Origin of the sequence: Paenibacillus sp. 4624 (assembly GCF_050435065.1) — a bacterium.
Classification (GTDB): domain Bacteria; phylum Bacillota; class Bacilli; order Paenibacillales; family Paenibacillaceae; genus Paenibacillus; species Paenibacillus amylolyticus_D.
In genome coordinates this window covers 288,358-346,028 of the sequence record NZ_JBNDJR010000004.1, presented here as the reverse complement: position 1 = coordinate 346,028, position 57,671 = coordinate 288,358, and the positions used below count along the sequence as shown (strand labels likewise).

At 45.1% G+C, this 57,671-nt stretch carries 49 protein-coding genes, 1 tRNA gene and 1 riboswitch (2 of these 51 only partly in view); of the genes, 40 read left to right on the top strand and 10 right to left on the bottom strand.

The genetic code is table 11. The features are described from left to right. From ABIE27_RS11970 to ABIE27_RS11960, 3 genes are all read left to right on the top strand, one after another. Window positions 1-442 carry the final stretch of a hypothetical protein gene (locus ABIE27_RS11970; protein WP_429350594.1) on the top strand. Its footprint begins 641 nt before the window's first position, so the window shows 442 of its 1,083 coding nt (coding positions 642-1,083); its start codon lies beyond the left edge, outside the window; its stop codon occupies window positions 440-442. Between the two features lie 202 nt (window positions 443-644). Then, window positions 645-1,190, top strand: coding sequence for a GNAT family N-acetyltransferase (locus tag ABIE27_RS11965; RefSeq protein ID WP_123064312.1), 546 nt, complete (start codon window positions 645-647; stop codon window positions 1,188-1,190). 377 nt (window positions 1,191-1,567) lie between these two features. Next, complete coding sequence (locus ABIE27_RS11960) at window positions 1,568-2,692, top strand: glycosyltransferase family 4 protein (RefSeq protein WP_123064313.1); 1,125 nt, start codon at window positions 1,568-1,570, stop codon at window positions 2,690-2,692. 70 nt (window positions 2,693-2,762) lie between these two features. Here the strand turns inward: ABIE27_RS11960 and catA are convergent, their stop codons facing one another. Then, entirely contained in the window at window positions 2,763-3,413 is a 651-nt protein-coding gene (gene catA / locus ABIE27_RS11955; RefSeq protein WP_123064314.1) for a type A chloramphenicol O-acetyltransferase, read from the bottom strand. Between the two features lie 150 nt (window positions 3,414-3,563). Beyond that, complete coding sequence (locus ABIE27_RS11950; protein ID WP_429350593.1) at window positions 3,564-4,622, bottom strand: YkvI family membrane protein; 1,059 nt, start codon at window positions 4,620-4,622, stop codon at window positions 3,564-3,566. A gap of 204 nt (window positions 4,623-4,826) precedes the next feature. Between ABIE27_RS11950 and ABIE27_RS11945 the strand changes: the two genes are divergently transcribed. The 4 genes from ABIE27_RS11945 to ABIE27_RS11930 all read left to right on the top strand — a co-directional run bounded on the left by ABIE27_RS11945 (window position 4,827) and on the right by ABIE27_RS11930 (window position 6,688). Further along, the gene (locus ABIE27_RS11945) at window positions 4,827-5,408 is read left to right on the top strand and encodes a xanthine phosphoribosyltransferase (protein WP_090924753.1); all 582 of its coding nucleotides are present in this window, start codon (window positions 4,827-4,829) and stop codon (window positions 5,406-5,408) included. A gap of 98 nt (window positions 5,409-5,506) precedes the next feature. Then, complete coding sequence (locus ABIE27_RS11940; protein WP_123064316.1) at window positions 5,507-5,836, top strand: hypothetical protein; 330 nt, start codon at window positions 5,507-5,509, stop codon at window positions 5,834-5,836. Window positions 5,837-5,952: 116 nt separating this feature from the next. After that, the gene (locus tag ABIE27_RS11935) at window positions 5,953-6,171 is read left to right on the top strand and encodes a hypothetical protein (protein WP_123064317.1); all 219 of its coding nucleotides are present in this window, start codon (window positions 5,953-5,955) and stop codon (window positions 6,169-6,171) included. Between the two features lie 187 nt (window positions 6,172-6,358). Further along, entirely contained in the window at window positions 6,359-6,688 is a 330-nt protein-coding gene (locus ABIE27_RS11930; protein WP_123064515.1) for a carboxymuconolactone decarboxylase family protein, read from the top strand. Between the two features lie 102 nt (window positions 6,689-6,790). On the opposite strand, the gene ABIE27_RS11925 is transcribed toward ABIE27_RS11930, so the two are convergent. Beyond that, the gene (locus ABIE27_RS11925) at window positions 6,791-7,255 is read right to left on the bottom strand and encodes a C40 family peptidase (RefSeq protein ID WP_123064318.1); all 465 of its coding nucleotides are present in this window, start codon (window positions 7,253-7,255) and stop codon (window positions 6,791-6,793) included. A 5-nt stretch (window positions 7,256-7,260) separates the two neighbouring features. Further along, window positions 7,261-7,392, bottom strand: a riboswitch (cyclic di-AMP (ydaO/yuaA leader). A gap of 299 nt (window positions 7,393-7,691) precedes the next feature. Between ABIE27_RS11925 and ABIE27_RS11920 the strand changes: the two genes are divergently transcribed. From ABIE27_RS11920 to ABIE27_RS11905, 4 genes are all read left to right on the top strand, one after another. Beyond that, entirely contained in the window at window positions 7,692-8,606 is a 915-nt protein-coding gene (locus tag ABIE27_RS11920; protein ID WP_429350592.1) for an RNA polymerase sigma factor, read from the top strand. 133 nt (window positions 8,607-8,739) lie between these two features. Next, on the top strand, window positions 8,740-9,135 hold the full coding sequence (locus tag ABIE27_RS11915) for a hypothetical protein (protein WP_429350591.1): 396 nt from the start codon (window positions 8,740-8,742) through the stop codon (window positions 9,133-9,135). A gap of 233 nt (window positions 9,136-9,368) precedes the next feature. Beyond that, window positions 9,369-10,322, top strand: a complete 954-nt coding sequence (pelA, locus tag ABIE27_RS11910) for a pectate lyase (protein WP_429350590.1) — start codon at window positions 9,369-9,371, stop codon at window positions 10,320-10,322. A gap of 202 nt (window positions 10,323-10,524) precedes the next feature. After that, window positions 10,525-10,609: transfer RNA gene (locus tag ABIE27_RS11905), tRNA-Leu, on the top strand. A 192-nt stretch (window positions 10,610-10,801) separates the two neighbouring features. Here the strand turns inward: ABIE27_RS11905 and ABIE27_RS11900 are convergent. Then, entirely contained in the window at window positions 10,802-12,487 is a 1,686-nt protein-coding gene (locus tag ABIE27_RS11900) for a carbohydrate-binding protein (protein WP_123064517.1), read from the bottom strand. 368 nt (window positions 12,488-12,855) lie between these two features. Between ABIE27_RS11900 and ABIE27_RS11895 the strand changes: the two genes are divergently transcribed. The 15 genes from ABIE27_RS11895 (at window position 12,856) to ABIE27_RS11825 (ending at window position 30,708) form a co-directional block, all read left to right on the top strand. Continuing rightward, window positions 12,856-14,202: an ABC transporter substrate-binding protein gene (locus ABIE27_RS11895; protein ID WP_123064321.1), complete on the top strand. Its 1,347-nt coding sequence runs from the start codon at window positions 12,856-12,858 to the stop codon at window positions 14,200-14,202. Between the two features lie 117 nt (window positions 14,203-14,319). After that, window positions 14,320-15,201: a carbohydrate ABC transporter permease gene (locus tag ABIE27_RS11890; protein WP_123064322.1), complete on the top strand. Its 882-nt coding sequence runs from the start codon at window positions 14,320-14,322 to the stop codon at window positions 15,199-15,201. After that, window positions 15,201-16,025 carry a carbohydrate ABC transporter permease gene (locus tag ABIE27_RS11885; RefSeq protein WP_123064323.1) on the top strand — a complete coding sequence of 275 codons (825 nt, stop codon included), beginning with the start codon at window positions 15,201-15,203 and terminating at the stop codon, window positions 16,023-16,025. The genes ABIE27_RS11890 and ABIE27_RS11885 overlap by 1 nt, the downstream gene beginning before the upstream one ends. Window positions 16,026-16,110: 85 nt before the next feature. After that, a complete protein-coding gene (locus ABIE27_RS11880; protein WP_123064324.1) occupies window positions 16,111-17,100 on the top strand; it encodes a LacI family DNA-binding transcriptional regulator in 990 nt (329 codons plus the stop codon). A 193-nt stretch (window positions 17,101-17,293) separates the two neighbouring features. After that, a complete protein-coding gene (locus ABIE27_RS11875; RefSeq protein WP_429350589.1) occupies window positions 17,294-18,265 on the top strand; it encodes an alpha/beta hydrolase in 972 nt (323 codons plus the stop codon). Between the two features lie 119 nt (window positions 18,266-18,384). Then, entirely contained in the window at window positions 18,385-19,359 is a 975-nt protein-coding gene (locus ABIE27_RS11870; RefSeq protein WP_429350588.1) for a carbohydrate kinase family protein, read from the top strand. Beyond that, on the top strand, window positions 19,328-20,818 hold the full coding sequence (gtfA, locus tag ABIE27_RS11865) for a sucrose phosphorylase (RefSeq protein WP_123064327.1): 1,491 nt from the start codon (window positions 19,328-19,330) through the stop codon (window positions 20,816-20,818). Before ABIE27_RS11870 ends, gtfA begins: the two co-directional genes overlap by 32 nt. Before the next feature lie 23 nt (window positions 20,819-20,841). Beyond that, the gene (locus ABIE27_RS11860) at window positions 20,842-21,657 is read left to right on the top strand and encodes an alpha/beta hydrolase (protein WP_429350587.1); all 816 of its coding nucleotides are present in this window, start codon (window positions 20,842-20,844) and stop codon (window positions 21,655-21,657) included. Window positions 21,658-21,769: 112 nt separating this feature from the next. Continuing rightward, on the top strand, window positions 21,770-23,548 hold the full coding sequence (locus tag ABIE27_RS11855) for a sensor histidine kinase (protein ID WP_429350586.1): 1,779 nt from the start codon (window positions 21,770-21,772) through the stop codon (window positions 23,546-23,548). Then, window positions 23,548-25,161 (top strand): response regulator transcription factor, encoded by a 1,614-nt coding sequence (locus tag ABIE27_RS11850; protein ID WP_429350585.1) that lies wholly within the window; start codon window positions 23,548-23,550, stop codon window positions 25,159-25,161. Before ABIE27_RS11855 ends, ABIE27_RS11850 begins: the two co-directional genes overlap by 1 nt. Window positions 25,162-25,359: 198 nt before the next feature. Then, window positions 25,360-26,895 (top strand): ABC transporter substrate-binding protein, encoded by a 1,536-nt coding sequence (locus ABIE27_RS11845; RefSeq protein ID WP_429350584.1) that lies wholly within the window; start codon window positions 25,360-25,362, stop codon window positions 26,893-26,895. Window positions 26,896-26,977: 82 nt separating this feature from the next. Beyond that, window positions 26,978-27,901, top strand: a complete 924-nt coding sequence (locus ABIE27_RS11840; RefSeq protein WP_429350583.1) for an ABC transporter permease — start codon at window positions 26,978-26,980, stop codon at window positions 27,899-27,901. 12 nt (window positions 27,902-27,913) lie between these two features. Beyond that, a complete protein-coding gene (locus ABIE27_RS11835) occupies window positions 27,914-28,807 on the top strand; it encodes a carbohydrate ABC transporter permease (protein WP_123064333.1) in 894 nt (297 codons plus the stop codon). Window positions 28,808-28,838: 31 nt separating this feature from the next. Next, a complete protein-coding gene (locus ABIE27_RS11830) occupies window positions 28,839-29,645 on the top strand; it encodes a Nif3-like dinuclear metal center hexameric protein (RefSeq protein ID WP_429350582.1) in 807 nt (268 codons plus the stop codon). Between the two features lie 187 nt (window positions 29,646-29,832). After that, window positions 29,833-30,708, top strand: a complete 876-nt coding sequence (locus ABIE27_RS11825; RefSeq protein WP_429350581.1) for a divergent polysaccharide deacetylase family protein — start codon at window positions 29,833-29,835, stop codon at window positions 30,706-30,708. Here ABIE27_RS11825 and ABIE27_RS11820 read toward each other — a convergent pair. Further along, on the bottom strand, window positions 30,683-31,432 hold the full coding sequence (locus tag ABIE27_RS11820; protein ID WP_123064336.1) for an N-acetylmuramoyl-L-alanine amidase family protein: 750 nt from the start codon (window positions 31,430-31,432) through the stop codon (window positions 30,683-30,685). The genes ABIE27_RS11825 and ABIE27_RS11820 overlap by 26 nt on opposite strands. A gap of 194 nt (window positions 31,433-31,626) precedes the next feature. Here ABIE27_RS11820 and ABIE27_RS11815 point away from each other — a divergent pair, with 194 nt between their 5' ends. Next, window positions 31,627-31,824, top strand: coding sequence for a YqzE family protein (locus ABIE27_RS11815; RefSeq protein ID WP_123064337.1), 198 nt, complete (start codon window positions 31,627-31,629; stop codon window positions 31,822-31,824). A gap of 111 nt (window positions 31,825-31,935) precedes the next feature. Here ABIE27_RS11815 and ABIE27_RS11810 read toward each other — a convergent pair whose 3' ends face one another. The 3 genes from ABIE27_RS11810 to ABIE27_RS11800 form a co-directional block, all read right to left on the bottom strand. After that, the gene (locus ABIE27_RS11810; protein ID WP_429350580.1) at window positions 31,936-32,889 is read right to left on the bottom strand and encodes a hypothetical protein; all 954 of its coding nucleotides are present in this window, start codon (window positions 32,887-32,889) and stop codon (window positions 31,936-31,938) included. A gap of 129 nt (window positions 32,890-33,018) precedes the next feature. Next, window positions 33,019-34,191, bottom strand: coding sequence for a YqhG family protein (locus ABIE27_RS11805; protein ID WP_429350579.1), 1,173 nt, complete (start codon window positions 34,189-34,191; stop codon window positions 33,019-33,021). Window positions 34,192-34,196: 5 nt separating this feature from the next. After that, window positions 34,197-35,957, bottom strand: coding sequence for a DEAD/DEAH box helicase (locus ABIE27_RS11800; protein WP_123064339.1), 1,761 nt, complete (start codon window positions 35,955-35,957; stop codon window positions 34,197-34,199). A 260-nt stretch (window positions 35,958-36,217) separates the two neighbouring features. On the opposite strand from ABIE27_RS11800, the gene ABIE27_RS11795 reads away from it, so the two are divergent. The 11 genes from ABIE27_RS11795 (at window position 36,218) to ABIE27_RS11745 (ending at window position 53,405) form a co-directional block, all read left to right on the top strand. Further along, complete coding sequence (locus ABIE27_RS11795) at window positions 36,218-39,025, top strand: adenosylcobalamin-dependent ribonucleoside-diphosphate reductase (protein ID WP_429350578.1); 2,808 nt, start codon at window positions 36,218-36,220, stop codon at window positions 39,023-39,025. A 423-nt stretch (window positions 39,026-39,448) separates the two neighbouring features. After that, a complete protein-coding gene (locus ABIE27_RS11790) occupies window positions 39,449-39,628 on the top strand; it encodes a hypothetical protein (RefSeq protein ID WP_123064341.1) in 180 nt (59 codons plus the stop codon). Window positions 39,629-39,693: 65 nt separating this feature from the next. Then, the gene (locus tag ABIE27_RS11785; protein WP_123064342.1) at window positions 39,694-40,545 is read left to right on the top strand and encodes an ATP-binding cassette domain-containing protein; all 852 of its coding nucleotides are present in this window, start codon (window positions 39,694-39,696) and stop codon (window positions 40,543-40,545) included. Next, window positions 40,542-41,258 carry a hypothetical protein gene (locus ABIE27_RS11780; protein ID WP_123064343.1) on the top strand — a complete coding sequence of 239 codons (717 nt, stop codon included), beginning with the start codon at window positions 40,542-40,544 and terminating at the stop codon, window positions 41,256-41,258. Before ABIE27_RS11785 ends, ABIE27_RS11780 begins: the two co-directional genes overlap by 4 nt. A gap of 495 nt (window positions 41,259-41,753) precedes the next feature. Beyond that, window positions 41,754-43,841, top strand: coding sequence for an acyltransferase family protein (locus ABIE27_RS11775; RefSeq protein ID WP_429350577.1), 2,088 nt, complete (start codon window positions 41,754-41,756; stop codon window positions 43,839-43,841). A gap of 296 nt (window positions 43,842-44,137) precedes the next feature. After that, on the top strand, window positions 44,138-45,451 hold the full coding sequence (locus ABIE27_RS11770; RefSeq protein ID WP_429350576.1) for an extracellular solute-binding protein: 1,314 nt from the start codon (window positions 44,138-44,140) through the stop codon (window positions 45,449-45,451). Between the two features lie 135 nt (window positions 45,452-45,586). Beyond that, window positions 45,587-46,468, top strand: a complete 882-nt coding sequence (locus tag ABIE27_RS11765; protein WP_429350575.1) for a carbohydrate ABC transporter permease — start codon at window positions 45,587-45,589, stop codon at window positions 46,466-46,468. A 15-nt stretch (window positions 46,469-46,483) separates the two neighbouring features. Next, window positions 46,484-47,359, top strand: coding sequence for a carbohydrate ABC transporter permease (locus ABIE27_RS11760; RefSeq protein WP_123064347.1), 876 nt, complete (start codon window positions 46,484-46,486; stop codon window positions 47,357-47,359). Window positions 47,360-47,389: 30 nt separating this feature from the next. After that, a complete protein-coding gene (locus ABIE27_RS11755) occupies window positions 47,390-49,207 on the top strand; it encodes a sensor histidine kinase (protein ID WP_123064348.1) in 1,818 nt (605 codons plus the stop codon). After that, a complete protein-coding gene (locus tag ABIE27_RS11750; protein WP_429350574.1) occupies window positions 49,204-50,805 on the top strand; it encodes a helix-turn-helix domain-containing protein in 1,602 nt (533 codons plus the stop codon). Before ABIE27_RS11755 ends, ABIE27_RS11750 begins: the two co-directional genes overlap by 4 nt. 20 nt (window positions 50,806-50,825) lie before the next feature. After that, entirely contained in the window at window positions 50,826-53,405 is a 2,580-nt protein-coding gene (locus ABIE27_RS11745) for a beta-mannosidase (RefSeq protein ID WP_429350573.1), read from the top strand. 283 nt (window positions 53,406-53,688) lie between these two features. Here the strand turns inward: ABIE27_RS11745 and ABIE27_RS11740 are convergent, their stop codons facing one another. Then, a complete protein-coding gene (locus ABIE27_RS11740) occupies window positions 53,689-54,810 on the bottom strand; it encodes an FAD-dependent monooxygenase (RefSeq protein WP_123064518.1) in 1,122 nt (373 codons plus the stop codon). Window positions 54,811-55,105: 295 nt separating this feature from the next. Between ABIE27_RS11740 and ABIE27_RS11735 the strand changes: the two genes are divergently transcribed. Next, on the top strand, window positions 55,106-55,588 hold the full coding sequence (locus ABIE27_RS11735) for a MarR family winged helix-turn-helix transcriptional regulator (protein ID WP_090924395.1): 483 nt from the start codon (window positions 55,106-55,108) through the stop codon (window positions 55,586-55,588). A gap of 95 nt (window positions 55,589-55,683) precedes the next feature. Here the strand turns inward: ABIE27_RS11735 and ABIE27_RS11730 are convergent, their stop codons facing one another. Further along, window positions 55,684-55,983 carry a hypothetical protein gene (locus tag ABIE27_RS11730; RefSeq protein ID WP_429350572.1) on the bottom strand — a complete coding sequence of 100 codons (300 nt, stop codon included), beginning with the start codon at window positions 55,981-55,983 and terminating at the stop codon, window positions 55,684-55,686. 209 nt (window positions 55,984-56,192) lie between these two features. Between ABIE27_RS11730 and ABIE27_RS11725 the strand changes: the two genes are divergently transcribed. Further along, a protein-coding gene (locus tag ABIE27_RS11725) for a Na+/H+ antiporter (RefSeq protein ID WP_429350571.1) crosses the window boundary here: on the top strand, window positions 56,193-57,671 show its 5' portion. The gene runs 552 nt beyond the window's last position; the window shows 1,479 of its 2,031 coding nt (coding positions 1-1,479); its start codon is at window positions 56,193-56,195; its stop codon lies off the right edge, out of view.

The following is a 57,671-nucleotide window of genomic DNA, read 5'->3' as shown; positions in this document are numbered from 1 at the left end:
GGAGATTATCGATACGATTACCATTCGGATATGGCATCAGGGGAACGAATTGCAGACGCTTGAATGGGTACATCGTGATTTTTCCGAGGAGCTGGAGGAAGATGAAGATAACTCCTTTGATTCGACCGGAGATATGATTGAGCCGGAAGAGGCGGAAGAAGCATGTTATGTAATGCTCAGGAACAGGGATCGGGAGTTCAGAATCTATGATCTTTTCGTTCAGGAGCGCGGAGGTCTGCCAGTGGGAACAGCGACCATCGATACGGCACATTCCGATCTGACAGGTTATATGGATTATGATGTACCAGGCACGAGTGTGCAGCGTAAAACGTTGGTAGAAGTGCTAATGAGGGAGCTGAACAAAGAGATCGAATTCGACTCACTACATCTCACGATGCTCTACCGTAATCAGATTATTGATGAAGCCAGAATGGAGGGGTAAGAGGCGAAAGCCTTTTATCCTTTTTTTTGAGCATTTTTAATTAATTTTTGACGAAAAAAACTTTTCTCGGTATATTACGACTAGTTATGTGCAGTTGCGATAGTATCGAATGGGAGCCACTTTTGGCTTTGGACATAGTCCAAACCAAGGGAAGCGAGCAGTCGAAACCGGAGCATATAAGTATGAACAATGGAGGGGCATGATGACACACACATTCACCATTCGCAGTCAGTTCATTAATGATGGCTTTCAAGCTGTTCAAGCACAGCCAGAGGACACGGAAGAGGTGCTTTCATTGCTTACAGAGACGGCATCCTGGTTGAAAAGTAAAGGATCTTCCCAATGGCATGCATTGCTGCAAGGGGAGGATTCTCATAATACACCTTCGGCCATTCGGCGAGGGGACGTCTTTGTTTTCAAAAAAGAAGCACAGATCGCTGGAATGGTCATTCTCATGCAGAAGCCAAGTCCATGGGATCTTAAGCTCTGGGGGGATCAGGCCCATGCAGAAGATGAGGCACTCTATCTGCATCGGCTCGCTATACGAAGAAAATATGCTCGAACAGGTCTGGGGAAATCCATATTGGAATGGTCAATCCGTGGCATACAATTCGAAAATAAGTCTCTCGTACGATTGGATTGCGGGGCTGACAATGTCACTTTAAACACCTTTTATGCAAGAAATGGATTTCACTATGCAGGGGCTCACGACGGATTCAGCATTTATGAAAAACCGGTTGAGATGTAGAGAATTCGTGGCGGCATTGTTAAGGATATCACGTGGAAGGAGCTGGAAGCTGTCAAGCTTGTCCGTCAAGTTTTCTGTAAATAGCTTATTCCTTTGATGAAGAGATAAAGAGATGAATGTAAAACATAAGCTTCTGCATGTTGTGTTGACTGAATATGTTGTATATACGACTCCATAATTTAGTTATCAAAATGGTAGAAGTTCAAGTTTTTCTATGTCATAATAGAAAGTGATGATATGCAATAAAGTGCATGAAAATACATTTCTCGTGTGAAGAACGGAGTTGGGGGCTCAATAGCCGCTTTACTGAACATATGTTCTAATATATCATAAATGAATGTGGAAAAAGAGAAATGAAGCTGGAGAGGGGGATAACGTTGAAATTGCTACAGGCTCTATTTTTTCCTCCGGAGCAGCCCGGAGGTGTATCCTCTATGATTCCATACATGCAGGAGAGGTTTGCAAGCCCAAGATGGGAGATGGACCTGTTCTCCTTGCCCAAACGTATTCGTAACAAAGGGAGAGAGGAAGTACAGTTTGATACGTTTGACTGGACCGTCTATCAGGATAGTCCTGTTGTACAAAAATATATTCAGACGTATCGTGATTATCTATGGTGGACCAAGCTCCGCATTCAGAAGCCCTATGATCTGATTCATGCGCATCATCCTATTGCAGGGCTTGCCATGAAGTCGGTGTTTCCTGAGGTTCCTCTCATTCAAACCATTCACTCCAGTTACGAGAGAGAGCTTATTCTGAATGGCCGTATAGAGCCGGATGGGTTGGAACACCAATTCCTGCAGGCCATCTATGGAGAGCTTGAGTATCGTGCAGAGCGTTTGCTAACGGTATCCGATTCATTCCGTCGATATTTGAGCCCGTATGTGAAAAATCCAGACCGCATCGGCATTATTCCGAATGGTTTTGATGAGAAGCGGTTCAAGCCGATTCCCCATGATAATGCGGTCCCGCAACTGGTAACGGTTTGCCGCCTTGTTCCCGCCAAAGGGCTAGATATTTTGTTTAAAGCTTGTGCGGAGTTAAAGGATAGGGGACATGATTATGTACTTCACATTATTGGAGACGGACCGATTCGTCCCGATCTGGAAGAGCTGGCACAGCGTCTGGGAATTTATAATGAAACGATTTTTTATGGATATACGCTGCATCCTGAAGAGTTTATGCCGTTTTTTGATGTGTTTGTACTGCCATCGCGTGCAGAAGCCTTCGGTTCGGTATTCGCTGAAGCGGCGCTTAGCTGTCTGGCGCTTGTAGGCACCGATGTGGGGGGGATTCCCGAACAGATTGAAGATGGAGTGAACGGACTGCTTGTACCGCCTGAAGATCCATCTGCGCTCGCTGATGCCTTGGAAAAGGTCATGCTGGACCCGGCATATCGCTATGAACTGGCTCGTTCCGCTTGTGAAAAAGCCAAAACATTTTACTCACTGGGAAGATCGGTGAATGATTTGAAAAAAATGTACTTGCAATTCCAGACGTAACACTGGGAAAGCATATATATGAAACAAGCCGCTGTATGACTACAGCGGCTTTTGTGTATATAACGGATTTTTACAACAGCCAATCCTCTGGAGTGCCTGCTAATTCCTGAACAGCATTCATGAACAATCCGGCATGGTAACCATCACAAACCGAATGATGAACCTGTAACGATAATGGCAAAAATATTGAATTCTCTTTATGGATGAATCCCCCTGCCGTAATGATGGGAAGAAGGTAACGACTATTATTGTTGATATTTAAGTTGAATCCAGTAAAAGATGTCCAAGGAATCATTGAAAGAGAAAACACATTTTCAGGTACGGGGGTCTTGGGAAACAACTTGCCTGAACGTTTATATTTTTCTACATCCGAAATGTAGGTGTCTTGAAACGTGTTGAAATCAACTGGAACATGAGTCCAAATGGCAGAGAACGACTCAGATGGTTGATCAAATATGGTATAAAGTGGTTCCACCGTATCCCAATAACCCAAATCTCCATCTTTATTGTAACCCGTTCTAAAAGAGGGATGTGAATTGATCACACGCGTGATCATAAAGATAAACGCAGGATAGAATCGATATTCTTTTTGTTTGATGAACTGATATAAAGCAGTTATATCCATTTCATTGGTTAGGCTGAATGAAGTATTTTGATTCATATAGTGATGAAATATGTCTGTTCTCTGCCAACTGTTAAAATCAATTTTATTAAAATTCATTAGATGTGCCTCCTAAATTTTATATGAAACGAATTTAGGAGGCTACATTGTCTGCTTTTTTCATCAGAACCCATCCTTAAATTTAGATTTACTTTAAATTGTACCACAACTTTATCTATCTAAAACGACTTCAACCTCGTATCTACGAACTCAATTAACATTATTCCGGCCACGAAATGTGCCCCAGCGATCCCTAATCAGTTTACCCGCCCAAAAGAGTGCCATACATCCGAAAATGGGATAAAGAACGGAAAGAAGGGAGCTGAAGCCAAATTGGCTGAACGAGTAACACAGCATCATGATGATCAGTGTAATTAACCGGGGATGAACATCGACATGTTGTCGAAGCTGCAAAGTCATGCCGTAGATGTCGGCAACAAACGTTGTGAATATTTCCATGAAAATGAGTGTGACATATACAGACTGTACAATCCATCCTAGTTGAAAAGCGATACTGCCCATCGGGATTTCAAACTGTATGATGCCTGGCATCTGGGCCGACATTGCAAAATGGGCTGCCATCAGCATAAAACCTACGCCAATCCCGCCTAGAATTCCGCCCCATTTTAATGTATTGCGATGACGAATTTGATTGCCTACAGGGACAAGTACCGCTTGAGCGAGCGCAAGATTAAATGCGGTGTAAAGCAACGGGGAAATCCATATCTGAAAGGGATTGCTGTCTGTTGTCAGTGTAACAAAACGAAAGACACCCGGATGATGCAGCGTACTGAAAATCATAAGCAGGGACAGCAGTAACATCATGGGTACTACAATACTGTTCATTTGCAAAATAGCCTGCATTCCGCGTCCGAGAAGAAGGTATGTACCAATCAAAGTAATGATCAAACCTGTTTGGTAATGTAAACCCAGATGTTCCATAAACACAGAACCTGCCCCGGCGAGCATGACACTGTTTACACCGATCAGGACAATAAGTGTTATCCATGTAATCCATCTGCCAGCCCTGTGGCCAAACAGATGTTTGTTCAGATCCTCATAGGAACGCGAACGGGTATCATGAGCAATAAGCATCATTTTGGTTCCGAGCCAGACAAATAGCATGGTGGATAAAACGATGGTGATTGTGGCCCACTTGCCATACTGGGTAAAAAACTGCAATATTTCCTGTCCTGTGGCGAAGCCGGCCCCTACGACGGTTCCGATGTATGTGAATGCAATCTGCAGCACCCGGAATACCTGTTTCATGTGTTTCCCCTTTCAGGTCCCGGAATTGGTTGGACATGCGGGTACCATAGTACAGGTTATGCTTGACCCATAAAAGTCATGACTGCAGGGTGAGCTAACGACGCTGAATGGTCAGGTTATCCGGACTTAGGGGGATTTTGCTTGAACTTGCAGCTGTATATATGATACTTTATACCTCATAGGATAGGCTTGGGAGGTCAAATCATGGACGTATTAAAACAACGAATTTTACAAGAAGGTGTCGTCATCTCGGATCAGGTATTGAAACTGGATGGTCTTCTGAATCATCAGATTGATCCTGCATTAACGATGGAGATGGGACGGGAGTTTGCTGCTCGTTTTCGCGAGAGTGGAGTAACTCGGGTGATTACTGTTGAATCATCAGGGATTCCGGTTGCTTTTGCCGCAGCGCATGAACTGGGGGTGCCTTTGGTATTTGCCCGCCGCAAAAAAACGCTTCTGGCCGATCCTGATGCCTACTGCGAACGTGTACCATCCTTTACGAAAGGGATCGTAACGGATATTATGGTATCTCGCGAATACATTCATGAGAATGACCGCATTTTGTTCATTGATGACATTATTGCAAACGGAGATGCCGCCCGCGGCGTAATTAAAATTATTGAGCGTTCCGGCGCAGAGCTTGTGGGATTTGGTGTTGTGGTTGAGAAGAGCTTCCAGGCTGGTGCCCGCACCATCCGTGAGCAAGGAATTCCAGTAGAAGCTCTTGTGCGCATTCGTTCACTAAATAATGGCACCGTGCAATTCGACGATAATGAAATGTGACTTTTTGAAGGAAATTGGGCCTAATTTTTGAACTATCACTTTGCATGGCCTTAGATTTCCTTTATAATGGGGTTATGTTAGGGAGAGGAGGCAACACCATGGGGAACCAACCGGCAACAGATCAATTTTTTATGAATAAGCTGGCGGAATCGAAAGTTCATTTTGAACGTGCCCTGGATTGTAAACATACGGAATTCGATGACCTTTATCCCTATATGATTGAACATCCTCAATTTTTCTGGTACAAACGCTATGTTGCCTGGTCAGAATTACTGACGATTGTAGGCTTGTGTGAAGAGTTGTCCTTCTCTTGGAAAGAACAATTTACACCGCACCAAGTGGAGTACCTTGAAGAACGTGTGATGTCCGCCAAAGTGCTTGATTTTTGGTTCGAGAAGAACGACAGCAAAGAGCACGCTCAGCGGTAACTCTCAGTCGGGATATTTTTCGAATGACATGACAGTCCAATACAGTCACGTGAGACCTAAATGACCTTTCATTTAGGTCTCTTTTTGTAAAGAAATTTGAATATAGGAGTCTAAATATGATTAGTGATACAGAGTTGGATGCCCTGCGATTGTCAGGGGAAAAGGTAAGAGTGGTGCGGGATGAGCTCGAGTCTAACGATGTAACTGGCATCGTGGTAGCCTGGGATGATGAACAAGTGCTAATTCGCAGACAGAATCGCCGTGTCGTGAAGCTGGACCGTCGGTACCGCTATCAGTTGTTCAGTGAGCCTCGTCAAAGTGATCTTAGCATTTAATGGTGGGGTACTTCGCATGACGGATCTGAATTTGATAAAAACAATAAAATCATGCAAAGAGAATTTTTCGATAACAAAATGTTTGGAATTACCATCAAGATCAGGCATATTTGCGACACACGCGAGAGAAGATAGGTACAGTGGAACAATTCGCTGTATTTACAGCCGAAAGGGTGTGCTGCAAGCCATGACATTAATGAATGATAAAGTTCATGCTTATAAGGATCAGATTGGCGCGTTAAGTGATGTTCTCCCGGAAGTGGTGAAATCGTACCATGAATTTACGGGCGAATGCTTCCAGCCGGGTGTGCTTGATGCCAAAACGAAGCAGTTAATTGCGCTAGGTATCGGTTTGTTCGCCAATAACGAAGTCTGCACGTTCTATCATGTAGAGGAAGCAAGGTCAAAGGGAGCGACCGATCAGGAGATCATGGAGACGGTAGCTGTCGCAGGAGCTGTAGGGGGCGGACATGCCTTGTCACAAGGGGCAATGCGTGTGCAAAAGGCGTTGCATTAGATTCTGATTTTAACATCAAAAAGGAGGTCTCGGGTTAAACCGGAACCTCCTTTTTATTGTTGCTGCTTATGTCGGTGTGAAATGGACTTGCTAGAAGTCTGCTTAGATTTTACCCAACATTTTATTATACATAAATTGGCCTGTCACCCGTCTTGCGGTTACATAACGATCACTGAAATACGGATTGGACAACTTGGTGACGCTGACACCTTTGCTGCTGGAAGCATGTGCGAATTGACCTCCGCCGATGTATACTCCTGTATGTGAGATGCCTCTACCTGTTGTGTTGAAAAATACCAAATCTCCTGTTCGAATATTTGCTTTGGAGACAGGTGTTCCGGCTTTGGCTTGTTGTTGCGATGTGCGTGGCAATTCAATGCTGTATTTGTTAAAAAGATATCTCATAAACCCGGAACAATCGAAGCCAGCCATGGTTGTGCCGCCCCATTTGTACGGGATACCTGTCATATTGTTAACCACCGTATTAATTGTGCTTGCCTCTGTGCTTGTTGCCCCGGATGTAAATAGTACAGCAGCTCCAAAAATAGAAATGATCAGTTTTTTCAAAATCAATGTTCTCCCTTCGATGCCTACGGAGTTAGCTAAGGGTTCGGTAGAAGGTTCCCTATATTTCCTATGTATAAGAATAATTCACCCAAAATGGTTCCCCCGTTTTCAATCCTGAAACTCGGCAAATGAATAATTAAGTTTTTGTAACTATTTGAAACTATATTGCATAAATGCGTAATTGTCAAACCCATTTAAAACACTTCATTTAGCCTCAATGTTAGCGGAATTCTCGATTTTATAGAGAAATAAGTCGACTTTAACGGGAATATTGTTTACAAAAAAGTAACTATTTTTTCGTCCTTTTTTTGAAAAGATCAGGAAATGGATTTTGGTCTGAATTTATATTGCAATATAAGTAATTTATTCTATTATTATGATTTTATTATAACTAGATTTGCAACAAATAAAAGTCAGATGAGAAGGAGGAATATCCATGTCTGCCTCGTTTGCAAATGCAAAACCTGAAATTGAAAGCGCTACTAATATTATTGAGAAATTGTATAGGGAAAACTATCTCAGTATGAAGCAAAAAGCATATTACATGACTCACGATGCATCTACTGCAGAGGACTTAGTTCAAGAATCTTTCGTCAGACTTTTCGATAAAAAGCAAACCTTGCTTATGCTTGCCGCGGATCAACAATATTGTTATATGGTGCGAACCGTCCACAATGTAACTCTCAATTATGTAGAAAAACAAAAAAAGAAAAGGCGATGGATACATATTTTTAACAACGAGAACGACATGGATAACATATTAGACGTATCACCAATTCCTGAACAATGCTATGAACGAAAAGAACAATCTAAATGGATGGAACAATTGCTGAAGTCATTACCCAGACGTGATCAACAACTTCTGCGTAACAAATATTTACTTGGTTTGGCTGATAAGGAAAGCGCACATCTTTTAGGCTTAGCCGAAGCTAACATATCAACTTCAGCTAACTACTCATTTACATCTGGTCCAATCGGGATCACAAATCCAATTGTTGAGAATCCGAATAATCCTAAAAATGTAACGATTAAATTATCTTATAAAGGCGCTGGGATAGGAGTAACGTTCCCGTTAGGTTCTAACAATTCAATATCTAATGGTTCCAACGCCTCCTGGAGATTAAATAGACAATACACGGACTTCCTAAACAAAAATGGTTCAGAGTTGGATGCTTATTATTTGGAAGGCACAACGAATATCACTGGAGCAGGAAAGACAACTTCAGTTTCCAGTAGTGCCACGGTGAAGATCGGTGCACTGTACTATTTCGGTGATATTCCTGCCCAAGATGTCGTATTTACGGATTCGTTCTCGATTCCCTCATTTACGGCTTCTGTAGTCAGTGAATAAAACATATATTGCAAGAATAAAAATGAATAAGTGTTTAGAATGAGAAGTTCAAGAGGCTGCTGGAGAGCAGCCTCTAAAGCTTGTGAGTTAATGTATTAAATATGACTTGGCTATTTCGAGGAGGTTATTCACGATGAGAAAAGCGCTAATTATTATCTTGGTCGTCTTTACGGCTGTAATGACAGCGAGCTGTTCAACTGATAACAAAGAAGCAGCAATGAACGAATTACGTTTGCAGCAACAGGGAACATATAGTGGCTATGTATTTTGGAACGTGGATTCAGACTTGACTACGTTGAACAAACAGTTATTAGGAATTGTAAATACAGATGAAGTGATGTCTTCCCTTCGTTTCAGCAAGCTGAATTTTATAAGTATGGGGGATACGTCGCAAAAGTATAATTATGTAAAAATGTTCGATATTGATAAAAGTCCAACATTACTGATCTTTGACACAGAGAAAATGATTCTTAAAACCAATAACTTCGAGGATATTTATACATTAGCAAATAAATTAAAACAAAAATAAAAAAAGAGTTTATTTAATGAATAATCTATATAGTCCTGTTGCAAATATTGACAAAATTTATTTTTTCGCATAAATTGATTTTGTGACCATATTTTGGTTTTAAATCATTTTTATTGTTCTATATGTAAATTAATGATTTATGGGAGGTGGAAGAGCTACAATTGAATCGCTCATAGTGAACATAAAACAAGATAAAAGATATGACTATATAGTAGGGAGGAGCGTGTTGTTTAGTGAAAGCCAAAAAATTAGTAACATTTGTACTGGCGTGTTCTATGGTATTCTCCGTAGCAGGAATGGCGGCACTTCCTGTACCAACGGTATCGGCAGCTGATGCATCTGGCACAACGGCGAGTATGTCCGATATCTTAAAAAATCAGCGCCCGGATGGAGGCTGGAGAAAAGATTACAGTCAGACGTCAGGTGAATGGGCCAAATCAACGATCGATAACAAAGCTACATACTCAGAAATCAGAAGACTAGCAAGTGAATTCAAAAAAACAAATGATCCGCGATACTCTGCTGCAGCGATCAAAGGAATCAACTTTTTGCTTAATATGCAGTACTCCAATGGCGGCTGGCCTCAAGTCTATCAAAGTTCCGGTTATCATAAACATATTACCTATAATGATGATGCGATGATTAATGTAATGTACATGCTTGATGAAGTCGCAGGACGCAAGGGGAACTTCTCCTTTATCGACAGTTCTCTGGCGAATCGCTGTAAAAATGCGGTTTCCAAAGGAGTCGATGCCATCCTGAATACCCAGGTGGTATCCGGTGGGAAGTTAACGGCTTGGGGACAACAACATGATTCCAGTTCACTTAGACCAGCGGGAGCAAGAATCTATGAAGTACCTTCATTAACGGCGGGTGAGAGCGTAAACATTGTGAAGTTTCTAAAGACCAGACCGGCTAATTCAAGAATCACTGCATCCATCAAAGGTGCCGAAGCCTGGTTTAACAAAGTCAAAATTACAGGATATCGGTATGAGAGAGCAAATGGGGATAGCCGAATTATTGCCGATTCCAGTGCATCACCGATCTGGGCGCGTTTTTACGAACTCGGCACGGACAAACCTATTTTTGTTGGACGTGACGGAGTAGTGAAATATAAGTTAAGTGATATTGAGAAGGAAAGAAGAGGCGGTTATGCATGGTACGGTAACTGGCCGTCCAAGCTATAGTAAACTTTTTATTAACCGAATCTTCTAGTAAGTCACTGCTGACTGGTATATAAGTTTGTTTGAAGCAGGACTAATGGGTGCGAATCGGACACATATCTGATTCGCACTTGTTTGGTGATGAATAGATGTGTGTGTTGACATGTTAAACTACGCGTGGTATATTATTTCTTGTCGCCGATAATAATTGGAAAGACCATTATATGCGGTCGTGGCGGAATTGGCAGACGCGCACGGTTCAGGTCCGTGTGGGCTAACCCCCCGTGGAGGTTCGAGTCCTCTCGACCGCATTAAATAGAAAAAGACTCCTTAGGCTATTGCTTAAGGGGTCTTTTTCTATTTAATGCTATAAAGGAAAATCAATAGTCTTAAATTACAGTACTGCTCTTAAAAGAGTCGAGCAACTTAGGTTTGCTACAACCTGGGAGCTTGGCTACTTTTTGCCCAGCTAAAAAAGAAAAAATGGGTTAAAATCAGATAACTTATGAAGCTGCAGTTACCGTAATGTTATCAATGTTGGGTCCCTCTGTGCCTGTTGTTACGATTCGGAGTGTATTCGTACCTGAATTCATGGGCACTTGAATTGTTTTTTCACCCCAGGTTGACCAGCTTCCTGTTCCAGTAAATGGCTCATTACTGATTACTTTTGTTCCATTAACATAAATATCTAAGGTCCGCGTACCACTTTCCAAAGCATAACGAAACTTTACATTTTTGGTGCCTGTTATTGTGTTATTGATATCATTCCATTGAATTGCTGAGCCTGTATAAGCGTTGAAGTTAACATATCCAGAACCGGTAAAACCCGGATAAAGTGTTTCTATGACTGCATCAGTAAGTGTTGTTCCTGTTTCGGCCTCATATGTGGTGCCTGTGCCTACATTACCGCCACCGTTGCCCCCAGTAATATTAGCAACAAAAGTTGTTACACTCTGTGCTGGGAGTTGAGCAGTGAACGCGCCATTGGAAACGTTAATTGGTGCAAGACTTGCCAGATTACGACTGCTGTCTGTTACATACGAAGATACAGTGGATGCATTGCCATTTTGCAACACAAAGCGTTGACTTTTTGCCGAAGTACTGCGGTTAATGGCTACGATAACGACCTTGTTATCTCCTTTGTAAGCAGAAACGAAAGTGTTTGTATCCGGGTTTTTCGAAGCATCTACTCTGACATAGCCTGGGCGAACGAATTTGGAGAAATGAGCCATATTGTATCCACGCTTACTGATCGTACCATCTTCCTTCATTGGTCCATAGGATCTGCGGATATACCACCATACATAGGCTTGGAAGTCGCCTTCAACCATTGCATTGTGCATGTGGTAGGAGATGTCGAGCGCTTCTGGCCACCGGTCAGCGGAATTATTATCACTGTTCGGATAATACACTTCGGTCATCCAGAGCTCTTTGCCGGCTCCCTTTTGTTTGAACAGAGGATAGGCAAAATTGCTGAACTGCGTTCCATACAAATGTGCTCCCAGAATGTCCATGTTAGCAAGAGCTTGCGGATCATTCAGAATAGGATCAGATATGTTTTTCAGGTATTGGAAGGATTCTGGAGCCATGACTTTGGTGCCTTGAATGCTGCCTGCATTTTCTTTCATGAAACGGAGGATTTCCTGTGGTGTCCACCAAGTCCAGTCATGGGCATAATCCGGTTCGTTTTGCACGGAAATGGCATACAGGTTTACGCCGTTGTTTTTCATAAATGTTACAAAATCGTTCAGATGTTGCGCGTAAGCAGCGTATTTATCATACCGTAAACGCTTTGCATTGGTATCACCGTTTCGATTAAACGTCTCAACCATACTGCTTGGTGGGTTCCAAGGTGATGCAAAAACGATAGCTCCTTTTTCAATCGCACGTTTGGCTGTAGGAATTTCAAGAGCCCAATTATTGGGGTTTGGGTCCACCCAGATTCGGAGTACAGAGAATCCTAGCTGATTCTGATCATTCCCGAAAGCGGTTTCACGTTGTGCTGCAGTTAAATCACCAACCCAAACCGGGTGGTTGATGCCACCAAAGCCACGAATTACTTGTTTTTCTGAGGATAAGTTGATGTTGGCATCACTTGCTGCAGATACGTTGGTTGGAGTTAACATGAGCGGTAGAGCAGTTAAGCATGCTAACAAAAGATTGACTGATTTTTTAAATTTAAACCTCATCTTCAATGTGTTCACTCTCCTCAATATAAGTGACTTGCGAAAGCTTGGACAAGAAAAATAAATTCCTCGGCTGAACTTCGAAAAAGGGAGGCATCACATCCTCTCAGGAACATTCTTAATAGATCTTTTGACGAAAAAAAGTTTTGTTTTGTAAATTCTACTATATTATTCCTTTGAAAAATACCCGATATATTGCAGTTGTTTGTAATTTTTTATATTTTTATGACAAGAATTCTATTGTCAAAGCAGAACAACTCTCTTTAAAACTTATGTCAACCGGTTGACATATTGGATTCTCACCGTTTATGATAAAGCTGTATTCAAAATGTAAACGCATTCATAACAAACACCAGGGGGGAAGTTAAGAAATGAAAAAGACATGGGTACCGTTTGTTGGCGTATTGATACTGATGTTGGTCATCACTGCCTGTTCCTCGGATAAAACAACAAATTCTTCAGCACAGGGTTCTGACAAACCGGCTGGAGAGGCTTCAAAAGAGGTGAAATTGACCTTTTTTAACACATCCGCTGAAGTCAACGGTGTTTTTGAGAAATTGTTTAAAACATATCATGAGCTGCATCCTGAGGTAACCATCGAGCTCATTCCAACCCCGATTGGTGGAGCGCAGCTAGAGAAGTTCCAATCACTGCTTGCTTCAGGAAACCCGGCTACAATTGCCAATCTGGATGCAGGTACAATCCTGCAGTATAAAGACAAATTCCTCAATCTGGATTCGGAAAAGTCGACGTATGAAGGGTTAACGAAGCCTGGTGCGGTAGATGGAGCCCTGCTGGATGGTCAGTTTTTGGGTATTCCTTGGACAGCACAAGGGTATGGGCTCTTATACAATAAACGGGTAGTCGAAGAGGCGACGGGAGGCTCCTTTGATCCGAACAGCATCAAAACCCGCGATGATCTAGAGGCTGTTTTTAAGAAAATAGAGGCTGCAGGAAAGGCGCCTGTCATGCTCCATGGTGCTGACTGGTCTCTCGGAGCACATTATCTGGGACTGACATATTCCCTTCAATCCAAGAACGTGGAAGATAACCGCAAATTCGTTGAAGATTTGGAAAAAGGAACCGTTTCTCTTGCCGATAATGCGGCTTTCAATGGATTAATGGATACCTTCGACCTGCTAAAAAAATACAATGCACGTGCCAAAGACCCACTGGTGGCAGATTACACCAAGGATAGTACAGATTTTGCCAAAGGAGATGCAGCCTTTTATTTTATGGGTGACTGGACATGGGCTGTTATTGGTAACTTGGAAGGCCGCGACAAAGAGTTTGGCATGATCCCTGTTCCGATCAGCAACAATCCTGAAGATTACGGAAATACACAAGTGGCTTACAGCGAACCAAAACTCTTTGCTATTGATAATTCAGGTTCCACGGAAGCGCAGCAGGCTGCAGCCAAGGCTTTTATTCAGTGGATGGTAACCAGTGATGAGGGACAGGATGCGATTGTAGCGCAAATGGGGCTGGCACTGCCATACAAAGACGTCAAAGTGAAAAGCAGTAACATTTTATCTGAAGCAGTGAATAGTTACGTAGATCAAGGTAAAGTGCTGAATATCAGTGTAATTAACTATTTACCGCAGGATTACTGGGCGAAAACGGGTGCGTCGATGCAAAAATATTTGGCCGATGTAATTGATCGAAAAGGGCTTATAGATGAAGTGCAAGCATACTGGGCAAGTCAGGCAGGAAAATAGAATCTTTAAATATCTGAAAGAGGATGTGCCTCGATACAGGGCGCGCATCCTCCATTCATCGAGTTGTTCTTTAGATCATTTATCAAACCGTTACCAAGGGAACCACAGGAGGTCAACATGGATAGAAAAATACGGATGAGAAATGCAGGAACCTTCCTACTCTTTGGAGGCCCTTCCGTCATCGCTTTTCTCGCAGTGGTTGTGATCCCGTTCGTTGTTGGTTTGTATCTTACATTCACCAATTGGGATGTGCGCACTGGGGATAACACGTTTATCGGTCTATCCAATTATATTGCGGTTTGGCAGGATAAAGTGTTCTGGACTCAATTATGGTTTACCCTTAAATATGTATTTTTCACCGTCATTATCGCAAACGCTGCTGCTTTTTTTATCGCCCTGACGCTGACGGGTGGCGGAAGAGGCGAGCAATGGCTTCGTACTGGTTTTTTCACTCCCAATCTGATTGGGGGCATTATTCTCGGATATCTTTGGCAGACTTTGTTCTCACAAGTACTTCCTTATTTAGGGCAGAAGTATGGCTGGTCCTGGTTTGAAACATCTTGGTTAACCAGTACAGACACAGCTTTCTGGGCGCTCGTTATCACAACGTCATGGCAGTTGATTGGTTATCTCATGATCATCTATATTGCCGGCTTTGCCGGGGTTCCTAACGATGTACTCGAAGCTGCCAGCATCGATGGGGCAAGCCGCATGGCGACGATTCGCCGTATCATGCTGCCGCTAACCATTCCAGCTATTGTGATCTGTGTATTTATTTCGATTTCTCGCTCGTTTCTGACCTACGATATCAACCTTGCGTTGACCAAAGGCGGGCCGTTTAATTCTACGGAGCTGGCAACCTATCATATCGTGCAAAAGGCATTTTTGTCTAACCAGTACGGGGTCGGTCAAGCGGAGGCTGTGGTGCTCTTCGCCGTAGTCGCCATTATTGCGTTGACACAATCGTATCTGCTCAAGAGATTGGAGGTCGAGTCCTGATGTCGATCCGCCAATTTCTTCCTTCGTTGAAAAAAATACTGCTATACGTGCTGCTCTTTCTTTTTCTCACGCCGTTTTTGATGATTATTATGAACTCATTCAAATCGACCCAGCAGTTCGTGGAAAATCCGTTATCGCTGCCAACAGGAATTCAACTGGATAACTACGTCAGTGCATTTGACAATATGAATTTTCTGGACGGATTTCTGAACTCGTTGCTGATTACCGTGGGCTCCGTATTGCTGATTCTTTTTTTCTCATCCATGACGGGTTATCTGTTTGTTCGTTTCAAATGGCGCGTGAACGGCATTCTTTTCTATGCGATGCTGGCTTCACTAGCTCTACCGTTTCAGGTATTAATGATCCCGCTAGTGATGCTGTACGGGAATATGAGTCTGCTCGACTCGAAACTAACCTTGCTGTTTATGTACCTGGGTTTTGGTGTTCCTTTTGGCGTATTTACGTTCCACGGATTTATCAAGGGTATCCCGTATGAACTCGAAGAATCGGCTTTTATTGAGGGTAGCTCGCGTATGCGGACGTTCTTCCAGATTGTGCTTCCCCTGTTAAGGCCGGTATTTGTGACGTTGATCGTGCTGGATGTCTTATGGATCTGGAATGACTATTTGCTGCCAAGCCTGGTGCTGTTATCGCCGGAGCACAAAACATTACCACTATCTACGTACAATTTCTTCTCGTCCTATTCAGTGGATTATGCACCGCTTATGGCCGGGTTGATTATGACGATAGTTCCGGTATTGATCATGTATTTGCTTCTGCAAAAACAGATTATCAAGGGAATAACAGAGGGGGCATTGAAGTAGCATTGGAGTTCAACATGTGAACTGGAGTGAAATGGAAAACGATTAAGCTTATAATGGATTAAAAAGAGCAAGGTGGTTAACGGTTATGCCCAAGATTGATGATGTTGCCAAAAAAGCAGGAGTATCGGTTACAACCGTGTCCCGTGTATTAAATAATAGAGGATACATTAGCGAAGAAACGCGCGAAAAGGTCTATCGGGTAATGAAAGAGCTCGATTACCAACCCAACGAGATGGCCAGAGCTTTGTTTCGTAAAAAATCCAATATGATTGGTCTGATCATTCCAGATGTATCCCATCCTTTTTTCAGTGAGATGACTTATTATCTGGAATATTATGCGGACAAATCCGGATATAAGCTTTTATTATGCAATTCTAATCGAGATGTTGGCAAAGAAAGCAAATACATTGATATGTTGAAAAAAAACAAGGTGGACGCGATCATTACAGGAAGCTCTCTCCTTGAAGTAGAGCATTACCTGAATCTGAATCTTCCGATTGTTTCATTGGATCGTGAAGTGGCCGACAACATTCCGGTCGTTTCTTCGGATAACGAGATGGGGGGCAGGCTGGCTACACAGCTACTCCTTGATAAGAATTGCAAACAGCCAGCCTTTCTCTATCGAGGGATTGGAGGGCCACACCATGTCGCTTTGCTTGCAAACGGCAGGGCACAAGGATATGAAGAAGTGATGCGGAATGCTGGACTTGACCCGATTCACCTGCAACTGGACGCTTCAGCCCGGGATGAACAGGAGATCCAAGAAGAGATTATGCGTTTTCTGGCGCAGTATCCCGCGGTTGATGGTATATTTGCGAGCAGTGATGTCATTGCTGCCGAAGCTGTGCAGGCTTCCCGTCAGGCGGGAAAACGGATCCCTGAGGACATGCGAATTATCGGTTATGATGACGTAAAGATTGCTTCTCTGCTCAGTCCACGTCTGAGTAGTATACGGCAGCCGATAGAGGAGATGGCTGAACGAATCATCGGCTTGGTTGTAAAACAGATTCAAGGAGAAGAAATTCCGAGTACAAACCTGTTTCCAGTCCAGCTGATTGAGCGGGAAACGACATAGAAGGGGTGCTTTCGAGAAAGCACACTTTCTGTTTGTTATGTATGTCAACCGGTTGACATACAGGGTGTAAGCATATCTTTCACCCATTATAAACTTCGTAATAATGTTCGTGTAAATATCTATTATTTAACTTATATCGTTCATTGCTGTAGTTTCAACAATTAAACATTGGATTAAGACAGGGGGATACAGGATGGATTTTATGAGCAGGGTTGCACCGGAGCTACGAGCGGGTTTGTTGGGACTTGAAGTTATACAGTTGCCAGAAGACCTGATGAAAGCACGTACAAATGCAGATATGAATACATCACAAGTTGATCTGACTTCAAATGCAGTTGAAATCGCAAATGAGTATATTCAAGGAACGGATGGAAATCAATTGCAGCTTCGCATCTATACCCCGGCACATCGGGATACAACCGAAAGACCGGCGCTATTGTGGATTCATGGGGGTGGAATGATTCTCGGAAGCCCCGAGGGGGATGATCAGCTTTGTACGGATTTTGCGATTCGAGCGGATTGCATCGTTGTCTCTCCGAATTATCGATTGGCACCGGAACATCCTTATCCTGCAGGGCTTGAGGACTGTTATAGCACACTTCAATGGATGTCAGAAGAAACCTTTGCACGAGGAATAGATATGAAGCGTATCGCCGTTGGGGGAGCCAGTGCAGGCGGGGGATTGGCAGCAGCACTTACCCTGTTGACAAGAGATCGGAAGGGGCCCGAACTTTGCTTTCAGCTACCGCTTTATCCGATGCTGGATCATCGGAATGGCACATCGTCCAGCTATGAGATGACGCATCCTTCGATATGGAATCGGGCGCATAATGTAGCGGCTTGGAAGATGTATCTCGGACACCAATTCAACGGTGATGTTCCTGTATATGCTTCTCCCAGCCTTGCTACCGATCTTGCAGGTCTGCCGCCCGCATATATTTGCGTGGGTGAGCTGGATCTTTTCCGGGATGAGATCATAGAGTATGTGGCTCGTCTGGCCAGAGCAGGAGTTAAGGTTGAATTTCATCTGTATCCGGGTTGTTATCATGCTTCAGAGCATGTTGCTCCCGAAGCGGAGAGCAGTCAGCTGATTCGAGCTGAGTATATTGAGCGTTTGGTTCAAGCATTAAAACATGAACCGGAGAGGGGAACCTCTGATTTTTGAAAAAAGTGATCGTCTTACTGAAAGCATTGTACAGCACGGAGCCCTACAATAAAGGAGTCATGTCAGTCAGGTAACAACCTTTTTAATGAATACGGTGATTGGTTCGGGGAGGAATCAGGATGATTGGGCTGGATGAATGCATGAAACTGGAGAATCGCTCCAATGATCTTTTGGCCATAGGGGAACTGTTAGTAGATATGATATCGAATGAATATGGTGATTATCTTTCTGACGGGTATACACGTTTTTTTGGAGGAGCGCCCTCCAACATTGCCATTAATGTCAATCGAATGGGCATCCGTTCGCGTATCGTCTCAGCTGTAGGGGAGGACGGATTCGGCACTTTTCTGCTGAATCGTCTGGATGAAGCAGGCATGGATACTCGCGGGGTTCGGCGCGTTAATGAAGCGACAAGCATGGTTGTTGTTAACAAAAGCAAGGGTACACCCGTCCCGATTTTCTATCGGGCGGCTGATTTTCAGCTATCATTTGATGCAACGCTCGCGGAATGGCTTCACAATTCCAAAATCGTTCATTTCTCTTGCTGGCCGTTGTCTCGCCAACCTGCGAGAGAAACCCTTGAAAAGGTTATTGTTGAAGCAAGGAAGCATGGTGTATTGATCGGTTTTGATCCCAATTTCCATAAGATGATCTGGCAGCCGGGAGAAGATGGTGCGGCCTATGTACAATCGATCATTCCGCAGGTGGATTTCATTAAACCTTCCAAGGATGATGCAGATCGTCTTTTTGGCGAAGCATCTGCTGAAGAACACCTCCAGCACTTTTTAGCGTTAGGGGCACGACTGGTCATTCTGACGTTAGGTGAAGAGGGAGCGCTGGTTTCGAATGGCCAAGAAACAGTGAGATTTGCGACCTGTGCAACAAAGGTTGTAGATACGACAGGGGCAGGTGACGCGTTCTGGTCGGGGTTCTATACAGGTCTGGTGAAAGGATACACGCTTCGGGAAGCAATAAAATCAGGTTTTGCCGTAAGCGCGTACAAATTGAAATATCACGGTGCGATTGTAGAACTGCCAGCTCTGGGGGCGATCAGAGAACAGTATGGGTTGGAAGAGGGTGAGCGTTTTGCTTAAAAATCAGGTTCAATTAATTACCTATCCGGATTCGCTCGGTGGCAATCTGAGTACACTGAATCATTTGCTCCTGAACGAACTGGCTGGTCTTTTTACAGGGGGTGTGCACATTCTGCCGCCTTTTCCTTCATCAGGAGATCGTGGATTCGCTCCATTAACTTATCTGGAGATTGATCCTGTCTTCGGCACGTGGGAAGACATTCGATGCATAGGCGAACATACGGATATACTAGTTGACCTGATGGTTAACCATATTTCACAGCAATCGCCCTATTTTCAGGATTTCCTCCGGAAAGGGCGATCTTCCGAGTATGCCGATCTTTTCTTAACCCTGGATAAGGTGTGGGCTGACGGAGTGCCAGTACAGAAGGACATTGACCATATGTTTTTGCGTCGCGAAGTGCCCTACTCTACGTTTAGAATACATGAGAGCGGCGAAGAGGAGAAGGTATGGACAACGTTTGGCAAAACAGATCCCTCAGAACAGATTGATCTGGATATACGTGCGGCGATTACACAGCAACTGCTACGTTCATTTTTTGAGAACTTCAAGAAAAACAATGTCAAAATTGTGAGACTGGATGCTGTTGGCTATGTTATAAAAAAGCTGGGGACCAGTTGTTTCTTTGTTGAACCGGATATTTACATTTTCCTTGACTGGGTGAAGTCACTAGCGGACGAATTGGAGATCGAGTTGTTGCCTGAGGTTCATGCCCATTACAGTGTACAGTACAAACTGGCCGATTTTGGTTGCTGGATTTACGATTTCATATTACCATACCGGGTGCTGGAGACGTTAATCAACCGCTCAAGCGGAGAATTGCGTCGTTATCTGGCGAACAGACCTGCCAATCAGTTCACCATGCTGGACTGTCATGACGGTATTCCGGTCAAACCCGATCTTGATGGACTGATACGCACAGATGAGGCGCAGCAACTGGTGGACATCTGTCTGGAGCGGGGAGCCAACCTTAGCCTGATTCTGTCAGATAAACATAAGTCAGAGGATGGTTTCAATGTGCATCAGATCCGGTGCACATATTACAGTGCTTTGAACGAGGATGATGATGCTTATCTGGCAGCGCGAGCCATTCAGTTTTTTGTACCGGGCATTCCCCAGGTCTATTATGTCGGACTGTTCGCTGGGGAGAATGATCTGGAGCGGGTAGCCGAAACGGGGGAAGGTCGAGAAATCAATCGTCAGAATTACACAATGGAGGATATCGAGCAGCAGTTGGACAAAAAAGTGGTGCAGCGTCTTATGGAGTTGATCCGCTTCCGCAACAGCCATCAGGCTTTTCAAGGCGAATTCAACGTTCTGGATTCGCCGGATAATCAGCTCTGTCTGAACTGGAAGCTGGATAATCAGCAGTGCAGTCTGACGGTTGACCTCCAAACGTATCAATCCGTCATACATTACTCGGACCCGTCCGGGTGCCTCGTAGCATATCGGATTTAATCCATAATCAGGAGGTTGCTAACATGGCTACAGTACAGGTAAACTTTTTCTCAAAAAGCATGCGCAGAGAGGTATCGTTCAATGCTCTGTTGCCTGTAGACTTGCCCGTCATTCCGGGTCACTCCGAAGTAGTGAACGAACAGGAACCACTGAAGTCTATATACCTGCTGAACGGATACTCTGGTAGCCAGTGGGACTGGATCACCTTCTCGCGTATTCGCGAGCTTGCTGACCGACATCGGTTCGCTGTGTTTATGCCTGCAGGTGAAAATCATTTTTATCTGGATGATGAAGATAAGGGTGATCTGTACGGACAATATGTAGGCAAGGAATTGGTAGAATTCACACGCGGATTATTTCCTCTCTCTGTGCGCCGTGAGGACACATATATCGGTGGTTTGTCTATGGGGGGGTATGGTGCGATCCGGAATGGTCTGGAATATGCGGAGCATTTCGGTGGCATCATTGCGCTGTCCTCGGCGATTCTGCCTTACAAAATAGCGAATGCGCAGCCGGGTTACTCTGACGGAGTAGCGGATTATAAATACTTCAGCCGGGTTTTCGGGGATCTGAGCCAGCTGGAAGGTAGTAATAAAGATCCGGAGGCTTTGGTGATGCAATTGAAGGAAAAGAGCGCGTCGATCCCTGACATCTATATGGCCTGCGGCACCGAGGACTTTTTATTGGATGTGAATCAACGTTTTCGGGATTTCCTGCAACGTGAGCATGTTCCTGTGACCTACACGGAGAGTCCGGGGGGGCATAACTGGGATTTTTGGAATGAATATATCGCTCTCGCACTGGAATGGGCAGGACAGGGCAGACAGTCTAACGAATAAGCACCTTATCATAGATTGTACCAAGCCTCTGGGGGGGTCGTGTGTCAACAGCGACTGTTCAGGGGCTGGTTGATTATCCGGTTAGCACGGAAGACAAGAGAAGAGGGAACGCATGAAGAGAAAACACTTACTCCGTAACAGAAGCATCGTATTCAGACTATACACCCAGATCACGGTTATTTTGGTTATTCTCTTCGCGGCTCTTCTTTTGAGCAATATTTATTCGCTTCAAGTGGTTCAGAATCACATCGTTAGCAATTCGGAACACACACTGGCGATCTATACTGAATCTATTCATAATAATCTGGATATCTACGCCAAGGATCTGATGGAGGTATTCGAAAATCAAGCCGATTTCGCCAGGGACTATGGGGAGCAATATATACGTTCTGGTCACGAAGGGGACTACTTTAAAGAAGTGAGGCTGATCAACGCGCTCAAGTCTAAGATGACGAATAATTATGCGAGCGATGGCATGTTTGTTCAGATTACACGTGATGAAAGACTGCTGACCCTGTTTGGCAATCGGATCAATTCCTCGAATAAACTGGCTTTATCAGACTTTTTGAAGCACCAGAACTGGCGGGACATTCAGGTACAGGATAATAAGGAAGGTCACTGGAGCATTGTACAAGTGAACGATATGTTTTATTTGTTCAAATGCATCACGTACGGGGAAGTGACCTTCGGGACGTTTGTTCAGGCTGATAATTTACTTTCACGGACAAGTCGGGAAGCAGATTCAGCCAGCCAATTTGTACTAAGTGGTCAAGATGGTCGTATTCTGACAACGGTCAGCGGTAATGTCATAACAATCACGAAGGACTTGGCAACGACCGAGCAGGAATTGGGTAGTCGTTACCTTTTCGTGAGCAAACCGATTGCCGAATTCGGTCAAATGACTAATATCGTTACGAAACAAAGTGTATTTTCCGGACTGAAATTAATTCAATGGCTGATCATCGTGCTTGGTGTCGTCTCCATGGTTGTCGTGCCGCTTCTCATGAGATTTATCACCAAAGAGATGCTTCGTCCGATTCTGGAATTGGTTAGGGCAGCCAAAGAGGTTGAAAAAGGGCAGACGTTCTTCCCGCCCCCTTCCAGAGAGTATTCGCTTGAATTTATGAAACTGTTCCATGCATTCCAATCGATGGTTCATGAGATTACACATCTGAAGATTCAATCCTATGAAGAGAAAATTGAGAAGAGCCGTGCAGAATTAAAAGTGTTACAGATGCAAATTAGACCTCATTTTTATCTGAATGCCATATCTACCATCTCCAGTCTCACCTATCAAAATCGGAATGAAGAAATTCGGCGTATGATCCAGATGTTATCCCAGCATCTCCGTTATATGTTCAAGGCGGAACAGATGCTTGTCAGCATTGATGAAGAGATGGGTCATGTTGAGAATTACATTCGCATGCAGGAAATTCGCTACCCGGATCAGATCTTTTATATGACGGACCTGGAACCGGCAGCGGGTGATATTCGTATTCCGCAACTGCTGATTCAGACATTTGTGGAAAATTGCTTCAAACATGCCCTTACGTATGGAGAGATGTTATCTATTTTTATCCGAGTGCACATGGAGAGGACAGCAGATGATGGCGCTTATGTTCAGATCGTGATCGAGGACAACGGTGAAGGATTCCCGCAAGCGTGGCTTCAACAATTCCAAACATCCGTAAGGGCAGGGGATGAAGGTGAGCACGTAGGCATCGCAACCATGCACAAAACGTTGCAGTTATTATACAAACAGGATAATTTGCTGGTGCTGTCGAGCGGCGTGGCATCTTCAGGAGCCAAGATCGAAATACGGATACCTGTTTCAAACGAAACGATTCCGGTGTCCATTTCTGAGTCTAGCATGGGAGTGGGGGGAGCTTGATGAAATGCATGTTGATTGACGACGATATCCCTACGGTTCAGGTGTTGACAGAACTTATCCCTTGGACAGCATATGGTTTTAACGAAGTGTCACAGGCTCACTGTGTTCAGGATGCACAGACGTTGTTTGCCGCAGGTATTCCCGATTTGGTCATTTGTGACATTGAGATGCCCAGGGGCTCCGGAATTGAGATGATTCAGTGGATCAGAGAACAAGGATATGACTGTGCTTTTATATTTTTTACATGTCATGAGAGTTTTGACTTTGCTTCCACTGCGATTTCATTTCATGCGGACTCTTACTTACTCAAGCCCTTGAATCAGGAAAAGCTCGAAGCGGCTGTCATGAAGGCTGTTGGAGGATTGAAGTGGAGAAGGCAGATGGGAGAGTATCACAAATTTGGTATGGCGTGGCTGAAAAATAAAGGACTGGTCGAGGCCAGCTTCTGGACCGATATTTTGATGGCTACCATCTCGCCCCGGCTCGATCTGATTCAGGGAGAGATTCTTAAACGCGAGCTGACGATCAAGACAGAAAAATCTTATGTGCTGGTGCTTGCAAGTGTGTTTTTATCCGAAATCGATGAAAGATGGAATGAAAGTACATTCCGATATGCATTTGCCAATCTCAGTTCGGAAATCATGTTGCTGCGACTTCAGTATGACCGGATTGTTTCTTATCAGAAGAATAGTATGTTGTATGTTGCAGTTATATTGGACGAAGATCATACTAGTCAGATCCAGCTGGAAGAACGTGCTACAATGCTGATTCAATTGATGAATGAATACTTGAAATGTATGGGAACCTGTTATATTAGCGAGGCGAAACCTATAAACGAGTTGTCCGGGGTGAAGGCAGAACTGGAGCGCATGGATCATTCAAATGTGATGTTTCGAGGCAAGGTTCATGGACAGCTTACCGTATTTCAACGAGAACAACCGGAACGATATGATCTGGATACTCAGATGTATACCAGCTTGTTTATCGAGCGGGAGAAAGCCCAGATTGTGAACCGGTTGAAAAAAGATTTGGAACAACTCGTTGCCAAAAATCAGCTGCATGCTGAAACGTTGCAAGTGATACGTGAGGATTTCCTTCAAGTGGTTTATGCGATTTTGGCTAAGAAAAACGTACAGGCACATCAGCTTTTTACGGATCAGCTTGCGCAACAGTTGTATGTTAAATCGGAGCACAGCATTTTTGATTTTATGAAATGGGCTCACCTTGTCACAGAACGTACAGTCGAAACGATTAAGGAAAGTCAGCGTTCGGAAGGCATTGTCGATAAAGCGATGCGTTATATACACGACAACTACACCAAGGATCTAAATCGTGAGGAGGTGGCTGCTAGTGTATTTCTAACGCCGGACTATCTTGCCAAGGTTTTTAAACAAGAAACGGGACTAACGATGAAGGAATACCTGAATGACTATCGAATCAAAGCAGCAAAACTTATGTTAATTGAAAGCCGCTTGAGTATCGGACAGATTGCGATGGAAACCGGATACGAAACGATTTCATACTTTTCTACCGTTTTCAAAAAGCTTACAGGAGAAACGCCCAACGCCTACAGATCCAGACATAGTTATGACCGGGGGAAGAATGAAGTTTAACGTTTGGAATTCAGGGACATTTGCCCATAATGTACGACTCTGCTTTATTTTGAAGCAGGGTTTTTGTTTTGACTGAACTGATGCAAAATTCAAACCGTTTTTACGAAAAAACAGACCGTTTTTGTTAAAGCTGTAATCGCTTCAATTTTATAAAATGAGAACGAATAGAAGCACGACATAAGGAGGTCATGAAGCAAGATGAAAACAAAGAGATTATGGGGTTCCCTGCTGTCACTGGTGCTTTGCGGTTCTCTTCTGGCGGGATGCGGGACGGAATCTTCCTCTTCCACTGCGCAAGAGGGGAACGCTTCACAGAAGGTGGACAAAGTGGTGTTCGCCATGCCTTCATTCAACCGTATTCCCGATGATATCAGTAAGGTTACAGCCGCAATCAATGCCATAACCGTTCCGAAAATCGGGGTTGAAGTGGATTTCAGACTATATGGTCCGGCTGATTATGCACAAAAAGTAAATCTTGCATTGCAAAGCGGTGAGCAAATGGATGTGTTCACAACGTTAGGACAATTCACGAACTATGCATCCAAAAACCAGTTATACCCACTGGAGGAGCTACTGCCGCAATATGGTAAAGAGTTGACACAGATTTTGGAAAAGGACTTTGGTCCGAATCTGCTTGATGCAACCACGATGGACGGACATATCTACGGTGTTCCGGTAAATAAAGGCATGTCACTGCCAACCAACATCGTGTACAACGCCGACATGCTGAAGGAATCCGGTCTTACAGCGGATCAAATGACGTCACTGGATGATCTGCCAGCTGTATTTGAGGCAGTCAAACAAAAACATCCAGACGTGATTCCCTTTGGTCCAGTCAATGTGAATCCAAGTGATACCAATCTCGTTCTGGCGCTGAAAGGGATGCACAAGATCGATTTCCTGTCAGATACTACCGGTATTGGTGTAGTTGTAGGAAACGACGGGAAAGTTCAAAATTTCTATGATACAGATGCATTCAAACAGGGCGCCAAGATGATGAGAGATTGGTTTGAAAAAGGGTTTCTGGAGAAAGATGCTGCGACGACATCCATTTCTTTCTCCGATACGATCGCTTCAGGGCGCGGTTTTTCCTTTCTGGGTGGATACAGCGGGATGGAAGCAGCCAAAGCGCTGAGTGCACAAACGGGCAAAAACCTCGAAATGAAACGTCTGGTGCCGTACTACTTCGATACCGGTGCAGTTAATCTGGTGAGCTGGATGGTGTCAAGTACAACCAAAGTTCCCGAAGGCTCCGTTAAGTTTCTGAACATGTTGTATACCGATCAGCAGTTGATTAATACGATTCTTTACGGTATTGAAGGCGAGGATTATGTCAAAGTAGATGAGCATCATGTGAAGTTCCCGGATGGCATGGATGCATCCACCGTCCCGTATACAGCCATGCTGAGCACGGGGATTGTAGGCTCCGAATCTTTGCAATACCAGCTGGAGGGCGTGAACTGGTCGGATGTGGAGTTGAAACTGAAGGAGAACAAGGAGACAGAGCGCTCACCGTACTTCGGATTTATCTTTGATCCTAGTGAAGTGAAGACGCAAATGAGTGCAGTTAGCAATGTGGTCAATCAATTTTTACCTGCTCTTGTAACGGGTGTTCTTGATCCTGATGCGACGATTCCTCAATTCGTAAAAGCATTAAATGATGCGGGAGCTGCGGATATTATTGCGAGCAAACAGAAACAGCTGGATGAGTGGATCGTGCAGCAGAAGAAATAAAACGTGGATGAACGTTTAATGTGGGGCGCTGTATGGCTAAGAAGCAATGCAGCCGCTTTACATTAAGGATGAGAATGGAGCGATGACTGTGAAAACCAAATCCGGAGGGCTCAGAAAAACATTGCCGCTACTGCTGCTCGCTGCTCCTGGTCTGTTATATTTTCTAATCAATAATTATTTGCCAATGGCCGGTATCTTTATCGCGTTCAAGGATGTGAACTATGCCAAAGGCATATTAGGAAGTGACTGGGTAGGCTTTGATAATTTCAAATTTTTGTTTCAGACAAGTGATGCCTGGATTATGACTCGCAACACCTTGTTATACAATTTGGCGTTTATTGTACTGGGGACGATGCTGTCGATCTTAATAGCAATTCTAATGTCCGAATTGATAAAAAGCGCATGGTCTAAGCTGTTCCAGTCGGGGCTTGTTTTACCTAACCTGATTTCGATGGTGGTTCTGTCCTATATCGTGTTTGCCTTCCTGAATGCAGACAGCGGTTTTATTAACAATTCAATTCTGAAACCCCTTGGTATTCCAGAGATTAACTGGTATTCCGAGGCGAAGTATTGGCCTTATCTGCTCGTGTTTATACAATTGTGGAAAACAGCCGGTTACGGTTCCATCGTGTATATCGCTTTTATCTCCGGGATTGACAAAAGCATCTATGAAGCTGCCAAGATCGACGGGGCAGGCAAACTCAAGCAGATTTGTATGATTACGCTACCTTTATTGAAGCCAACTATCATTATACTGACCCTGATGTCTATCGGTCGTATATTCAACTCCGATTTCGGCTTGTTCTATCAAGTGCCGATGAATGCTGGGGCGCTTTATAGCACAACGCAGACCATCGATACGTATGTGTACCGGGCACTCATGCAGGTCAATGATATTGGAATGTCAGCCGCTGCGGGGTTGTATCAATCGGTTGTGGGATTCATTTTGGTCATGGCTGCGAATGCGATTGTCAAAAAAGTGAATCCTGAAAATGCATTATTTTAGGGGGAGACACAGGTGATACAAACTAAAGGTGAACGCGCTTTTCATGTGTTTTCCATCGTCGCTATGGTTATATTTACGTTACTGGCATTTCTGCCATTTATGCTGATCATTATGGCATCCTTTACGGAGGAGTCTTCGTTAATTCGTAACGGTTACAGTTTCTTTCCTGAAAAAATGAGCATGGATGCTTATGTATACATGTGGTCTTCTGCTTCTACTTTTGTGCGGGCGTATGGTGTATCTTTTCTTGTTACTGCATTGGGAACGGCACTTGGATTGTTAATTACAAGCATGCTGGCTTACCCGATGTCTCGACAGGATTTCAAATATCGCAATATGCTGGCGTTCATCGTGTTTTTCACGATGTTGTTCAGCGGGGGAATTGTACCTTCCTACATTCTGTGGACGAAGTACTTTCAGATCAAGGATACACTGGCCGCCCTTATTATCCCGAATCTATTAACGAATGGATTTTATGTACTGCTTATTCGAAATTTTTATAAAAATAATGTACCTGTTGAACTGATCGAATCAGCTCAGATTGATGGAGCTTCAGAGCTCCGTATTTTCTACCGCATGATGCTGCCTCTGTCCGTACCCGTACTGGCAACAGTCGGACTGTTTATGGGACTGGCGTATTGGAATGACTGGATTAACGCCCTTTATTTTATTACGAAGCCCCAATACTATGGAATACAAAACATGTTGATTCGTCTGATGAATAACATTCAGTTTCTCAAGTCAGGTCAGGCCAGCAGTATGCTTGGGGCCAATGCTGCTGAGTTGCCAAGTACGGCAGTCCGCATGGCGATGGCGATTATCGGCATATTACCTATTCTGGTCGTATTTCCTTTCCTTCAGAAGTACCTAACCAAAGGTATCATTGTGGGTGCAGTTAAAGGTTAATAACCACTTAAAAAAACTAGGGGGAATCCACGTGAATGTACAGCAAGTGATGGAGACGGTTATGCAGGATTCCTGTGGAGATCAGCGTCTATCACCAACGGGCGATGTTCTTGTCACAGGAGAAGGAGACACTGTAGTGACAGGCATTGTGACGACGTATATGGCAACGGTTGAGGTTATTCGGCAGGCTCATGCAATCGGAGCTAATCTGATTATTACACATGAGCCCACCTTTTATACCGGGGCAGATCAGCTCGACTGGATACAGCAAGATCCGGTATATGAAGCCAAACGCAAGCTTATTGAGGATTACGGTATGGCGATCTGGAGATATCATGATTATATGCACATGGCGAAGCCAGATCGAATCTACACCGGTCTGATTCGAGAACTAGGCTGGGAGTCAAGGCAGGTTGATTATGCTTTTCCGTGGATTTATGAGGTTGAACCCGTGCGGCTTGTTGATTTGGCGGAGGAGTTAAAGCTAAAGCTAAAGATGGATGTGCTACAGGTAGTGGGTAGCACAGATATGACATGTTCCCGCATTGGAATTCTTGTTGGAGGTGGAAGCCTCGGATTAGGCAAGGAATCGATGCCGATGGAACTGATGAAAGAGCAGCAACTTGACGTCATGATCTGCGGCGAGATTACGGAGTGGACGTTGTGTGCGTATGTCAATGATGCATCGATGCTTGGATTAAACAAGGCTATGTTAGTCATCGGTCATGAGCGAAGCGAAGAATGGGGAATGAAACATATGGCGGAATGGTTACAGCCGCTTGTAGGGGATATTCCGGTTCATTTTATCGATGCAAAAGAGCCGTTCCTCTATTTTTAACTCAATCAAAAATCATTTAGGGATTCCTTGCAGAAAATTTGTGCATAAGTCCACATGATAAGCTTGCTCTGATGCAGGCTTTTTTTATGTTCAGAAAGTCCTAGAATGAATTGGGAAAGGGAGCTTACATAGAACTGTGGCTGAAATCAAACAATGAGAACACCACGTTTAAAGGAGGCTGCAGAGCATGATACGTAATCAAGAGAAACATGGCTACTCGGTTAAATTGAAGTTTTCATTTTGGATTTTCCTGTGTGTCATAATAACTGTCATTGGATCAGGAGGAACTGGAGTTTCTGCCATGCCTGCGACGTTACCGGAGCCGGCTTTATCATCATCTTCTCAGCCGAATCGAATGGCTATCATTATTGATGATGTGGGCAACGATATGAGGGGCACGGCAGAGATTCTCGATATGCCTGTGAAGCTGACGGTGGCTGTGATGCCCTTTTTACAAACGACAAAGAAAGATGCGATCGCTGCCCACGAAAAAGGGATGGATGTGATTGTTCACATGCCGATGGAACCCAAGAAGGGCAAGCCCGAGTGGCTTGGACCAGGGGCCATTACATCCAATCTGACGGATGAGCAGGTTCGCGAACGGGTTGAAAAGGCCATTGATAATGTGCCTTATGCCATCGGCATGAACAATCATATGGGTTCTAAAATTACTTCGGATAAACGCATTATGTCCATTATACTGGATGTATGCCTGGAACGTGGTCTCTTCTTTGTGGACAGCCGTACGAATTTTCGTTCTGTGGTTGGTGATCTCGCGATAGCCAAAAACATGCCGCCTGTGGGCAATGACATTTTTTTGGATGACCAGAATTCAAAGGCGCACATCCGCAAGCAGCTTGATCTGGCTGCTCAGCGTGCAGTTGAGAAGAAAAGCTGCGTTGTCATTGGTCATGTCGGTCATACAGGCATGAATACTTCTGCAGTGATAAGGGAGTCAGTCTCTAGGTTGCAGAATCAAGTTCAATTTGTAGGCATCGGTGATATGGTGCGGGATGTATGGCATTGGCAGGCAGCACCTACACTACCGACAGATAATAAATAATCCCTTCCGCAATCGACTGGGCAATTCGCTTTTGTTCTGCGGGATCACTGATTCTTGCCCGGTCAGCTGAATTGCTTAAAAAACCTGTTTCCACAATTACAGCCGGATGCTTCACATAATTTAGCATGTAAAATGGCTTGCCCCAGACGACTTCCCGATGTGTACCACATAAGCGATTCATGGCATCCTGGATCGATTGAGCCAGCAGATAGCTGCGCCCCTCTTTCTGATGAAGCACTACAGGGCCGTGAGTAGCTGAACGTGGGCTCCAGTTCGCATGAATGCTAACAACGATATCGGTGCTGACTTCCTCACTGAGGCTTTTACGCTGTGCGAGATCCCTGATGTGACGTGAGCGGCTGTTTAACCAACGGTTTTCATCACTAAGTGCGTAATCACCAAGACGGTTAATCATGACTGTGTAACCTTTGCCGCGAAGCAGTAAGTAGATCTTTTGACTGATCGCTAAATTGATGTCTTTTTCCAGAACACCTGCTTCAGTTGTTCCTCCGTCAATCCCTCCGTGGCCAACATCCAGCAGGATAACGGGTGCCGCAAAAGCATGGTGGCTTGAGCGATAGGAATCTCCGTCCGTGATTGGCAAGATGGATGGCTGGTTGGCAGATGGATCAGGGCGAATCAGCGCGGAAGCGGAAGAGAGACCGGAAAGGGAAAAAACACTGATCAGAATAGCTGTAGAAATCGTCAGCAGCAACTTAAACATCGAATTACACACTCCTTCAAGATATTGGTATTGAAGCACAAAGAGAGGCAGGATGGATACCTTTGGCATTAGACTGTGCATTTTAGATCATTTCATACGCTACTTGCATAAAAAAATGTTTAGTTCAATCACGTCTTGCGCACAATAGGGATAACGTTAGATCACGAATGTGCGGAAGAAGAGGAGGCTCTATGATGGCTAAAAGTGATGAACTGGTTAAATACATTACACAGCGTGTGGTCCGTTATATCGACACACCGAAGGATGAGCGAAAGGAACGGAGAACACAAAAGAGAAGGAAAGAGCCCTGGTCCATGAAATGGTTTGGCATGATTCCATTTGCAGTATCCTTATGGGTAGACAAGAAGAAAAAAAGATCAGAGAAGAGTTAACCGAGTCGTAAAAAAATACGAACACAAATGCCAATTCAAGAAGACGCAATCCTTTATAAGGATGCGTCTTTTTATGAACCATTTTGGGTTTTAAGTGAGGTTAGTCGTGTGCTAAGGATTAATCTTGTAAAAATGTCCATCATTCAAGAGCTTATTCAAGGGGATGAAGCGTTGAGTGGAGTTAAAGCCACCAAGACCAACATAAAGATCAGACTCTGAACCTGCAATACTCCATAACTGGTATGCACTTACTGGCAACGGACCACCGTAGAACAGATTCCATTCTTCTGCTGAGAAGACAAGGGCTTCTCTATAATTCTGCTGGAGCTGTTGCTTGATTTGAGAGGGCTGCAGCGGTTCAGATGTCAACCAGGTCAGTTGAAATGAAGGGTCAAAAGCAGGCTGTATAATAACTGGGCTCGTTTGCAACATTGCAGTATCAGGTATGGCTATCTGTTGTTGCAGTTCCTTCAAGTCGAAAGATTTCATTTCAGAGCCAGTCTCTACATACTCTAACCGATCGGCTGGCAACAAGTCTCCATTGGATGCATCAATGTACAAAGCGGGATGATTCACACGTTCCACTTTCCAATAAGCCAATAAAGGAGGAGCATATCCACGTGTGAGCTTCCCGCCAGCAGTTTGTAATGTTTTTATATCCAAACCTTGTCGTTCCAGAGCCTGTCCTAGCAGCTCGTTATGATACAGGGATTGTTCTCCCTGACCATATTCGCTGAGAAGGAGCTGTCCTTGGGGATTTATGGATATAATCATGTATCCAATGGGCTTGTCCTGAATGCTGGCATGCACAAACCAGCCGTGGTTACCTGGCCCTAATGGATAATATTCAAGCTTAGCTACCAGCCAATCTGAATTGGAGGTACCGAGTGCGTTCACTTGCTGTTGTGCAAATTGCTCTACTGATGCGGGCGCCAGCCTGTTCGTTGGTGCGGCTGCATGAGTCGTCGGCCAGATGGAGAGAAGAGTAAAGCAGATGATCATGCTTATGAAGATCGATAGGCAATGCCTGATATTTCGGCGGTTTGGCCGGAGCCGTTTTTTCATCATAAACACCTTCTTCCTGACTTCATTGTAGAGGATAGGGGATGCAAAGGGTGCTGCAACCTGTCGGTTCAACGGTTATGAATAAACACTACTTTTGCCAGCATTTGCAGGAAAAGTAGTGTACTCGTCTTATCTTAAGTGAAACATGCCGCTGCTTATGGCAGTGACCTTCACCTTCGGCTCATATTGCCAGATCATCTCGGTTCGCCTGTTCTCATACTGCAGTTTCATCGCTTCACGATCTATGACTGCCTGTTTTGCTTTTTCTTGCTCGGGGTCTACATCATCTTGCGTCTGTTGTATGGTAGATTCGGCAGCCAGTTCCACGTCAGCCGGGAGCGGTTCTAATATGCCGCGAACCCGATTAATAACAGGATGAGCAGAAGCAGAAATGCTCGTTTTTGACAGGTTTGCTACAGGTTTAGTTTGAGCCGTTTCGACTTCAGTGACCTCAGGCATATCTTCTCGCAGTACGGCTTCATAGTAGGCATCCACCACATCGAGTTCGAGTTGTAGTCGTTCTTTCGCTTTTTCCGCCCAGCTATAATCCAGCCTGCTTAAGTGATTGGTGAGATGTGACTCGAGAGCAGCCCCTGCATCAACAAGTGAAATTTTTGGTGCCTGGGCATGCATATTTTCAGCCAGTCTTGGACTGAGATCACGCCGGCTCAGCTTGCTACCAAACTTTTCGATGATTTCACCTGATCGTAGTGAAATGCCGAGGAAATGTAATTCCTCTCGTTTCAGGTCACAAGCAAACTCGACTTTAAAACAAACCCCTAGCCAAGGTTCATACACAGCCGGGGATGTAGCCCTGATCTGGCGTTTGGCGGCTTGTTCAAACAGGTTCACGAAGGCGCCACCTTCGCGGGCTGCGGCAAAAATCTGCTGTAATCTGCGGCTGCCATATACAACATCTTCTCGCAGAATACGTCCGGGGCCGAGCTGCGGCATGGAAGGTGTGATACCAAAATAACGTCCGAGTATCGTTTCTTTCGGCGCGGCAGGGTTCGTTTCAGGAGATGCTTGAGCAGGCTGAGACGCTTTGGCCTTGGCTTCCGCCGCTTCAATGATTTGCTGATAAGCTTCCGGGTCAAAAACAAATGTAAATGACATGGTCTCAGGCTGGGCCCCTACACGCTCTACAAATCCCCAGTAATACGGACGGTTCGTTAATGCCTTGTCTGCTTCAGGTGATAGTTTAACCGTCACATGAGCAGGTGACCGTTCCATGATCTGACAATCCAGAGCTTCCAGATAGGTCAAAACGTAAGCCTGGATCTCATGCGGTGACATCGTCATGGATATCAGCGTCCCCCTTTGTGAAGACCAAGTTTGGTGATTAAAGGCACCTCGTCAGCAACTTCGCGCTGAATCGTGTTCAGCGACTGTCCGAGGGTGTCCATTTTGCGGCGAATATCCTCTTCGTTTTGCGATTCCAGCATAATTTTGTAGAGACTTTTTTCGATGGATTCTTTTTTCTCCAGCCGTTCGAGAATGACATCAAGTCCACCGATAACCATCTCAAACATATTAATCTTCTCATGCAACAGATTCAGAATATGTTCCTCAATCGTACCTTTGGTAGAAAGGTTGAAAATGTTAACGTCATTTTGCTGACCGAGCCGATGAACCCGGCCAATCCGCTGTTCAACCCGCATCGGGTTCCAGGGTAGATCAAAGTTAATCATGTGGTGACAGAATTGCAGGTTGATGCCCTCACCACCGGCTTCCGTTGCGATCATCGCCTGTACACGGCCGCGGAAAAGATCCATCATCCAATCTTTTTTGCCGCGGTTCATTCCGCCCCGATAGGGAACAGCCGTCAGTCCGTTGTTACGAAAATAGTTCAGCAGGTATTCCTGCGTCGCCCGGTATTCCGTGAAAATAATGACTTTCTCATTCATATCTCGAATCAGTTCCATCGTTTTTTCGGCTTTTGTATTTTCTTTAATCGCCTTGATATGAGCAACCAGTTCCCAAATTTTATCCCGCAGTGGAGAATCCAGCGGCAACTTTTTGGACAGATTCACGAGCGTTACAAACACAGCGTCCCGGCTGCTACAGACTTCCCGTTGCAACGTGACGAGCGAAAGCATGCTGCTAAGGTTACCGCCCGCTTCCTGGTATTGATCTTTGACAAACGAGGTTACACCGTCATAGAGCGCTTGCTCTTCAGGTGAAAGTTGCAGATCCACGTTAGAGACGTTGCGTTTCGTAAATTGCACGGGGCCTTCGCCACGTCTGTTGCGGATCATGACTTTGGATAGCTCATCTTTGAGCTGCTCCTGATTTTTGGGCACACGTTTATCGACGACAAAGTTGGCGGCAAAATCGCCCTGACGACCAAGCTGACCGGGCTTCAGCAGGTTGATTAGATTGAAAAGCTCGCTCATGTCGTTCTGTACAGGCGTAGCAGTGAGTAACAGGCAGTATTTTTTGCGTAATTGCAGCATGAATTGATAATTGGTTGTTTTTTTGTTTTTAAGTTTATGTGCTTCATCAATGATGATCATGTCATAGTCCATACTCAGCAGCATATCTTTGTGCGGGTCTCGCTTGGCAGTGTCCATGGAAGCCACAACGACGTCATTTTGCCAGGAATAAGCCTTTTTCTGCGCAACTGCAGGGATGCCAAATTTGGAATTCAGTTCACGTACCCATTGCAATACAAGCGAGGCGGGTACAAGAATTAACACTTTCGATACAAGACCACGAACCATATATTCTTTCAAAATCAGACCGGCTTCAATCGTTTTGCCCAGACCTACTTCGTCGGCGAGAATGGCTCGGCCTGACATTTCAAATAATACTTTGCGTGCCGTATCCATCTGGTGAGGAAGTGGAGTCAGATCCTGCAAATGTTTCAGACATTGAATTTCGTCAAAGTTCGGGATGAGATTCGTTTCTTCTGCCTGAATACCGAGCTGAAAGAGTCGGTAATCCCCCCAAGGCCCGCCTTTGTCTAAACGAGATTCAAGCTGATCCAGCCAGCTTCGATCAAACTCAAGAGGAACAGGTAACTCAGCTACAGGTTGATTCTGATGATGCGGATGTTTCCGGTTCATGATGCTTCCTCTCCGTTCTTGTGTAAAATAAATCATTCAAAAATATAGACGACGTGTTATTCGTAGGTAATAGTATGGACGAAGGAAGGCAAGTTCATAACCTGTTTCAGAACATCTATGAAATAAATCACATAGAAAATCAATATATAGTGTAATATAATAGTTATAAATCACTACATGTAGTATATGGGCATGGATTATTTTCAGGGACAGCATATGATTTGAAATGAATGGTTTATTCGGGGAGGTTGATTGCAGAGATGGCATCCAACAATACAGGAACGAACCAACAAGTGAAGCATCATGAGAACAAGCACAAGCTGGAAGGGCTCAGCGAGAAAATATTTCTGGATCGGTACGCATGGAAAGACGCCGATTCAAATCATGCAAAAGTCGGCGATGTCGTACTTGTATTAACAAAGGATGATCCCAAGTTTCCGGTGAAGGAAGTCGGCGAGATTGTTGAACGACAGGGACAACAGGTTAAAGTACGGACACGTAGCGATATCATCATAGAGACCAATGTAGAGAAATTGACACTGACGATAGAGAAAACGCCGGAAGAGATGTGGGATCGTCTTGCCCAAGCGATGGCATCTGTTGAATCGACACCTGAACAACAGGCTGTTTGGGAGATGAAGTTTCGCTCGGTGCTGGATGACTGGAAACTGGTTCCCGGTGGCCGCATTGCTGCTGGTGCTGGGGCCAGTGATGAGTTGACGCTGTTTAACTGTTATGTCATTCCTTCTCCGCAAGACAGCCGGGCCGGCATCATGAAGACGTTGACCGAAATGACCGAAATTATGGCTCGCGGCGGTGGCGTGGGCATCAATCTGTCTTCCCTTCGTCCGCGGCGTGCGGTGGTGAAAGGTGTGAACGGCTCGTCCAGCGGGTCGGTATCCTGGGGCGGTTTGTTCAGTTATACGACGGGGCTTATCGAACAAGGCGGCAGCCGACGTGGCGCGCTGATGCTAATGATGAATGATTGGCATCCGGATGTGCTGGATTTTATTACGGTTAAACAAACGATGGGGCAGGTGACTAATGCCAATCTGTCCGTTTGCGTGAGCAATGCATTCATGGAGGCTGTTAAGCAGGACGGTGATTGGGAGCTTGTTTTTCCCGATACCAGTGACCCGGACTATGATACGCAGTGGGATGGTGATCTGACCAAATGGAAAGGGGCAGGCCATAACGTTATTCCATATCGTACCGTCAAAGCACGTGATATATGGCATACGATTATTGAATCTGCTTGGAAATCAGCCGAACCTGGTGTGGTTTTTATGGAGTACTACAACCAGATGTCGAACAGCTGGTATTTTAATCCGATTATCTGTACAAATCCTTGCGGGGAACAGGGCCTTCCAGGCTGGGGAGTATGTAACTTGTCGGCGATCAATCTATCCAAATTTTATGATGAAACAAACGACGATGTGGCATGGGAAGAGCTGGCGAAAACGACGCGAATTTCAGCAAGATTTCTGGACAATGTGATTGATGCGACGCCGTATCATTTTGAAGAAAATCGATTAAACCAGCAGCGTGAACGCCGGGTGGGGCTGGGCACAATGGGACTTGCTGAACTGATGATCAAGTTACGTATCCGATATGGCAGTCTGGAATCGCTCGATTTTCTCGATAAACTGTATGGATTTGTGGCAAAGGAAGCCTATCTGGCTTCAGCGGAGATTGCCGCGGAGAAAGGTGCGTTCCCGGCGTTTGAGGTAGAACCCTACTTACAGAGTGGATTTATGAGACAGATGACGGCAACGTACCCGGAGGTTGGAGAGGCGATCCGTGAAAAAGGAATTCGTAACGTGACGCTGATTACTCAGGCGCCTACGGGAAGTACCGGAACGATGGTGGGCACATCGACTGGCATTGAGCCCTATTTTGCTTTTAAGTATTTTCGCCAGAGTCGTCTTGGGTATGATGAACAATTTGTGCCGATTGCGGAAGAGTGGCTGGAGCAACATCCTGGTGAATCCTTACCGGATTATTATGTGACGGCGATGGATCTTTCGGCCGAAAATCATATTCGCGTGCAAGCTGCCATTCAGAAGTGGGTGGACAGTTCGATCTCGAAAACGGCAAATTGTCCTTCTGATTTTACCGTACAGGACACGGCAGAACTGTATGAGTTAGCTTTTGATCTCGGTTGTAAAGGAGTAACGATTTATCGGGACGGCAGCAGAGATGTTCAAGTACTTTCTACTTCGAAGAAAAAAGACACCTCGGCTAATGAGGAGCAGAATGCGGAAGCCTTTGAGCAAAAACAAGCGGTGCTGCCTGATGATACAACAAGTCAGATTGGTGGGGATAAAGAGGAATTTAACAGCCCGTTGGCTGAGTCCGTTTCGGTAGCAATTTCGGCGTATGCAGAGCGGGAGACCAGCTTGCCAGCCTTGGGGAAACAGATAACGGATGTGGTGGATAAACAGTATAAACGCCGCCCGCAAGTATTGCGCGGGGCAACGTATAAAATCAATACGCCGTTCGGCATGGCTTATATTACGATTAATGATCTGGATGGAACACCCGGCGAAATATTCCTCAATGTGGGCAAGGCAGGTTCGGATGTATTTGCGATGGCTGAGGCACTGGGACGGGTATGCTCTCTATTCCTGCGATATGGCGATCATGGCCATAAGGTGGAGTTGCTTATCAAACATCTGAAAGGCATCGGAGGTTCAGGGGCTATTGGTTTTGGAGCTAACCGTGTGGAATCCATTGCGGATGCCGTCGCGAAAGCGCTGGAAAGCCATGTTCAGATGAATGAGCACGTGAATGAGGTTGATACGCTTGAAGCACAGAGTGAAAAGAAGAATGAGGGCATTGGAGTGAAGAAGTCGAACAGTGCTAACAGTCAGAACAGCACCAACAATACAAAGGGAGCTCTGCTGAACACGCAGGCACCGACCCCGAATCCGAATGACGCGGGAGGCGATGGGCAAAAGACTTTTATCCAATCTATCGACTTATGTCCCTCATGCGGCTCGGCGTCACTGATTAATGTTGAAGGTTGCAAAACATGCAGTAACTGCGGATACAGCAGGTGTAATTAAGCTATTCCAGAACAAATCTGGAATAGAGTATTGATCCAATGAACCTCAATAGGAATGTTTTTTCTACTGAAACAAATTTACAGAACGAAGTGCTGACTTACCGGCACTTCGTTTTTTTGTGTGGACGCAAGTAATCCATTGAAGTGGTGGCCCAGCGCTAACGATCCCAGAAGACACTATTTAGACTAATTTGTACTCGCTAGACTTCAATTGAACTGCCTAACCCCCGATTGGTTTCATTAGTCATCGGTGTGTATCGAATCTAGTTTCAACTGAATTATTTAATCATTAGAAATCCCTTTAATCTTAAATATGTTAAAATAAGGACGTTGCGCTGACAAACCCGGTTAAACGCAGCACATATTCTGTTCAAGTTCTTGTTCATCAACAGGTCCTAAACGAAGAAAGGAGGCAGCAACTATCATGAATAAACATTGGAAAAAGTACTTGTTTTTGTTTGCTGTGATCGTGCCGATCTCAATAGTTAACATTTTTACGCTCCCATATCACCATCGTTATATTGCAGTAGCTATATTTCCAGCGCTATTCTGGGTACTCTACTATTCATGGATCGTGTTAGAAAGAAAACGGGATCGTCAGTGAGATTAAGCTGCTACGATGGTCGAGTAGATTTTGAAGTGAAAGAGTGAGGCGGTGAGAAAGTGACAATGAAGGTATTGTTAACATTAAACGAAGCTTCTAAGAAATATGAGGGGCGAGAAATTTTAACAGACGTTTCGCTTACAATTAGTCAAGGAGATTGCATTATTATAAGAGGAAACAATGGTTCTGGGAAAAGTACGATGCTCCGAATGGTGAGTGGATTAATTCCATTAACGTCGGGTCAAAGACTACTTGAGCATACGAATCTAGTGATTGGATATACCCCTGATCGATTATCTAAACTAAGGATGACTTCAACGGAGTATTTGACACACATGGGGAGAATATCAGGTATGACCAGGAAAGAATTGAAAGAACGTATCAGGGAGCTGCATGATTTGTTTTGTCTTGAACAAAGTGATCAATTGAAGATGAGTCATTTCTCAAAAGGAATGCTGCAAAAGACAAATGTAATGCAGGCTATGATTAAAACGCCGGATCTCCTGGTACTAGATGAACCTTTCTCAGGGTTGGATAAAGAATCAACGGGGCATTTGCTTCATTCTCTGAAGAAGATTAAGGATGAAGGTACATCGATTTTGGCAGCCGTGCACGATCCATTATTAGCAAGTCAATTGGAAAGCAACACGTACTGGATTCATCAAGGAAGACTAAGTAAAGAGAGTATGCATACGTCGTCTGAAAAGAAGGTTGTGTATTTTGAACTGGAAGGCAGTATAGATTTAGACGTTGTTGATTATCTTCTTGATTTTTATCCCGATATTACATATAAAAGAAGCCAAATTGGTTATATGCTCATCACTTTTATGTATAAAGATTATAGTAGCTTTTTACCCGAATTTATAAATAAAGGCGGAGAGATTGTTAGCTTAACCAGAAAGGAGCTAGGCTCATGATCTCATTACTGTCATATTTACATACCTGTTTCATGCGTTCTTATCGTTATGGTCCAGCTACTTTTGTATTTTTTATGGGGATCATTTTCGTATATAGTGTCGTTCCGAATCCAGTAATGGCTAGTTATGCATTTTCAACAACATTTATTTTTATTATTTCTGCTGTCATTTGTTATACGTTGATTGATATGGAAACGACAAATCAGGAATCGGTGACGGTATTGCATAGTGGCAGTTTAGTAAAACTTTATGTTGCGAAATTGTTGTATTGCTGGATTTTTACCATTCCACTAGCTCTGTATGCCGTTTCTTTCCCAGCCATTTTTCAAAAGTTTGATCGAAATCCGAGTATTGAAGAGCTAGGCATGGCCCTGATCTATCATATGGTTTCATCTTGGCTGGGAGTCGCTTTAGCCTGTTGGTTTAGTTCTAAGTTTATTCGTTCCCGCGTGATGTCTTTTTTAATGCTGAGTGTGCTCATTGTTATTACACTTTCTGTACAAGGCATAGAAAATGTATTGCCAGACGGATTTAAACCCATGATTTTTCTGTTGCCGCCTCTAGGTAGTACTATAGATGTGTTAGTTCATTATGATGCTCAAAATCTACTCCAGAAGCTATGGGTAACAATGATATCCCTCGTATATGGTGCGGTTACAACAGGATTATTTGTTTTAATGATTCATAGACGCAAGCTGGATTCCATGCATTGATACTCCCGTTCCACCTCTAGAGTCCTAGGAAGGAAGAAGCAATTATAAGCAAAACTTTCAATCCACTCTGAGATCGGTTTATAATGGATAGTGGCTGCTGAGCAAGTCGGCAGCCTTTTTCTATTGAACAAGCTCAGGTAATTATGTCCAGTCGATGAAAAGCACTATATTAAACGTTGAATATAGAGTATGATTTTACAGCTGATTATGCTGGCAGAAAAGGTTACATCGCTTAAATGGGTTTGTAACTATTCTTGTAAATTATGAAGTTGTTCTCAGGCGTATAATGCTAAACGTGATCGTGAATGCACGAGAAAATATATAAGTCTGATTGACAATCAATACAACTAAATCTATAGGCAAATCGTCTTCTTTATGTTGTAAATGAAAGATGGAAGGTGCAATACGTATGTTAATAACAACCAGAATGACCCAGTGCAACAGAATGCCCCGATCTCGATGGATGTGGACTCGCAGTAACAAGGGGGGGCGCGCATGTCACAATCAGTGAAAAAAAAGAGGCATATGAACGGACTGGATGGCTTACGAGCCATCGCGGTATTTGGTGTAATTGCTTATCATTTAAATTTGGATTTCATTCCGGGCGGACTGCTCGGTGTAGGTATATTTTTTGTTTTGTCAGGCTATCTGATTACCGATATTTTGTTATCCCAGTGGCGGGAACATGGGCGCATTGCGCTTCGAGATTTCTGGGCAAGGCGGTTTAGGCGATTATTGCCTGGCATGCTAACCATGACAGCGGTTGTGATGCTCTGGCTGTTATGCACAGACTCGTCCCGGCTTGCTTCACTCAAAGGGGATATCTTATCCGGAGTAACGTACATAAGTAATTGGTGGTATATCTTTCACCATGTTTCGTATTTTGAAAGTTTCGGTCCGCCATCACCTTTTGGACATTTCTGGTCACTGGCTGTTGAGGAGCAGTTTTATCTGCTTTGGCCGCTTCTGTTAATTGCAGGGATCGTGTTGTTCAAAAGAAAAGGATGGCTGGTCGTCTCCATTGTTGTTGCAGCTGAACTTTCAGCTGGCGCCATGGCCATCATGTATAACCCGGATTTGGACCCAAGCCGTGTATATTATGGAACAGATACCCGTGCATTTGCCCTGCTTGCCGGGGCAGCGTTAGCTGTAGTCTGGCCAAGCCGGAAGCTATCCGGCACACTGCCTGCGATGAATCGGCTTGTATTGGACGCATCGGGAGTTGCTGCCCTAGCGGTGCTGATCTATATGATGCTGAATACGAGCGAATACGACTCGTTCCTGTATCAGGGAGGCATGGTGATACAAGCGATTGCCGCGACCTTACTGGTGGCTGTGCTTGCCCATCCTTCGTCTTTGCTGGGACGGATCATTGGGGCAAAACCATTGCGCTGGATCGGTGAGCGTTCGTATGGAATGTATTTGTGGCATTATCCGATCATTGTTCTGACCAGTCCTGTTGTAGATACGGGCGGTGCACATCCTGTACGTATGTTGCTGCAAGTCATTGCAACGGTCGTACTTGCATCGATGTCGCTAAAATATATTGAAAACCCGATTCGCTATAACGGATTTCGTGATTCCTTGTCGAAACTATGGGGAAGAGGCCGCACATCCATCGTTCCCCGTCAGGTGTGGTGGAAACGAACAGGCCTGCTGATGACGCTGCTGTTATTATGTTATGCCGTGTCACAGATGGTGCTGCCTGTGGCCGCCAATTCAGATTCGCATTCGGTATCCATTTCTACCGTATTTAACGGCGAGAAGTCGGCTGAAGAAAAGGGTCAGGATGTTGTCCCCGTTACAACCAAACCTTCGGAGTCCGGGCAAAAGAATCCATCTGTTCAGCCAGGTACGGAGTCAGCGTTAGACGGGAAAACGGATGGGAGTCACAAGCCTGGAGCGGCATCTGCGGAAGGGTCTAAATCGGGCAAGCCGGACAATTCGTCCAGTGATAGCGGGGATGAGGACAACTCGCTCGACAATAATGCTGCTTCCAATTCATCGGATTCAAGCAACAAAGAAACCGATCCCTCGGGTTCGACACCCGATGAAGGTACAACCGATGCAACGGATTCAGGAGCAACAGATAAACCTACGGCACCAGTCACCAAGAATGGGAAAATCCAATATACCATTATCGGAGATTCCGTTATTCTGGATGCCAAGCCTTATCTGGAAGAGAATATTTCTGGTGTATATGTAGATGGTCATGTCGGTCGTCAGATGTGGCAGGCCGGAGATGTACTGAGAGATCTGAAGCGTAACAAGCAAATGGGCAATCAGGTTGTGCTGGAGCTTGGAACGAACGGTTCCTTTAATTCCAAAAATTTAAAGGCTGTGCTTGACGGCTTGAAGGATAAAAGCCGGGTGTACCTTGTCACTGTACGTGTGCCGCGTCCTTGGGAACGAACGGTGAACAAGGCTCTGACGGATGCATCCTCCAGTTACAGTAATGTTTCTCTTATTGATTGGAATCAGGCAAGTGAAGGGCATGACGAATATTTTGAAAAAGATGGAGTGCATTTGACCGCCGAAGGTTCTGAAGCTTTTGCAGCATTGGTGAAAAACAGTCTTCAATAACCGAACGATTAACATGAAGAATCCTCTAATATGAACTCATTCTGGTTATATCTTTGAACTATACGATACACGTTCAGCGTATGGAGTGTATATCCACCTTTAAAGTCTCTCCCTGTGAGCAATGGGATTGAAGTTATTTTTGACTTCAATCCCATTGTCATGGGGAGGTCTTTTTTTTGATATGTAAACAGGAAACCGATATTATTCACCCCTGCATCCGTGGATCGTCACCTTACGTTATGATAGCGTTACCATTTACAATACAGATATTAAGTGCTCAAGGGGGAGTAGAAACAATGAGGAAAAAATGGTTCTCAGGCATAGTGGCATTAACCTTATTCGCCGTTATTTTGGCAGGGTGCACAAGCGGAGATTCTTCCGAAGCTGGCAGCGGCAGTGACAAAGTCACCGTGACCATCTGGCATAACTGGACAGGACAAGACGCCAAAGCGGTGGCGATGCGCAAAATTATTGAAGATTTCCGAACAGCACATCCAGACATCGAGGTGGTGGATGAAGGTTTGCCTACGGATGGACTTAAAACAAGACTGCGCACGGTTGCGGCAGCCAACGAGATGCCTGATCTCTTCGTGATGTGGCCGGATGCGATGACCAAGGAGTTCGTCAAAGGAGATCTGCTGCAGCCGATCAACGCAGAACTGGATGCGAAGCCGGAATGGAAAGACAATTTTATTCCAAATGCACTGGATGGATATACAGTTGAAGGCAATATTTATTCTGTTCCGATGAATCTGGCGCCCAGCTCTTTTATTTATTACAACGAGGCACTTTTCAAAGAGAACAACGTAAAGGTTCCTGAAACATGGGCTGAATTGGAACGGGCAGTTGCTTCGTTTAACGAAAAAGGGATTATTCCGATGGCTCTCGGTAACAAAACGAACTGGGTTGCCCAGTCTACCATTTTCAGTACGCTGGCGGATCGGGTGACGGGTACAGACTGGTTTCTGAAAGCCGTAGCTCAGGATGGTGCAAGTTTCACGGATCCGCAATTTGTTGAAGCGTTGAAGAAAATGCAGGAACTTGGAAACATAAAGGCTTTTCAGGACGGATTCAACAGTATTGATGAAACCCAGATGATGCAGCTTTATTTCCAAGGGAAAACAGCGATGGTCATGAACGGCGGGTGGGCGCTCGCCAACCTCGTTAACAATGCACCGGAAGAAGTGCTGAAAAATACACATATTACAATTTTGCCCCCTGTAGATGGCGGCAAAGGTGAACCAAGAACGACATCAGGGGTCGTCGGAACGGGGCTCGGTGTTAGTAAAAAGTTAAGCGGTGCTCAAAAAGACGCCGCGATGGAGCTGTTCTACGCACTGGCTGGTCCGGACGGTCAAAAAGCTACGCTGGATAGCAGTACACTGGTCAGCTACAAGATTGATCTGGATAAGTCCAAAGCTCATCCGTTGTTTGTGGAATTGTACGATCTGATGCAGGAAGTAAAGATTACGCCGGTATACGATTCCAAGCTGGGATCGGCTACGGTTGAAGTGATTAATAACGGGCTACAGGAGCTGCTGATGGGCGGCAAAGCGGAAGATATCGCGGGCCGAATTCAAGCAGCACAAGCGAATGCAATGAAACAATAGGTTGCTTCCTGCTTCGGGAGGCTGATTAACCTAAGCACAGTTCATTCCCCTTCCCGGCAGGGGAGGGGTTTTTAATTAAGAGGAGAAGTCCGATACCGGACAGATTAGAAAGGCAATACAAGGGGAGTGAAGCCATTGAACGCATTACAAAGTCGGCGTTTTATTATGCTGGGGCTTGCACCGGCAGTTATTATCTATGCATTGTTTGTGTTTGTGCCTGTTGTGTGGTCAGCATATTACGGCTTTTTTAACTGGTCTGGCATTGGCGCATCGACGTATATTGGCCTGAGCAACTATGTGGAGATCTGGAATGACGCGATCTTTTGGCGGGCTTTGAAAAATAATGTCATTTTTGTGCTCGCTTCGGTGTTCGGTCAGATTCCATTAGCACTCATGCTGGCAGTTATGTTACACAAAAGCAACCCGCTCCAGCGCTTTCTGCGCTCGGCCGTATTTTTGCCTATGGTATTGTCAACCGTTGTCATCGGCATGATCTGGCAGTATATCTATCATCCACAGATCGGTATCTTGAATTTTCTGCTGGATGCAATAGGGCTAGAGAGCTGGAAGCTGCAATGGCTGTCCGATGCAAAGATCGCGATATTTTCTCTAGTGCCACCCTTGCTCTGGAGTTTTGTTGGACTGTATCTGATTATTTTTATCTCTGCTTTGCAGAACATCCCGGGTGAAATCCATGACGCAGCTAAAATAGACGGCGCATCTGGAATCCGTAAACTGGTTTCCATTTCACTGCCGATGATTTGGGGAACGGTACAAGTTGCAATTATCTTATGTATTTCAGGCAGTCTGAAGTCCTTTGATCTGGTCTACATCATGACAAAGGGAGGGCCGGCTCACGCAACGGAGTTGCTCGCTACGTATATGTATAACTCTACGTTTACAACGTACCGATATGGTTTTGGTAGTGCGATCTCTACAACGATTGTTCTGATTTCCCTGTTACTCATCGGAACAAGCCAGTGGGTGACCAGTCGGAAACGTAAAGAAAAAAGGTAGAAAGGAGGCGCGCTCATGCGAACAACACCTGTGACCATACCAACACCACGAGGCCATGCAGGGCATTCCATCCGGCAGATCCGCAAAGGAATCGTTTGGACGCTTCTTACGGTCTATGGTATTTTAACATTGTATCCGTTTTATTGGCTTGTGATTAGTGCGTTCAAAACGAATGAGGATTTCTACAGCAGACCTTTTGGTCTACCGGCACACTGGAATGTGGCCAATTTTACACATGCCTGGGAAAGCTCGAAGCTCGGAACGGCCTTTGGCAATTCACTAACCGTAGCGATTGGCTCGCTGATCCTGACGCTGTTTATCGCGGCGCTGGCTTCATTCATTCTGGCACGATTCCAGTTTCGCTGGAAAGGGCTGGTTATGACTTTTTTCGTTGTAGGCATGCTCATCCCGATTCATAGTACACTCGTTCCGTTGTTTATTTTGATGAAACAGATGTCCTTGCTCAACACGTATTGGGCTTTGATTCTGCCGTATACTGCGTTTGCTTTGCCAACGGCAATCTTTGTGTTGACAGCTTATCTGGTTAGCATTCCGCGTGATATTGAAGAGGCAGCTTTTATGGATGGAACCGGACTTTGGGGACTTTTTACCCGTATCATGCTTCCCATGTCGCTTCCTGCACTGTCTACGGTGACCATTTTGAGTTTTTTACATGCGTGGAACGATTTTTCCTTCGCCCTTGTATTTATTAATAAAACGGGATTGAAAACGTTACCGCTTGCCATTGCGAACTTTGCAGATGGGTATCAGACCGATTATGGTCTTACGCTTGCTGCCATGACCCTGTCCGTTATTCCCACCATCATAGTCTATTTAATCTTTCAGGAACAGGTGATGAAGGGCATGACAGCAGGTGCAGTCAAAGGGTAAGCGAGGGGCGCATCCAAAGGAGGAACAGAGTTGGTTCGCTGGCTTACATCTTCACTGCAACGAAAGCTGTCCGTCGTTGTCACAGCCTCGATGATTGTGCCACTTGTAGCGCTTGGACTATTTGCTTTCCTGTTCGCCTCACGCATCACGGAGGAAAAAACGAAGCTGTCCGGGATGGATACACTGAAACAAGTGGAAGCGAATCTTCGTTATATGCTCCAGGATGCGGAGAATTTATCCATTTTCCTGATTGGCGAAAGAGATATTCAGCAGTACCTAAGCCGGGATGAGGATCATGAACCCGATCGCTTGGACATTGTGGGCCGAATGACCAATCTGGCTGCATCCAAAAAGTACATTGCGAACATCGCCATCTATCCCGGGCGTTTTGATGCTTCGTTGTCCACAGCCACTTGGTATGAACCGGACGGGGAGGGCCTGTTCTATCCGTCTCTCCCTAGTGGAAACGCGGATAAAAGGTGGACGGGTGTATATCCCGTTCGCAATTATGCTGGAATTCAAAATGTCATTACGTTGATCAGGCCAATCCGCAGCATCCACAATTATCGTCCCATCGGCTGGCTTAGCATCAGTTTAAATGAAAATGCGATCTCTAAAGGGTGGCCAGCGTTTGGACTGGGTAGAGGGGAAGGTAGCCTTGAACTGATCGGCAACACAGGGGAGGTTCTGTCCTCTATGGATAAATCCCGGCTTGGGTTACATGTATCTGATCTCGAACCGGGACTGATTACGCGCATCCAGAAGGGGCACAGTGGGACGACTACGTATGGTGAGCAAGAACGAAAACGTACGGTCCTGTATTACCCTGAGGAACTGACGGGGTGGACGCTGGTTGGTATGGTTCCTTACGAGCAATACCGATCAGAGAATAGTTACATTATTATTTTGACAGCCATTGCGGTTGCCTTATCAGCGTTAATCAGCGGTGGTTTGGTCTGGTTCACGGTTCGCAGGGTTACGAGGCCGCTGCTTGTATTAACCCGGCATTTGTCTCGGATTGACCCGAAGCGCCCCTTGCCGTTATTTCGAGCAGAAAGCGATGACGAGATTGGCAAGCTGGGCGAAAGTTACAATCTGCTTGGTGCACATATTGAATGGCTTAAGGAAGAGATCATTCGTGGGGAAGCTCGCAAAAAAGAAGCAGATCTGCGCGTGCTCCAGGCTCAGATTAATCCTCATTTTCTGTATAACACGCTCTCCTCTATTCATTGGATCGCGCTGATGTCCAAAGAAAACCGGATTGCAGATATGGTAGAGGGACTGAGTGATTTTCTGCGAATCAGTTTGAATAAGGGGCAGGACTATTGCCCGGTTGCCCAAGAGATTGCACATATCCGTCATTATGTACGGGTACAGTCGATTCGTTTTCCGGATCAATTCGTGCTGCATTATATTGTTGATCCTGCATTGGAGCAGCGAATGATGTTAAAGCTTCTGTTGCAGCCACTCGTGGAGAATGCCATGATTCACGGGATTCAACAGGCAGAAGGCCAAGGTACGATAACGATTATGATTCAGAAGGATGCTGTAGTTGAGCGAATGAACATTTTAGTGCTGGACGACGGTGCGGGCATGGAACTGGAGCAATTGGAGCAATTGAGGGCCAGTATTATACCCGCGGATGAGAGTAACATGTTGCCGCAAGGCAGTCGTTCCCAAGGGAAGCAACCGGAGCAGTCGTTATCCGATGGAGGGTATGGTCTCCGTAATGTGAACGAACGCCTGTTTCTTCATTATGGAACGGATGCGTTGCTTGAAATACACAGCAAAAAGGGCGGAGGCACACGAATTTCGTTCTCCATTCCAATTCTGGAGGAATCGCCATGAGATTATTGATTGTGGATGACGAAGTCATTATTCGCACAGGGCTCGCGAGTGTGATCGCCTGGCATGAACTTGGCATTGACATCCTTCCGCCAGCTGCTTCTGCCGAGGAAGCTTTAACTCGACTAGCAGAGGAACGCCCGCATATTTTGATGACCGATATTCGAATGAATGGCAAGTCGGGGCTGGAGCTGGCGGAAGAAGCGCAGCATCTGCTTCCAGAGCTGGAGGTCATTATTTTATCAGGTTACGATGATTTCTCCTACGCCCAGCAAGCGATCCGTAATGGTGTCACAGACTATCTCCTGAAAACGAGCAAACCGGAAGAGATCATCAAAACGGTGTTGCAGGCGAAAGGGAGAATTACAGAACGGTGGGCAGAGAAGTCCCGTGAGGGACAATTCCTACGTGAGAACCGGGAGAGGAAGTTTGCCGGCTGGGTGATCGAAGGTAATATGAATTCGGGGAGTTGCCCGTCCTTCCTCGCATTTCATGAGGAACATGCGCCCAACGTTCAATCCATAGAGCAAGTTAGCGGCAGTGAGCGGCCAGTGAGCAGGCAAGTTGTAGTTATTGAGGCAGAGGGTTGGGGCCGTTCTTCCGATGCGTTGCTTCGGTTTGCTGTGCAAAATATGATGGAAGAAGTGCTCCCAGGAACGATTGCCCAGGTTGACAAACAATATGTTGTCTGTGTTCTGCCTGTGGCTTCTGAAAACGAAGTAAGCGTATACAGGATAGAGGAAGGCATAGATCGTATGGAGTCATGGTTGAAATGTTCTCTTCGTGCTGTGCTTGGTAAACCTGTTCACCACGCTTCTGAATTGCACCATAGTTATCAAACGGCGTTAGTAGCTTTACAGTATCGTGGACTGCTGGATACCAAAGTGTGGCGGTATGAAGAGATCAACGTCAGGCGAGGTGGCAAAACGGTGTTGACACATGAGGAGGAAACCACCCTCGGTACGTTGCTAATGGACAATGATCCAGTCATGCTTACAACGTGGATACGTGAATTGATTACCAGGTTGATTGCAGAACCTGATGTCACACCAGGATCTTATGTAGCTTGTCTACATTCGGTGGTCATTGCAGGACACCGCTGGCTGGCGCGAACACTTCAAGCGATTGGAAGGGAACAACCCTCCAGGCTTGAGCCTTGGACGCCTGAATCTGATAAGAAACCAGCAGAGATCGGGGATGAATTGTTCCACCATCTATATGATGTGATGCATGCATATCACAGTCGCATGGGACAGGGGCAGGCCGCACATGTGCAGAAAGCGATAGGTTATATTGAAAATGCACTGGCACAGGATATTAGCTTGCAACAGGTAGCCGGGCAGGTTCATTTGCATCCAGGCCATCTTAGTGAATTGTTTAAAAAAGAAATGGGTGTAACCTTTGGTGATTTTGTTACAGATATGAGGATCAGACGGGCAATGGATATGCTCGTTGTGTCTCCGGCAAAGGTCAGTGAAATCGCAGCAATTAGCGGTTATGAGGATGTGAAGTATTTTAGCAGACTGTTCAAAAAGCATACGGGCAAAACACCGAGTGAGTACCGGGAGCAGGCACTTGCATTCAAATCTTCAGGCAGCTAGACGGGAGGAGCAGGAGTACAATGGTCAACGTTTGTCGTACAAGTCAGGATTTATCAGGACAGTGGAGGATACAACATTACGAAGTTGGAGAAAAGCGAGCAATGGATGTTGCCGCTGCAGCGCTGGATGACCGATTCTGGATCGGGGCAGCCGTACCTGGTGATGTTCATGGGGCACTTGAAGAGCGTGGAATTATTGATCCGATTTATTTTGGACATAACGATGCGAAAAGTCGCTGGATCGAGCAGAAGGAGTGGTGGTATCGCACCACCTTTAATCTAGAACGGGGTGCATCTTCAGAGGAACATATTGAACTCGTATTTGAAGGTTTGGATACGTTTGCAACGGTATACGTCAATGGACATGAGGCCGGAAAAACAGCTAATATGCTGATGTCTCATACATTTGATGTGACCCGTTTGGTGCGAAGCGGCTGGAATGCGATTGCGGTGCGCTTTGACCCGCTTCATCTTCATCATCGTGATAAGGAGACGTTTGACTGGTCTTCCTATACGAAGGAACGCCCGTGGCTGCGTAAAGCGGCTATGAATTTTGGCTGGGACTGGGGGCCGCGTATCGTTACGGTAGGGATCTGGGGAGCTGTCCGTCTGGAGCGCAGCACGGTGGCCAAACTGAAACATGTTTACGCACGAACCAACGCTGTAAGCAAGGAACAGGCTCAAGTACAAGTCACTGCAGAAGTACAATCTGTTTTATCTCTGCGAAGCAAGCAAAAACGGACACAGCCTGTCGTGACCACTTGTGATATTCGTCTTCTGGATCAGCAAGGAGAGCTTGTAGCAAGCGTTATTTCTTCATCTGTAGAACAGGGAAGAGCAGATGTAACCTTAGATGTGGATCATCCCTGCTTGTGGTGGACTCATGATCTGGGTGAACCCTATCTGTATACCATTGAGGTTACACTCTATGCAGGTGGCCTAGCTTTGGATCGTTATTGTCAGCCGTATGGCATACGGACGATTGAGCTAGCTCTGCAGAATGAGCAGGGAGAGAGCCGGTTTGCTTTTATCCTGAACGGAGTCAAAATTTACGCCAAAGGAGCAAACTGGATACCTGCCGATCAACGGATTGGAATGATTCCGAGTTCACGGTACCGCGAACTTGTGGAACTGTCTGTAGAAGCACATATGAATATGCTGCGTGTATGGGCAGGCGGTATCTATGAGAAAGAAGTTTTTTATGACGAATGTGATCGGCAAGGGGTGCTCGTCTGGCAGGATTTTGCCTTTGCCAACGCGTTATTTCCGGATTTCAATCGTGACTTCATGCAAAATGTACAGCAAGAGGTTGAAAATAACATACTTCGCTTACGTAATCGTGCTTCACTTGCGATCTGGTGCGGCAACAATGAAATCGACTGGCTGTATGATATGAAAACGGCAAGTGGTGATATCACAAGTCCGTTCTACGGGGAGCATATCTACCATGAGCTGATTCCGGAGGCATTGGAGCGGCTAGATCCGTCCAGGCCGTACTGGCCTTCTTCACCTTATGGTAGAGAGCATGGACAGGATGCGAATGACCCGGATACCGGAGATCGGCACAACTGGCAGGTGTGGCACGGTTCTGTATACCCGAGGAAACAGGGAGAAGTACCTGTTCTGGATTATAGCATTGAGGGGGTCACGTTCAAAAATTATAAAAAGGATCAAGCGCTGTTCAGCAGTGAATTTGGCATGCATGCTTCAGCTAATCGGTATACGCTGGAGAAAAATACACCTACTGGCCAGTTTTACTGGGGGAGTCCCGAAATGGCCTATCGTAATAAGGATACGAATCATCAGAAAGGGATTTTGCTGATGGAAGGGTACACGGGCATTCCGCAGAATATAGAGGAATACATGAACTTCTCCATGCTGACACAAGCAGAGGGTCTACGCTATGGGATAGAACATTTCAGGCGGATCAATGACCGCAATAGCGGCGCGCTGGTGTGGCAACTGAATGATAGCTGGCCCGGAACAAGCTGGTCGATGATCGATTATGAACTGCTGCCGAAGGCTTCATTTTATTATGCCAAAACGTTCTTTCATCCTGTACTATTGTCGCTCGAGCACGAACCAGAACACTCGCTTAATTTATGGGTAGTTAACGATACACAGGATGAAGTGGGAGGACAACTTCGGCTGAATGTTTATGACCTGCACGGAGAGTTGCTATATACCTCAACATATGTAGTAAAGGTACAAGCTCAGACATCTATGCAGATTGCTGCAGTGGAGGAAGCCGAAGTGCTTGGGACCAAACAGGCGGAAGAAGTGATGGTGGAACTGCAACCCCAAGGGTTTATTGCACCCGTAAATCGTTACTTTTTGCGTGATCCCAAAGATGTGGTGTTGCCGCAGTCTCAGCTCAGCGTTCATGTCAACGAAGAAGAACAATCCGTAACCGTTAATGTGAGTGGTGCCATTGCACGTATGGTGAAACTGGAGTTGCCGGTTGGCCGGGTTCGATTCAGTGATAACTATTTTGATCTATTGCCCGGAGAGAGCCGTACAGTAAGGTTGCAGCATCCAGAGATGCAAGCTTTGCCACTTCAAGAGTTGCGAGTAAGTGCAATGAATGCAAGTGAAGCTTGATTTAACCAGAACCTCAGTGTGAACAAGTATGAGCTGACTCACACCTATGATTCAAAAGGCTATTATCAGCCCATTTTTTGATTCGAAGGAGAACTGAATGGAGAGAATTGGGATGCTATGATCCCAGCAGTGAAGAATTGATTTCAGATTTGATGTTGTTCCTGATCAGTGCTCAGAGCAAAGAAAACCTCGTTAACGAGTTAAAAGCCATGTTTTCCCGTATGGGCAAGACATGGCTTCTGCACTTATTTTGAACATATGTTGTTGCGCATCCCGATTACAATTAGCGAAAGGATTCATACCGCTGCTGAAAAGAGGACTCCATTTCCACTTGGCGTGCCAGTTGTTGCTGTACTTTGGAGCCACGGATGACCTGCAGCTGCTGCAGCACATCGGAAGATGTGAAATCATTCTGTGCCATCTGTATAAGCAGTCCGGCAAGAACGTCGGCATCCTCGAGCGCGGCATTCAAGCCAAATGCCCCTGTAGGTGTCATCGTATGAGCAGCATCACCAATGAGTACGACATTATCCTCTGCCCACCGGGAACTATAACTGCTCTCTACAGACAGCAGCACAAAGTCACTCCAATCTTTGATATGCATAGCGACAGAATCCGCAAGACAAGGAAAGGCCGCTACCAGCTTGCTTACAAAAGGAGCAAAGGGCTGTTCACGCAGCTTAGCATATCCGCCTTCGGGAATATTCCATCCAATCTGTACATAACCACCGTATTGTGAAAATAACGCGAGCTGTTGACCATCCATACTTGCCATACGAACGGCGGGTTCCCATCCTGGAGGGGCGGGAATACGTGCCCATAACAGATCGTAGCCGTGTTTGCGAATCTCGGGTACAAGGCCGGCATGTTTGCGTACCGCCGAATATCTACCGTCAGCACCGATAACGACAGATGCTCTAATAGAGGCAGGAACACCATTTTGACGCACGTTAATGCCAGCAACATGGCCACTTTTGTCCCGAAGCAACCCGGTCATGACTGTATTGAAGCGAACCTGATGCATTGGCATTAGCGCTTCAATCTGAGCAGTGATCGCTTCGAGAAGATGATCTTGTGGAACGTGCACGCCAACGTGGTGCTCTCCTTTGGTTGGATCGGGGTTAATCGTGTGGATGATATTGCCTTCTTCCCAATATTGAATCTGTTCTAGTAGCAGTACCCCGCGCTCTTGGATGTGCGAATATAACCCATGCTTGTGTAGAATGCGTTCCCCGTCAGCGTTCAGCAGTTCTCCGCGAAACGATTTATGCAGATGTGGCTGTCGCTCAATGAGTAATGTAGAGATACCTTTCTGGTTAAGCAAATACGAAAGCAAGGCGCCTCCAGGCCCTGCCCCGACAATGCAGACATCCGTGTAAAGGGGATCGTTTGTTTGAGATTTCATCAATTTCATATACATTATTCCCTTACTATATAATGGTAAAAATCTAATGATGGACAAATGTTTACTTTATGATAACAGATTTATTTAAATTATTAAGTAACTAAAAGTAACTAAATGGACATACGTTATTATAAACAAAGTATTCTTTATATACAATAGGCCAAATTCAAATTTTTTATCACATAAAGGGAAGCACCCGTTTGCCCGCCAGGCAACCTTATTTTTTTCACAACCAAATGTGTGTAAATATGTTACAATATAAGGCAGGTTACAATGAAAGGCAGGAGGAACGGATATGAGCCCGAATACGGAGCGAAACTCGCAATTGGCAAACGTTGATCAATTGTTGGAGGCCTTCTTCAGATATAAAAATAAAGTATTGGATCAACAGCAAAAGTCAGAAACAAACTGTAAGTTGAACCCAACAAAAAGCCATATATTGGGCATGATTTTACGTGAAAAACGCTGCATGGCTGTTGATGTTGCGCGTCAGCTTAGTCTGTCCTCTGGAGCTACGACGATTGTACTTAATCAACTTGAAAGTGAAAATTTGATTCAACGGGAACGCAGCGAGGAAGATCGCAGAATTGTTTGGCTGTCCTTAACGGATGAAGGAGAGCAATTAGCCAGAACGTTGAATGCTAATCGTGGCCGCATGACATGGGAGTTGTTACAAGCGCTTACGGAGGAAGAACAACAGTTAATGCTGGGCATGCTCAAAAAAATAGAAATGAAGCTGCTGGAAAATATGAAATCTTTTGAGCAGACCTATCGTTAATTCATATGACACCTGAAGACGTCAGTCCTCATGCATTCGTGCCCGGTACCGGGTATGAATATGTGAAGACTGGCGTTTTGCGTGTTATAACAGAGCTATAGATGAAAGCGAGATACATGATCATCCAGGCCTTCCTGTATAAGAATATCTTTCTGCCGGCTGCCCATTAAGTCAAAATGGGGGAAGGGCTGTCTCCGGTGAATATAACGCGGGTCTAACCCGTGTTCACGACACCATTGTTCCAGGCGATGCAGGTCTGCACAGCCCACTTTGGTGACACTGGTTATGCCGGGAAATCTGGAATCAATCCAGAAATGAGTGAGATAGGCGATCTCACCGCGAGCGACTCGTTCTTTCCAAGCTGCAAGTTCTTGCCGTTTAATGCCAAAAGCCATAGTTGAACGTTCCTTTCTGACAGAGTATGTCCTTAACATATTGTACATCTTATATATGACATCAATCAAAAATGTTTCGGATTGATGTGTATCAGCATGTTTGAAGTGGGTAAATGAATATGAAAACTTTGTTATAAACGTCTATGTTTTTGTTAAAATAAAGGCATCACAAACGATTCATGACTTATGTAGCGGAAAGGGATGTCATCATGGAACTATTCATTGCGGTACTTGCATTGCTTGGACTGATCGGTCTATCTAACGTGTTGAACCGGTTCGTCCCTTTTATTCCCGTTCCGCTTATTCAGATTGCACTAGGTGTAGCGGTAGCACTGCTGCCAGCGGGTGTACATCTACCATTGAATCCGGAATTGTTTTTTGTGCTTTTTATTGCTCCCTTACTGTATAACGATGGAAAAAGAACACCAAGAAACGAACTGTGGAATCTGCGTGCGCCGATTCTCTTGCTTGCACTGGGGCTGGTGTTCGTTACGGTTGCTGTTGCCGGATATGCCATACACTGGCTAATTCCGACTATTCCACTTCCTGCTGCATTTGCGCTCGCGGCCATTCTTTCCCCGACAGATGCAGTGGCTGTAGGTGCCATGGCCGGACGTGTACATCTGCCCAAAAGCATACATAGACTTCTTGAAGGAGAAGCATTAATGAATGACGCTTCGGGCCTGGTCGCATTTAAATTTGCCATCGCAGCGACGGTTACGGGTGTTTTTTCACTCGCCCAAGCGACGGTCAGTTTCATTATCATTGCCGTGGGAGGCCTGCTCGCTGGCGCGCTCATGTCTTTTTTGTTTATTCGTCTTGGGGTATGGATTCGCAGACTGGGCATGGAGGATGTAACGATTCATATGCTGCTTCAGATTCTGACTCCATTCGTCATCTATCTGGTGAGTGAAGAGATCGGAGTTTCCGGCATTCTGGCTGTGGTTGCCGGCGGGATTATTCATGCGATTGAGCGTGACCGGGCGGAATCGGTTCAGATTAAGATGCAAGTGGTATCTGCGAGCACGTGGTCTGTTATTTTATTTATATTGAATGGCCTGGTGTTTGTCATTCTCGGCGTGCAGGTTCCCGATGTGCTTAGTAAGATCTTTGTTAACGTGTCATTCAATAACTTCGAGGTACTCGGTTATGTACTGATCATCTCCGTGCTGCTTGTGCTGTTACGGTTCTTGTGGATTTATTTGTTCTGGCAAGTCAATGAATGGCTACGTGCGAAGTCCACTATTGGTAAACCGCGCTTTAAGGAGATTACCATCCTCTCCTTATCGGGAGTAAGAGGTGCAGTGACGCTGGCTGGAGCATTTTCGATTCCATTTGTGCTTCAGGACGGGTCACCTTTTCCCGAGCGTGATTTAATTATTTTTCTGGCGGCTGGTGTTATTCTGTTCTCTCTGATTGCTGCGAGTGCATTGTTACCTGTGTTAGCCAAGGAAGAGGGGAAATCCTCCGATGAAAATACACCACAGAAATCTGAACGCAGAGCACAGGACATTATGCTGAATGCCGCTATTCGAGCGGTCAAGTCTGAAATGAACGATGAAAATAAAGCTGCCGCACTGGCCGTTGTGTCTGACCTGTCCAAATATATTAAACAGGTGACAGGGCAGTTTACAGCAGATAATCGTAAAACATTGCAGAAGCAGGAAACAGCGATTAATCTAATTGCT

What these genes read in the sequence shown, in the direction of transcription:
- ABIE27_RS11785 (WP_123064342.1), top strand. Translation starts at nt 39,694, where the DNA reads ATGAAGGTATTGTTAACATTAAACGAAGCTTCTAAGAAATATGAGGGG.
- ABIE27_RS11780 (WP_123064343.1), top strand. Translation starts at nt 40,542, where the DNA reads ATGATCTCATTACTGTCATATTTACATACCTGTTTCATGCGTTCTTAT.
- ABIE27_RS11885 (WP_123064323.1), top strand. Translation starts at nt 15,201, where the DNA reads ATGTCGATCCGCCAATTTCTTCCTTCGTTGAAAAAAATACTGCTATAC.
- ABIE27_RS11930 (WP_123064515.1), top strand. Translation starts at nt 6,359, where the DNA reads ATGACATTAATGAATGATAAAGTTCATGCTTATAAGGATCAGATTGGC.
- ABIE27_RS11920 (WP_429350592.1), top strand. Translation starts at nt 7,692, where the DNA reads ATGTCTGCCTCGTTTGCAAATGCAAAACCTGAAATTGAAAGCGCTACT.
- ABIE27_RS11900 (WP_123064517.1), bottom strand. Translation starts at nt 12,487, where the DNA reads ATGAGGTTTAAATTTAAAAAATCAGTCAATCTTTTGTTAGCATGCTTA.
- ABIE27_RS11890 (WP_123064322.1), top strand. Translation starts at nt 14,320, where the DNA reads ATGGATAGAAAAATACGGATGAGAAATGCAGGAACCTTCCTACTCTTT.
- catA (WP_123064314.1), bottom strand. Translation starts at nt 3,413, where the DNA reads ATGAATTTTAATAAAATTGATTTTAACAGTTGGCAGAGAACAGACATA.
- ABIE27_RS11940 (WP_123064316.1), top strand. Translation starts at nt 5,507, where the DNA reads ATGGGGAACCAACCGGCAACAGATCAATTTTTTATGAATAAGCTGGCG.
- ABIE27_RS11875 (WP_429350589.1), top strand. Translation starts at nt 17,294, where the DNA reads ATGGATTTTATGAGCAGGGTTGCACCGGAGCTACGAGCGGGTTTGTTG.
- ABIE27_RS11860 (WP_429350587.1), top strand. Translation starts at nt 20,842, where the DNA reads ATGGCTACAGTACAGGTAAACTTTTTCTCAAAAAGCATGCGCAGAGAG.
- ABIE27_RS11775 (WP_429350577.1), top strand. Translation starts at nt 41,754, where the DNA reads ATGTCACAATCAGTGAAAAAAAAGAGGCATATGAACGGACTGGATGGC.
- ABIE27_RS11730 (WP_429350572.1), bottom strand. Translation starts at nt 55,983, where the DNA reads ATGGCTTTTGGCATTAAACGGCAAGAACTTGCAGCTTGGAAAGAACGA.
- ABIE27_RS11735 (WP_090924395.1), top strand. Translation starts at nt 55,106, where the DNA reads ATGAGCCCGAATACGGAGCGAAACTCGCAATTGGCAAACGTTGATCAA.
- ABIE27_RS11805 (WP_429350579.1), bottom strand. Translation starts at nt 34,191, where the DNA reads ATGACGATGTCACCGCATGAGATCCAGGCTTACGTTTTGACCTATCTG.
- gtfA (WP_123064327.1), top strand. Translation starts at nt 19,328, where the DNA reads ATGGGTTGGAAGAGGGTGAGCGTTTTGCTTAAAAATCAGGTTCAATTA.
- ABIE27_RS11850 (WP_429350585.1), top strand. Translation starts at nt 23,548, where the DNA reads ATGAAATGCATGTTGATTGACGACGATATCCCTACGGTTCAGGTGTTG.
- ABIE27_RS11800 (WP_123064339.1), bottom strand. Translation starts at nt 35,957, where the DNA reads ATGAACCGGAAACATCCGCATCATCAGAATCAACCTGTAGCTGAGTTA.
- ABIE27_RS11810 (WP_429350580.1), bottom strand. Translation starts at nt 32,889, where the DNA reads ATGAAAAAACGGCTCCGGCCAAACCGCCGAAATATCAGGCATTGCCTA.
- ABIE27_RS11845 (WP_429350584.1), top strand. Translation starts at nt 25,360, where the DNA reads ATGAAAACAAAGAGATTATGGGGTTCCCTGCTGTCACTGGTGCTTTGC.
- ABIE27_RS11840 (WP_429350583.1), top strand. Translation starts at nt 26,978, where the DNA reads ATGACTGTGAAAACCAAATCCGGAGGGCTCAGAAAAACATTGCCGCTA.
- ABIE27_RS11740 (WP_123064518.1), bottom strand. Translation starts at nt 54,810, where the DNA reads ATGAAATCTCAAACAAACGATCCCCTTTACACGGATGTCTGCATTGTC.
- ABIE27_RS11790 (WP_123064341.1), top strand. Translation starts at nt 39,449, where the DNA reads ATGAATAAACATTGGAAAAAGTACTTGTTTTTGTTTGCTGTGATCGTG.
- ABIE27_RS11825 (WP_429350581.1), top strand. Translation starts at nt 29,833, where the DNA reads ATGATACGTAATCAAGAGAAACATGGCTACTCGGTTAAATTGAAGTTT.
- ABIE27_RS11945 (WP_090924753.1), top strand. Translation starts at nt 4,827, where the DNA reads ATGGACGTATTAAAACAACGAATTTTACAAGAAGGTGTCGTCATCTCG.
- ABIE27_RS11895 (WP_123064321.1), top strand. Translation starts at nt 12,856, where the DNA reads ATGAAAAAGACATGGGTACCGTTTGTTGGCGTATTGATACTGATGTTG.
- ABIE27_RS11770 (WP_429350576.1), top strand. Translation starts at nt 44,138, where the DNA reads ATGAGGAAAAAATGGTTCTCAGGCATAGTGGCATTAACCTTATTCGCC.
- ABIE27_RS11820 (WP_123064336.1), bottom strand. Translation starts at nt 31,432, where the DNA reads ATGTTTAAGTTGCTGCTGACGATTTCTACAGCTATTCTGATCAGTGTT.
- ABIE27_RS11965 (WP_123064312.1), top strand. Translation starts at nt 645, where the DNA reads ATGACACACACATTCACCATTCGCAGTCAGTTCATTAATGATGGCTTT.
- ABIE27_RS11855 (WP_429350586.1), top strand. Translation starts at nt 21,770, where the DNA reads ATGAAGAGAAAACACTTACTCCGTAACAGAAGCATCGTATTCAGACTA.
- ABIE27_RS11915 (WP_429350591.1), top strand. Translation starts at nt 8,740, where the DNA reads ATGAGAAAAGCGCTAATTATTATCTTGGTCGTCTTTACGGCTGTAATG.
- ABIE27_RS11745 (WP_429350573.1), top strand. Translation starts at nt 50,826, where the DNA reads ATGGTCAACGTTTGTCGTACAAGTCAGGATTTATCAGGACAGTGGAGG.
- ABIE27_RS11795 (WP_429350578.1), top strand. Translation starts at nt 36,218, where the DNA reads ATGGCATCCAACAATACAGGAACGAACCAACAAGTGAAGCATCATGAG.
- ABIE27_RS11815 (WP_123064337.1), top strand. Translation starts at nt 31,627, where the DNA reads ATGGCTAAAAGTGATGAACTGGTTAAATACATTACACAGCGTGTGGTC.
- ABIE27_RS11880 (WP_123064324.1), top strand. Translation starts at nt 16,111, where the DNA reads ATGCCCAAGATTGATGATGTTGCCAAAAAAGCAGGAGTATCGGTTACA.
- ABIE27_RS11950 (WP_429350593.1), bottom strand. Translation starts at nt 4,622, where the DNA reads ATGAAACAGGTATTCCGGGTGCTGCAGATTGCATTCACATACATCGGA.
- ABIE27_RS11870 (WP_429350588.1), top strand. Translation starts at nt 18,385, where the DNA reads ATGATTGGGCTGGATGAATGCATGAAACTGGAGAATCGCTCCAATGAT.
- ABIE27_RS11750 (WP_429350574.1), top strand. Translation starts at nt 49,204, where the DNA reads ATGAGATTATTGATTGTGGATGACGAAGTCATTATTCGCACAGGGCTC.
- ABIE27_RS11760 (WP_123064347.1), top strand. Translation starts at nt 46,484, where the DNA reads ATGCGAACAACACCTGTGACCATACCAACACCACGAGGCCATGCAGGG.
- ABIE27_RS11935 (WP_123064317.1), top strand. Translation starts at nt 5,953, where the DNA reads ATGATTAGTGATACAGAGTTGGATGCCCTGCGATTGTCAGGGGAAAAG.